Raw genomic sequence first — 50655 nt, 5'->3', positions numbered from 1 at the left:
AGCCTCGGTCGGGTAGGGTGGGGGGTGAGTAGAGGAGGGAGGGGGGGGGTGGGTTAGAAGGCCACGGCCTGGGCTCGGCGTTTGACCTCGCGGGCCAGGTCGCCGCCGAGGGCCACTGCGGGGGTGCCGGGAAGCGACGGGTCCTCCCGGTAGAGCCAGCGCAGCGCCTCCTCGTCGTCGTACCCGGCGTCGGCGAGCAGGTTGAGCACGCCGGGCAGGTGCTTGAGCACGGTGCGGTTGGCCACCAGGTCGGCCGGGACGCGGCGGACGCCGTCGCGGCGCACCGCGAGCAGCTCGCGGTCGCGGATCATCTGGTGCACCTTGCTGATCGACAGGTCCAGGCGCTCGGCCACGTCGGGCAGCGTCAGCCAGCCGGCCGGGTCGGCCGGTCCGGCCAGGTCGGCGCCGGTCTCGGCGGGTACGGAATCGGTCACCCGACCACCCTGCCACGTGCCCGCCGGATCCGGTGCACGGCACCCCCCGACCTGCGCCGGAGCGCGCCGGGCCACCGGTGTCCCAACCCGGCGGTAGCATCCTGTTCTACGTTCACCCTTCCGACACATAGACTGCCTGCCGATGGACACACAGGTCGCCGACACGTTGCTGGGCTCGCTGATCGAGGGGCGCTACCGCATTCGCGGTCGCGTCGCCCGTGGCGGCATGGCGACCGTGTACACCGCCACCGACGAGCGCCTGGAGCGCACCGTGGCGGTCAAGATCATTCACCCGACCCAGGCGCCGCAGGCCCGGGCCCGGATGGCCGGGTTCGTCGAGCGGTTCACCGACGAGGCGAAGACGATCGCCCGGCTCACCCACCCGAACGTGGTGGCGGTCTACGACCAGGGCATCCACGCCGGCCTGCCGTACCTGGTGATGGAGTACGTGCGCGGCCGCACGCTGCGTGACGTGCTCGCCGAGCGCCGCCGGCTGAACCCGGACGAGGCGCTCGCGATCACCGAGCAGGTGCTCGCCGCGCTCGCCGCCGCGCACCGGGCCGGCCTGGTGCACCGCGACGTCAAGCCGGAGAACGTCCTGGTCGCCGAGGTGCCCGCCGGCGGCAGCCGCGACCTGGTCGACAGCGTGGTCAAGGTGGCCGACTTCGGGCTGGCCCGGGCCGTCGAGGCGAGCGCGGAGGACGAGAACGGCAACCAGCTCATGGCGACGGTGGCGTACGTGGCGCCGGAGCTGGTCACCCAGGGCCACGCCGACCCGCGCACCGACGTCTACTCGGCCGGCATCGTGCTGTTCGAGATGCTCACCGGCCGGGTGCCCTACGACGGCGACCGCCCGGTGGAGGTCGCCTGGCAGCACGTCGACCGGGACGTGCCGGCCCCGTCCACGCTGGTTCCGGCGCTGCCGCCGGCTGTCGACGCGCTCGTCGCCCGGGCCACCCGGCGCGACCCGGCCGCCCGTCCGGCCGACGCCGCGGCGCTGCTGACCGAGGTGCAGGCGGCCCGCGAGGAACTGGGCAACCCGCACACGCACACCACTGTCCTGCGTCAGCTCAGCGACGACACGGCGGTGCTGAGCCAGCCGACGCAGGTGGTGGCCGCGCTGCAGCCGATCGAGCGCCCGTCGTGGGCCCGGCTGCCCGAGGGCGCCGCCACGCAGCGCCCGCACCGCCGACGCGCCGCCGAACCGGAGGGGGTGGGCGCCCGGTTCGCCGCCCTGCGTACCCGGATCATGGGTTCGCCGCGCGGCCGGCTGGCCGTCGCCGCGGCGGTCGTGGTGCTCGGCCTGGTCGCCGCCGTCGGCGGCTGGTGGTTCGGCGTGGGCCGCTACACGGTCGCGCCGCAGATGGTGAGCCTCACCAAGGCCGAGGCGGAGGCGCAGGCCCAGCGCGGTGGTTTCACGCTGCGCTACGCCGACCCCCGGTACGACGAGAACGTCCCGAAGGACACCGTGCTCGGGCAGGCGCCGGGCTCGGCCGCCCGGATCGTCAAGGGCGGCACGATCACGCTGACCCTGTCGCTCGGTCCGGAGCGCCTGCCGGTGCCGGACGTGGTGGGCAAGGACTTCGCGCTCGCCCAGGTGGAGCTGGAGGGTCTCAACCTGGTCGCGGCCAAGGGCAGCTCCCGCTACGACGACGCGCTGCCGGCGGGTGTCGTGCTGGCCACCGACCCGAAGGTGGGCACTGAGGTCAAGCCCGGGGCCAAGGTGACGCTGATCCTCAGCAAGGGCCGCGCCCCGGTGAGCGTGCCCGACCTGGTCGGCAAGAGCCTCACCGAGGCGCGCGCCATCCTCGCGCGGCTCGGGCTCAAGCCGGTGGAGAACGTCAAGGAGTCCGACAAGCCGAAGGACGAGATCCTCGGCCAGAGCCCGGCCGACGGCACCGGTGTGGAAAAGGGCGCCCAGGTCAAGCTGGAGATCAGCAAGGGCCCGCCGCAGGTGGCCGTGCCCCGGGTGGTCGACATGCCCTGCCAGCAGGCCAAGCAGACGCTGGAGAGCCAGGGCTTCCCGGTCAACATCCAGCTCAACCCGAACGGCATCGTCCGGATCCAGAACCCGGCCGAGAACACGCCGGTGCCGCCGGGCACCACGATCACTGTGACGTGCCTGTGAGCGCGGCGAACGGGTGCCGGCCGGTGGGGTCGCACACCCCCACCTCCGGTGGCCTGGCGCGGGCGGCCCTGCCGTACGCGGATGCGGCCGAGTCCGAGGTGGTGCAGGTCTACGTCTCGAACTCGCGTGGCTGGGCGCTGCCGGCCGGTGACCCGGCGCAGGACGCGCTGTTCCGCGACGGCTGCGCCGAGCGTGGCCTGCCCGTGTTCATCCACGCGTCGCTGCTGGTCAACCTCGGCTCCCCCACCCCCGCGACGGTCACCAGGTCGGCGGAGACGCTCGCCCACGCGCTGCGGCGGGGCCGGGCGATCGGCGCCGAGGGCGTGGTGTTCCACGCCGGCAGCTCGGTGGACGCCGGGCACGCCGAGGCGGCCCTGCGGCAGGTCCGGGAGTCGCTGCTCCCGCTGCTCGACGAGACCGCGGCCACCGGCGGGCCGATGCTGCTGGTCGAGCCGAGCGCCGGGGGCGGCCGGTCACTGGCGTCCCGGGTCGAGCACCTCGGCCCCTACCTCGACGCGGTCGACCGGCACCCGATGCTGGGCGTCTGCTTCGACACCTGTCACGCCTGGGCGGCCGGGCACGACCTGGCCGCCGAGGGCGGCATGACCGCCACGCTCGACACGCTGGTCGCCAAGGCGGGCGCCGACCGGCTGCGGCTGGTGCACGCGAACGACTCGAAGGACCTGTGCGGCTCCACCCGGGACCGGCACGAGAACATCGGCAAGGGCACCATCGGCGAACCGGCGTTCGCCGAGCTGATGCGCCATCCGGCGACCGCCGGCGTACCGGTGCTGGTGGAGACCCCCACGGAGAAGCACGTCGGCCACGCCGCCGACATCGCCACCCTCAAACGCCTGCGCCCCTGACGCCCCCCCGCTTCCCCGCCCTCGGCCCTCGCCACAGCGTTGATCAAGGAGTTTGTGTCCGGATCCGGCGCAGGATCGGACACAAACTCCTTGATCAACGAGGCGAGATGGGCAGGGCGGTCAGGCGCGCAGGGCGGTGTCGAGGATGGTGGCGGCGCTGTCGATCTGCTCGTCGGTGACGTCCAGGTGGGTCACCAACCGGGCGGTACGCGGGCCGAGCACCGAGATCAGCAGACCGGCTTCCCGCGCGGCCGCCGCCAGCGCGTGCGCGTCGAGAGGGTGCTTGGTCAGGTCCAGCGGCACGATGTTCGTGCGCACCACCGACGCGAGCACCCCGTGCGGGGCGACCGCCTCGGCCAGCCGGGCCGCCTTCGCGTGGTCCTCGGCGAGCCGCTCGACGTGGTGCGCCAGCGCGTACCGGCCGGCGGCGGCAAGAATGCCGACCTGCCGCATGCCACCGCCCATCCGCTTGCGCAGGACCCGCGCGCGGGCGATCTTCTCCGCGCTGCCCACCACCAGCGAGCCGACCGGCGCGCCGAGGCCCTTGGAGAGGCACACCGAGAGCGTGTCGAACAGCTCGCCGTACCCGGCCAGCGGCACCCTGTCCGCGACGTGCGCGTGCCAGATCCGGGCGCCGTCGCAGTGCAGCGCCACCCCGTGCTCGTCGGCGACCTCGCGCATGCGGCGCAGCGTCGGCAGCGGGATCACCCCGCCGCCGCCCCGGTTGTGGGTCTGCTCCACCGCGATCGCGCGGGTCGGCACCGCGAAGTAGCCGTCCGGCCGGATCATCCCGGCGACCACGTCGGGGTCCAGGTCCGCGCCCACCGCCGGCCACGTCCGCGAGGAGATCCCACCGTACGCGGCGGCGGCCCCCACCTCGTACGTGACCACGTGCGCGTCGGCGTCGCAGAGCAACTCGTCGCCGGGCGGCACGTGCAACTGGAGCGCGATCTGGTTGGCCATCGATCCGCTCGGGGCGAACAGCGCCGCCTCGTGGCCGAACAGCGCGGCCACCTCCGCCTCCAGGGCGGCGACTGTCGGGTCCTCGCCGTAGACGTCGTCGCCCACCTCGGCGGCGGCCATCGCCTCCCGCATCCCCGGCGTCGGCCGGGTCACGGTGTCCGTCCGCAGATCGATCAGTTCACCCACGGAGCATCTCCGCCACCAGGAACGCCAACTCCAGCGACTGCTGGGTGTTGAGCCGGGGGTCGCAGGCGGTCTCGTACCGGTCGGGCAGGTCGAGGTCCTCGATGCCCTGGGCGCCGCCGAGGCACTCGGTGACGTCCTCGCCGGTCAGCTCGACGTGCAGGCCGCCCGGGTGGGTGTCGAGGCCGCGGTGCACCTCGAAGTAGCCGAGCACCTCGTCCACGATCCGGTCGAAGTGCCGGGTCTTGTAGCCGTTCGAGGACTCGTGCGTGTTGCCGTGCATCGGGTCGCACTGCCAGACGACCTTCGCGCCGGCGGCGGTGACCTTCGCCACGATCGGCGGCAGCGCGTCGCGTACCCGGTGGTTGCCCATCCGGCTAATCAGCGTGAGCCGGCCGGGGATGTTGTCCGGGTTGAGCTTCTCGCAGAGCTCGATCGCCTCGTCCGGCGTGGTGGTGGGGCCGAGCTTGACGCCGATCGGGTTGGCGATGCGGGAGATGAAGTCGATGTGCGCGCCGTCGATCTGCCGGGTCCGCTCGCCGATCCAGAGGAAGTGCCCGGACAGGCCGTACGCCTTGTGGTCGGAAATCCGGGTCAGCGCCCGGTCGTACTCCAGCGCCAGCGCCTCGTGCGAGCAGTAGAGCGTGACGGTGCGCAGCGCCTCGTCGTCGGTCATCCCGCAGGCCCGGATGAGGGCCAGTGCCCGGTCGATCTCGCGGGCGATCGCGTCGTAGCGCTCCCCGGCCGGGGACTGCCGGACGAAGTCCTTGTTCCAGTCGTGCACGGCGTGCAGATCGGCCAGGCCGCCGGCCAGGTACGCCCGGAGCATGTTCATCGCGGCGGCCGAGTTGGCGTACGCCCGGATCATGCGCTGCGGGTCGGCGACCCGCGCCTCCGGCGTGGCCTCCAGCGAGTTGATCATGTCGCCGCGGTAGGCGGGCAGCCCCCGGGCGTCGGTCGGCAGGGACCGGGGCTTGGTGTACTGGCCGGCCACCCGGGCCACCTTGACCACCGGCAGCGACGCGCCGTACGTGAGCACGATGGCCATCTGGAGCAGCGTGCGGGCGTTGGCGAGCAGGTGGCTCTCGGTGTTGTCGGCGAACGTCTCGGCGCAGTCACCGCCCTGGAGCAGGAACGCCTTGCCCTCGCAGACCAGGGCCAGCCGCTGCCGCAGCTGGTCGACCTCGTAGGGCGCGACCACCGAGGGAACCGTGTCCAGCACCCGGCAGACCTCGGCGACCTGGGCCTGGTCGTCCCACGGCGGGGTCTGCGCGCGCGGCAGCTCCCGCCATCGGTCGAGGCCGAGGGCCGCGTCCTCGGCGGAGTCGGCGGTCGGGCGGCTGGTCTGCAGGCCAGGGCTGCCCACGGCGGGGTGACTCAGCTGATGCCACTCATGGCGCATGGAGGAAAGCGTACGGCGACCGTCGCGATCACTCGTCGCCGAGGGGCATGGTTCCGGTCACTGGGAGGAGACCGGCGAGGGCCGCGCCGCCGGCGGCGGCTCGGACGGGTCGGCCGTGCGGTCGCCGGGAACCTCGCCGGAGATGCACCAGTCCGCCCCGTTACGGGTCACCGTGAACAGCAGGGACCGGGTGGCCTTGCGAGATCCGGCGGCCACCGTGACGGAGGCGCTGACCTCCTGCCCGTTCGGGCCGGAGCGGACGTCGGTGATCGTCGGGTCGGGCACCGTGAAGTGGTCGGCGAAGTCGCCGTTCGGGCCGGTGGCGGCGGCGTCGAAGGCGGCGTGCATGGGCGCGCAGAGCTGGCTGCGGCCGGCGTCGGCGTCGCGGGCGGTGAGCGCGTCGAGGTACGCCTGCACGCGCTCCCGGCTCTTGGCCGCCGCCTCCTCGGCGGGCGCCCGGCCGCTGGGCGCGGTGGCGGCGCCGTCCGGGCCGGAGCCGCAGGCGGCCAGCGCCGGCGTGAGCGCGAAGGAGAGGGCGAGCGCGGCGAACCGGCCGCGGTGGCTGCGATCCATCGGTCCTCCCGTCGCGTGGACTCGTCGAGCGGCGAGTGTGCCACACCCGGCCCGCGCGGCCGGGTGACTCCCCATCCTGACCCGGATCGACGCGCTCTGCCAGAACGGCACGCGGGCGGGGAGGGGCCGGTACGGCCCCTCCCCGCCGGGTGGGTGGTGCGTCGGCCCTCGGCTCAGCCGAGACCGCCCTTGATGGCGCCGATCAGCTCACCGTTGCTGGTGTCACCGGAGAGCTCCCAGAAGAACGCGCCACCGAGGCCCTGGCTGTTGGCGTAGCTCATCTTCCCGCCGATGGTCGCCGGGGTGTCGTAGCTCCACCAGTTGCTGCCGCACTTGGCGTACGCGGTGCCGCCGACCGTGCCGGTGGCCGGGCAGCTGTTCTTGAGCACCTTGTAGTCCTCGATGCCGGCCTCGTAGGTGCCGGGGGCCGCGCCGGTGGCACTGCCGCCGGGCGCGGCCTGGGTCACGCCGGTCCAGCCGCGTCCGTAGAAGCCGACGCCGAGCAGCAGCTTGCTGGACGGTACGCCCTTGGACTTCAGCTTCTGGATCGCCGCGTCGGACCAGAAGCCCTGCTGCGGGATGCCCGAGTACGAGTAGAGCGGCGAGTGCGGCGCGGTCGGCCCCTGGGCGTTGAAGGCGCCGAAGTAGTCGTACGTCATCGGCATCAGCCAGTTGAGGTTCGTCGCGGCGCCCGCGTAGTCGGTCGCGTCGATCTTGCCGCCGTTGCTGCCGTCGGCGGTGATCGCCGCGGTGACCAGGAAGCTGGAGCCGAACTTGCTCCGCAGCGCCGAGACCACGTTCTTGAAGGCGTTCGGGCCGCTGCTGTCGCACTGGAGGCCGCAGGCGTTCGGGTACTCCCAGTCGACGTCGATGCCGTCGAAGACGTCCGCCCAGCGCGGGTCCTTGACCAGGGAGTAGCAGGAGTCGGCGAACGCGGCCGGGTTCTGCGCGGCCTGGGTGAAGCCGCCGGACCAGGTCCAGCCACCGAAGGACCAGAGGACCTTCAGGTTCGGGTACATCTTCTTCAGCTTGCGCAGCTGGTTGAAGCTGCCGCGCAGCGGCTGGTCCCAGGTGTCGGCCACGCCGTCGACGCTGTCCGCGGCGGTGTACGCCTTCTCGTAGTCGGCGTAGCTGTCCCCGATGCTGCACCGGCCGCCGGTGGTGTTGCCGAAGGCGTACAGGATGTGGGTGAGCTTCGCGGCCGAGCCGCTGGTGTGGATGTTCTTGACGTGGTAGTTGCGGGCGTAGACGCCCCACTCGGCGAAGTAGCCGACGACCTTCTTGCCGCCGGGCGGCGGCGTGGTGGGCGGCTGCGTGGTCGGCGGGGCGGTCGTCGGCGGCGCCGTGGTGGGCGGCGCGGTGGTCGGCGGCGCCGTGGTCGGCGCGGTGGTCGTCGGCGTGCCGCCGCCGGTGCAGGTGCCGCCGTTGATCGTGCAGCTCACCGGCGCCTTGTAGCCGCCGGTGCCGTTGTAGCCCCAGCTGAAGCTGGCGCCGGGGGCGAGCGTGGCGGCCCAGCTCTTGTTGACCGCCACGTAGCGGTCACCGCTGCGGGTGATGTCGGCGTCCCAGGAGCTGCTGATCGAGGTGCCGGAGGGCAGCGTGAACTCGATGCGCCAGCCGTTGACGGTGGAGCTGGTGCCGTTGGTGACGGTCACCCGCCCTTCGTGGCCGGTCCCCCAGTCCTGCACCTTGGCGAAGGTGGCGGTGACGCTGCCGGCGGCCGACGCGGTGGTCATGGGCACCGCGGCGACCGCGAGCGCGACCACGGCGCCGGTGGCCCACAGGGCCCGGCGGAGCGATCTCTTCATACGGCGTCCCTCCAATAGTTAGGAAAGTTTCCAAATTGATTGCTGAGACGCTACTCACGCCGTCACCACTTCGTCAAGATGTAGATGCGTCGATTTCACGGGTGGCGCGGGACGGTCCGCGTGACGGCCCGTAGCCTCGTCACATGACCGTTTTCGACGTCCAGATCGACGCCCTCACCGGCGGACCGGCCGACCTCGGCCGCTACCGCGGCCGCGCCCTGCTCGTGGTCAACGTGGCCTCCCGCTGCGGCCTCACCCCGCAGTACGCGGGCCTTCAGGAACTCGCCGACACGTACGCCGGGCGCGGGCTCACGGTGCTCGGGGTGCCGTGCAACCAGTTCGCCGGCCAGGAGCCGGGCAGCGCCGCCGAGATCGAGGAGTTCTGCCAGGTCAACTACGGCGTGACGTTCCCGCTGACGGAGAAGGTCGACGTCAACGGTCCGGACCGGCACCCGCTCTACGCCGAACTGGTGTCCACGCCGGACGCCGAGGGGCACACCGGCGACGTGCGCTGGAACTTCGAGAAGTTCCTCGTCGCCCCGGACGGGACAGTGGCCGCCCGGTTCGGCCCGCAGGTCACCCCCGAGGACCCCGAGCTGCGCGCGGCGATCGAGAAGGTCCTGCCGGCCTGACGGGCACACCGCCGCCGGGCACGGCGAAGCGGCACGCCCCCGCGGGGAGGCGTGCCGCTGCCGCGGACCGGGTCAGCCGGCGGCGGACCGGAAGACCGGGTAGTAGCCGCCGGACTGCCCGGCCGCCGTCGGGTGGTACGACTTGCTCAGGCTCAGCACGTTGAGCGCGTGCAGCCACTTGGTCCCGCCGCTGCACAGCTGGTGGCCGACGAAGATGGAGCGGACGTCGGCGAATTTGAAGCCGGCCGAGACGGCGGCCGTACGGGTGATGTCGTCGAGCAGGTTGATGCCCTCGTTGATCTTCGCCCGGGACGTGGCGCTGAGCCCGACACAGGTCGTGCCGAGCTGGTAGAAGACCGGGTAGCCGACCACCACGACGCGGGCCGAGGGCGAGCGGCTCTTGATGCCGTTGTAGACGTTGGCGAGGCGGCCCGGCATCGAGGTGCGGGCCACGTTCATGGCGGACTGCACTGCCGCCACGCACTGGGTCTCCCCCTGGAGCACACAGGTGCTCATGATGTTGGCGAAGCCCACGTCGTTGCCGCCCACGGTGACGCTGACCAGCGTGGTGGTCGAGGAGAGCGCGGAGAGCTGGCTGTTGATGACGTCGGCCGTGGTGGCGCCGGAGCAGGCCACCGATCGGTACGACGCCGGCTTGATGTTGGCGTTGTAGAGCGCCGGGTAGGCGTTCGTGCTGCGTAGGCAGTTACCGCTCTCGGACGTGTAGCTGTCGGCGCCGACGCCGGAGGCGTACGAGTCGCCGAGCGCGACGTAGCGGTCGGACGGGGCCGCCTGGGCGGGGGCGGCCAGAGACAGAGTGACCCCGACCGAGGCGGCCAGGGTCAGGGCGAGGGTGGCAAGACGGGATCTCCGCACGTCGCACTCCTGGGGGCGTGAAGTGGTGGTGAGAGATAGATATCAATAAGATCACAGCGCATGGAAGATCACCGATTTGCGGTTCGGTGCGCATAGCGACTTACGCCTACAAATCGTTGCCGGTCTCGCGGAGCGGGATGAAGGATTGTTCCGCCGGGAACGTCAGACGCATCGCCGGGTCGGCGGTCTCCCGGAAACCCAGGGCACGGTAGAGCGGCCGGCCGGCCGCCGAGGCCCGCAGGTCGACCCGGCGCACACCCCGGTCCCGGAACCAGGCCAGCAGTGCGCTGCGGCCAGCCACGGGTCCGGCTCGGCCAGCCAGGCGCGCAGATTGTCCCGGGCCACGTCCTGCCAGCGGCCCGGCGGCGGCCGGGCGCCGCTCATTCCGGCGAGCATCAGCCCGCGCAGCCGCACCAGCTCGTCGGCGTCGGACGGCACCGCCCGGCGCGCGTCACCCACAGGCCGGCTCAGACCGGACGGCGGCCGGCGAATCCGCACTCGACCCGGTGGTACCACCGGATGTCGGTGTCCCCCTCCAGCCAGCACCACAGCACCGCCCGGCCGTCGCGCTCACCGGGGAAGTCGAGCAGCACCGGGGCGATCCCCTTGACCGCGATGTCGTGCTGGTGGAACTCGTCCACCACCACGTGCAGCCGCGCCTCCAGGGCCTTCACCTCGGCGAGCCCGCCGAGCGCGCTGACGCCGTGGTCGGCCAGATCGACACGCAGCTCGGCCAGGTCGGCCCGCAGCCGGATCAGCTCGTCGACGCGCGGCCGCAGCGTGGCCACCAGGTGTCGCGCCTGGGCGAGAGTGAACACCGGGCCAGTATGCGGCACGACCGGTGTCGTCCGGGTCACCGCTCACCCGCACGTCGACCGTCGGGGCCGGGACGGGACGGTGCGCCTGGAATGGCCGCGGGAGACCAGACGACACCGGCAGCCTCCCGCACCTCGGCCTGCCAGGCGCGCAGGGCCCGCTTGATGCGGTCGTTCTCGTCCCGGGCGTCGTCGAGCAGCCGGGTCCGCTCCCCCAGTTCGTAGACGAGCCGGTGCAACAGCGCGTCGACGTCGTCGGTCCGGTAACCGCGCCGCCCCAGTGACGTGCGGGGCAGCTCGACGGCGCTGAGCCGGTCCGCGGTGAGCGGGCCGGCCAGCGCGTTGCGGCTGTGATAGACGCCCATCAGACGCCGAACCCGTCCGGCAGGTGGATCCGCTCGGCCGGCACCCCACCGGCGAGCAAGCGCAGCCGCGACCCGGCCACCATCAACGGTGGCCCGCACAGGTAGACCTCCTGGCCGGGTCGCCAGTGGTCGAGCGCGACGGTGAGCGCATCACCCTGCTCTCCCGCCTCCGCCACCGGATCGTGCGAGAACGCGGGCACGACGGTCAGCCAGTCGTTGCTGCTCTGAAGCTTGTCGAGGCTGATCGGGTCGTAGAGGTCGGCGAGGGTACGGGCGCCGACCACCACTGTGACCCGGCGACCGGCCGGCGCGGCGGCGACCTGCTCGACCAGGGCGCGCAGCGGCGCCAGCCCGGTCCCCCCGGCGACGAGCAGCAGGTCCGCCTTCGACGCCGGATCGAGGGTCAGGCCGGTCGACCGGGGCGGGCCGAGCCAGATCCGGTCACCGGGGCGTACCCGGTGCACGAGCGTGCGGGAGACGGCGGCGACGGCACGGACGTGGAGTTCGACGGTGCCGTCGGCGCGCGGAGCGTTGGCCGGCGAATACCAGCGCCACCGGCCGGGCCGGCGCTCGGCGCAGACCGGCAGCGCCTGGCCGGGCCGGAACGTCAGGCGGCGCCAGGGGCGCACGGTCACCACGGCGATGCCGTCGGCGGCCCGGTCGTGGTCGACGACCTGCGCCGGCCACCAGGGCGGGCCGTCGTCGGCCTGCTCGACCGCACGGCTCACCGCCGCCGTGGCCCGCCGGGCGGCCCCTGCCCAGGCCGCCACCAGTTCCGGTGTCAACCTCACCTGCCGGGACACCGTCGCGACGAGCGCGGCCTCGACGGTGAGCTGGTGCGGCAGCAGCCGGTAGCGGCGACAGGCCCGGCCGAGCACGGTCAACAACGCCGCCCGCCCGGCCGGGTCGTCGCCACCGCTGACCAGCCGTCCGAATGCGGCGAGGAACACCGCCGCCTCCCGCTCCGGCAGCGTCCCGGGGCAGCGCTCCTCGACCGCGCACCAGAAGTGGTCGGCCGCCTCGCGGGCGTACCGCATGGTGACGGACCACGACGCAGCGAGGGCGGCGGTCACCAGCCGGCCTCGTCCGAGAAGGCCCGCCGGGCCGCTGTCACCGAGCCTGCCGGCACGTCGAGCGCCCAGAGCACCCCGGCCAGGTAGTCGACCACGCGGCGGTGCTGCGCCTCGGTCAGGCCCAGGCCGCGCCATGCCTCGGCCGTCGGCCGGGCGATGTCGCCCGCCGGTCCGCCGAGCGCCACCGTGAGGGTGAGCGCCAGGTGTCCGGCGAGCCGGGCCCGATCAACCCCGACGAGGTACGGCGCCAGCTCCGCGTCCGCCGCCACCAGCCGCAGCCACCGGGCCACCGCCTCACGCACCGCCGCCGACCCGGGCCAGCTCTCCGTCGGGTACGCCCCGAGCCCGGTCACGCCCACGGCCAGGCGCCCGGGTCGCCGGCGGCGACCAACTCGTCCACGCGCTCCTCGGTGAGCCCGGCCGCCTGCAATGTGCTGCGGCCCCAGCGGGCCAGCCGGCACGGATGCGGGACCCGCTCACTGCGGCACAGTGGACCCGCCGGCCACCGCTCCGGCACATGCACCGCCACCGCGCGTACGGCCAACGCCACGTCCTCGTCGCTGACCGGGGTGAACACCGGGAAGTCGTCCAGCACCGCCGCCATGAAGAGCCCTTCCGTCGAGAGTCGGAGCGGCACCGGGGCGGGCGGGGACGGCGGACGCGCTCGGGTGACGCCCCGCCGGAGCCCAGCACCCGCCCCGGGCCATGCGTCCACCCTCGCCAGCTTGCGGCTCATCGGGTACGACTACGCTCTGCACTTGCGCTGTACCAGCTCTGAAGTCGAGTCGCTAAGCTGCTGGCAGCCGGTCTCGACGCACTCGGAGGCGAGCCGATGACGACCGTGCAGAAGTGGACCGGCCGGGAGACCCGGATGCTGCGGCACGCGCTGCGGATGAGCATCCGCGACTTCGCCGAGCACCTCGGCGTCAGCGAGCGCACCGTCTCGAAATGGGAGGCCGGCCGGGATGCGGTGCAACCCCGACCGGAGATCCAGGCCGCTCTCGACACCGCGCTCGCGCGGGCGGGGAACGAGGTTCATCGGCGATTCCGGTCAGGCTTGGGATTGGCCGATGCCGCCGAGCTGCGGCAAGGTGCTGCCGATATCCAGGCGGAAGGGAACGGTGGCACCTCAATAGCGGACGTCACGGCGGTTTTCCGCAATCGGGCGGAGCTCTCTGCGCACCTGCCTGCGGATCGCATCCTGGACGGCGCCCGAAAGGTTCGAGCGATGGGGCTCTCCCTGAACCTGCTGTGCCAGCACTACCCCGATCACCGCTGGCGTCAGCTCATCGAAGGCGGCGCACAGGTCCGATGCCTGTTCCTGGATCCTGACGGCTCGGCGATCCAAGCCAGGGAACGTGAGGAGAGCTTCCCGGCCGGCCAGCTCGCGGCACTGACGAAGCTCAACATCGAGACGATGTTGCGGGTGCGTGACCGCCTGTCGGGCGACATGTACGGCAACGTGCAGCTCGCCCTCTACGACGAGACGCTTCGGTTCAACGTGCTCCTCATCGACGACCTCTGCCTTGCCCAGGCATACCTGCCCACGAGCCGAGGGGTCGACTCTCCGACCTTCGTGATGCGACGCCGAGAACCCACGACGGGGTTGTATCCGGTGTATGAGCAGATTTTCGACTCTCAGTGGGAGCGGAGCCGGCAACGGTGACCTCGTACCGTGAGCTGCTGCCGGTCGCCCTCGATGCTGTTGGTCGGGCAGCCACCTTCATGCGCCGCCAGGCACCGGTCACCTCTACCAGTAAAGGCGACCGCGATCTCGTCTCGGATGTCGACTACGCGATTGAGCGAGACCTTCGATCGTTCCTGCGCGATGCGACACCCGGCATCGCCTTCCTCGGGGAGGAGGAGGGAGTCAGCGGCACCGGGGATTTGCAGTGGACGCTTGATCCGGTCGACGGAACGATCAATTTCGTGCGCGGTATCCCCTTGTGCGGCATCTCCCTCGGCTTACTCCACGGAACACGTCCAGCCCTCGGCGTCGTGGACCTACCCTTCCTCGGTGCTCGATACTGGGCCGCCGAAGGTTGTGGGGCATTCGCGAACGGCGATCCGGTCAAGGTGAGCGACACCACCAGCCTGGACGAAGCCGTCGTAGGGATCGGCGATTTCGCCGTCGGAGCGGATGCCGCGAACAAGAATCGGATCCGGCTGGCACTTATGGCGCGGCTTGCCGCGACGGTGCAGCGCGTGCGAATGAGTGGATCAGCCGCAGTGGATCTCGTCTGGTTGGCGGAGGGGAAGATCGACGCCGCCATCACCCTCTCCAACCACACCTGGGACATGACAGCCGGGGTGGCCATCGCCCGTGAGGCGGGAGCCGTCGTCGCCGACATCAGTGGGGCCGAGTACAGCGCCGAGTCGACGACTACCCTCGCGATCACCCCTGGGCTGGTCGGTCAGATGTTGCCGCACCTGCGGGAGAACGAGACGGCGTGAGCCGATGACGACTGTGGCATAGGTCGCCCTGGGCGCTCGCTCTGACGTCGTCGTGAGGGGGCCACATGGACATCGATGAGGCGAAATGCGAGGTGCGTGAGACCATTTGGTCACGGTTGGAACAGGCTGCTCAGGCGCTACCCCCTGGCGCGTACGGGCGCATCCCCGACTTCGTTGGAGCCAAGCGGGCCGCAGAACGGCTTACGGCGCATGACGCTTGGCGCAGCGCTCGCGTCATCAAGTCCAACCCGGACAAGGCTCAACTTCCGGTGAGGCTGGGAAAGCCTCAGCTCCCAGAAGATCGGCTCCATTCCGGCCCTCAGGGCATCAGCCGCTGTTGATTGAGTGGCACCAGAACGATCCCACACAGGTCACGAGGGCCTGTCGTGACTTTCTCCGGTGAGCTGTCCGCCGGCATCGGTCGACGGACCGTCAGGACTGGACGCGTTCCGCCTCCTGCACGAACGTGTCGCTCCGCCTGGCCCCCATCCGGTCCAGTTCATCCAGCACCGCCGCCACCCCGGCCGCACCCACCAGCACCGTGACCCGCAGCCGGGCGGCGAGGGGCTGGTCCTGCCAGTAACCACGCGGCAGCAGGCTCGCCTGCGGTGTCGTCGTCGCCACGGCGGCGTCGCTGACGATCACCGAGATCGCGCCCGCGCGCAGCAGCGCGTCGCGCAGGTCGGCGCTGTTCGCCGCCGGGTCCGGTTCCAGCAGCGCGGTGACCACCCGTACCCGCTGGCCTGGTGGCACTGCTGGTTCGCCGGCCGGCGCCGCCGCGGCACGGCGGCGGGGCGCGCCCGGCGCGGTCAGGCTGGTGACCCCGCCCAGGTGGTAGGCGTCGGCGCCCTGTTGCGCCTGGTCCAGGCGTTCCTGGTCGGCGAGCGGCACGCGCAGGCCGATGAGTGCCTGCACCCCGGCGGCGATCAGCCAGGTCAGGACGAAGGAGAACGCGACGACGCTCACCACACCGACGAGCTGGCGCCACAGCAGGCCGCCCCCGCCGCCGAGGAACAGCCCGTCCGCGCCGAGCGGGTTGACGCCGCGGTTGCCGAACAGGCCGAGCAGGAGCGTGCCGAGCATGCCGCCGACGAAGTGCACGGCGAGCACGTCGAGCGCGTCGTCGAGGCGCAGCAGGTACTTCAGTTTCAGCGCGAAGTGGCAGACCAGGCCGGCCAGCGCGCCGATCGCGACGGCCGAGGCCGCGTTGACGTACCCGGCGGTCGGGGTGACAGTGGCCAGGCCCGCGACCGCGCCGGAGACCGCGCCCACGACGGTGCTGTGTCCGTCGGTGACGCGCTCCAGCGCCAGCCAGACGAGCATGGCCGCGGCGGCGGCCAGGTGCGTGTTGAGGACGGCCTGGGCGGCCAGGCCGTTGGCCTGCAGGCCGTCGCCGCCGTTGAAGCCGAACCAGCCGAACCAGAGGATGCCCGCGCCGACGATGGTCAGCGGGATCGAGTTGGGTGGCGCGGCGGTGTGCGGCCAGTCCCGGCGCCGGCCGACGACGAGCAGGACGGCGAGGACGGCGGCGCCGGCGCTGGCGTGCACGACGAGCCCGCCGGCCCAGTCCTGGGTGCCGAACTTCGCCAGCCATCCGCCGGGATGCCAGAGCCAGTGCGCGATCGGCGCGTAGACCACCACCGACCAGACCGCGAGGAACAGCACCCAGCCGCCGAAACGCAGCCGGCCCGCGGTGGCGCCGGTGACGAGCGCCGGCGTGATCACCGCGAACATCATCTGGAACAGTACGAACGCCAGCGTCGGGATGGTGATCCGGCCGTCGACCACGTGCAGGTTGGGCGCGGGCGGCACCTTGAGGTCGGCGAGCCCGAACAGTTCCAGGTTGCCGAACAGTCCGCTGCCGGCGTCGTCGCCGAAGGCGATGGTGTAGCCGACGAGCACCCAGGTCAGGCTGACCACGCCCAGCGCGATCATGTTCTGTTGCAGCATCGCCAGGACGTTGCGGGTGCGGACCATGCCGCCGTAGAACGCGGCGAGCCCCGGTGTCATGAACAGGACCAGGCCGGCGCAGACGAGCACCCAGGCGGTGTCACCCGCGTTCGGAGCGGACACGGTTTCCCTCCTTCTCTCGCAGGTGGACGGAGTCGCGGACGGTGTGCAGGAAGGTGTCCTTGACCCGTTCGTGGTTGGGCACCGGCGCGAAGTGCCGGTCCGGCAGCAGCAACAGCCAGGTGGCGATGTTGAACGGCCCGGTGAGCACCGGGATGCCGAGCGGGGTGAGCATGGTGGTCAGCGCCATCTGCACGAACAGCGTCAGCGCGATACCGAACAGCGTGTAGACGGTGACCAGTGCGCCGGGGCGGTGCGCCACAGCGCCCACCACGATCGCGGTCAGCACCGCGTTGAAGGCGAACAGCCCCTTGTCCAGGGACGCGCCGTCGGCGCCGAACCAGAGCGCCAGCAGTGTCGCGCCGACGGCGCCGATCACCGCGAACAGCGCCGACCACCGGGAGTTGATCAGCAGGGCGACGAGGATGAGCAGGCCGGTGACCCAGCTCTCGATCAGGTAGACCTGGGACACGCCCTTGAAGAAGACCGGGATGAGGCCCCAGTCGAACGTGCCGCCGGTCAGGGATCCCTCACCGGGGAACTTCGGCGTCAGCTTGGTGAGCACCGTGAACCTGTCGAACTGGTACGCCGCCATCAGCAGGAACCAGGTCGTGAGCACGAACGGGAACGTGTAGGCGGTCAGGTTCCAGCGTTTGAACACGGCGTTGAGGGCGAGCGTGACCACCACCGTGCCGATCGCGCCGAGCACGAGGTAGAGCCACATCAGCGGGCGCTGGTCGAGGAACGTGGGCACCGCGAGGCCGGTCAGCAGCGGGCTGAAGCCGAACAGGCCCTTGCGCCAGCTGGACATGTCGACCCGCAGCGCCAGCGCGGTCGCGGTGCCCACGACCAGGCCGAGCACGCCGCCGCCGAACACCCGGGGCATTCCGTTCTCGAACGCGCCCCAGGCCAGCGCGATCAGGATGAGCAGGCCGCTGAGCGGATTGTTCTGGAGCACCACCTGCGCGGCGCCGCGCAGGCTCGCGTCGACGAATCCGACCGCCGGGTTCCGGTCGGCCAGCCGGTGCCAGCCACGTCCGATGTCGGCCATGCCGCTGTTCTCCTCGCCTCAACGCCAGCTGAAGACCGGCGGGAAGGTGCAGCCGGTCACCTCTTCGCGGGCGGCAGTGCAGAACGCGCGTACCGCGGCGCGGACCGGTTCGGTCTCCTGCCCGAGCACCTTGAACACCAGGCCGGCGTCGTTCGGCAGCCGGCTGACGGCGGTGGCCAGCGGCGTCCGCTCGTCCCACACCGGCGTCGCGGTCCGCTCGAAGACCCGGGCCGCCCGGTCCGGGTCGGTGAGCAGCACGACGTTGCCGAAGACGTGGAAGCGGTCCATCATGCCGATCCGCGTCACCGGGAACCGGCCGGGAGCGATGACGAACTTCTCCACGAACAACGGGCGTCCGTCGGGCCGGTGCGCCCGCAGCGTGGTGGAGAACAGGTCGTACGCGAAGATCTCGCCGTCGCGGTAGTACTTGCGGCCGGGCTGGAGCACCTCGGCGTACAGCATTGTCGCGGTCTCCGGGAGCCGGACCACGGTGTCGGAGACGAACCGGCTGCGCCGGAACGGGATCACCGGCTCGGGCAGGAACTCCAGGTAGGCATCCTCGGCCAGGGTGAAGCTCTGGGTCTGGGTGCCGTAGTTGGCGTCCATCTCCTGGATCTTGGTGGCGGCCTGGGTGACCAGGTGCGCCTGCGCGCCCGGCCCCAGGTCGACGTCGATGCTCAGCCGGTCGCCCTGGAGCACGCCGCCCGAGGTGGTGAGGATCATGACGCAGGGCAGGCCCGGCATCTCCTCGTCCCAGTACAGCGCGCGCTGCACCAGCAGCGGCGACTGCCGGAAGACGTCGCGCAGGATGGTCCGGTCCTGGTCCTCGTGCCACTCGAACCCCAGCCGGAGGATGCCCACCTTGCCGTTCGCGGCGGCCGGCAGCTGCGCCGGCTGGTCCTGGTACGGCGCGAGTTCCCGGACGGAGTCCAGGGTGGTCATGCCAGCACTTCGGCGTCGAACAGCGCGTTGCGGCGGACCAGGTCCACCAGGTCGTCGATGCCCTCGCCGGTCTTGCAGTTGGTGAACACGAACGGCTTGCCGCCGCGCATCAGCTCGGCGTCGCGGGCCATCACGTCCAGGTCGGCGTCGACGTACGGGGCCAGGTCGGTCTTGTTGATCACGAGGATGTCGGACTTGGAGATGCCCGGACCGTTCTTGCGCGGGATCTTGTCGCCGGCCGCCACGTCGATCACGTAGATGAAGTAGTCGACGAGCGCGGGGCTGAACGTGAGCGTGAGGTTGTCCCCGCCGCTCTCGATGAGCACGACGTCGCTGTCCGGGAACCGCGCCTCCATGTCCTCCACCGCCGCGAGGTTCATGCTGGGGTCCTCGCGGACGGCGGTGTGCGGGCAGGCGCCGGTCTCCACGCCGACGATGCGCTCCTCCACCAGCACGCCGGTCAGGGCGCGGCGGACGTGCTTGGCGTCCTCGGTGGTGACCACGTCGTTGGTGATGACCAGGATGCGCAGGCCCTGCTCGACCAGGCGGGGCACGACGGCCTCGATGATGGCCGTCTTGCCGCTGCCCACCGGGCCGCCGACACCGATCCGACTCGCTGATTTCATCTGATGAAGCCCTTCAGGTGGGTGAGCGCTCAGCTCATGAACATGCGTACGTGTGCGTGCTGGTGCGCGCCGGCCAGCACGTCGAGGTGCGGCGCGAAGCTCTGCATGTCGTCCAGCCCGGCGGTGCGCACCTCCTCGTAGTCCTCGCCGACCCGCTCGTTCACCGCGAAGAGGATCGACTGGGTGTCGAGGTGGTCCACCCGCATCAGCCGGACCGCCGCGCCGAGCACCATGGAGGCCGCGCCGTACTGGTGGGCGGCGAACGCGTCCGCCTCGCCCACGCCGAGTTCGGCGAAGAGCACGCCGAGCGCGACCGGGTAGGTGACCGGGACGCCGCCGCCGCTCTCCGCGACGCGCTTGCGCAGCAGGGACTCCCCCACCACCCGTTCGGCGGCCTCGGCCAGCTTGCGCCCCATGCGGACGGTCATCGTCCGCGTCTCCTCGTTGATCTTGCGCAGGTGTACGGCCTCGTCGGCCGCCCGGATCCGGTCGAGGTCACCGGCACGCGCGGCGCGGTGCGCCACGAGCAGCGCCACCCCGTCACCGGTGGCGGCGGCACGGGTGACCGTCCGCACGAACTCCTGCAACGTGGTCCGGTCGTGCACCGCGCCGTGCTCGACCGCCGTCTCCAGCCCGTTGGAGAAGGAGAACGCGCCGACCGGGAAGACCGAGTCGCCGAACTGGAGCAGCTTCAGGGCCTCGGGCACCGTGGACACCCCGGCCCTCAGTTCAGGTCGGCTGGCAGGTGCGTGTGCGGGGTCGAGTCGGCCCCGCCGAACAGCCGCCGCGACTCGTGCGGGGCCAGGTACGCGATGATCTCGGTGCCGGGGATGAACTCGTGGGTGAGGCCGGTGAACGCGTGTGTCCGCATCACCGAGTCCATGACCTTGCGGTCCACAGTCAGCGGGACGTACATCTTGGTGCCCTTCACCACCGCCGGCCAGTGCTGGTTGCCGATCGCGTGGCCGAGTTCGACGGCGGAACGGATCACCATGTCCAGCGACTCGCCGTGCAGCGTGTCGAGGTGCACGACCATCACCTCGCCGAGCGCGATCCGGGCCACCACAGCGGTCGCCGTGGCGTCGTCCCAGGCCAGCACGTCGCCGTCGCGCAGCCGTACGCCGCGGGACAGGGACAGCGCCAGCTCGGTGCCGAGGCTCGTGGTCCGGCGCAGCCGGCTCTTCTGGGCGTCCCACTGGTCGAGGACCAGGTCGTCGACCTTGGCCTCCCGGAGCCGCTCGGTCCAGGCCGGCTCGTTCACGTTGCCGAGTACCGTTTCGACGAGCATGTGTTCTCCTTTCACGCGACCCCGCCGCCGGCCCGGCCGGGGGCGGGCGTCGCGCCGGGTCAGCTGAAGAAGTAGAGCTGGCTGAGGGGGAGGTTCTTGGCCGCCGGCACGGTCGCGTGCACGCCGTCCATCTTCACGGCGAAGGTCTCCGGGTCGACCTCGAGCTTCGGCGTACGGTCGTTGCGCACCATGTCGCGCTTGGTCAGGTTGCGGCAGCCGTAGACCGGCATGACCTGCCGTTGCAGGCCGAGCTGTTCGGCCACACCGGACTCGTGCGCGGCCCGGGACACGAACGTCACGCAGTTCTTGGCGAGCTGGGAGCCGGTGGCGCCGAACATGGGCCGGTAGTAGACCGGCTGCGGGGTGGGCAGCGAGGCGTTCGGGTCGCCCATGATCGACCAGGCGATCATGCCGCCCTTGAGCACCATCTTCGGCTTCGTGCCGAAGAACGCGGGCTCCCAGAGCACCAGGTCGGCGAGCTTGCCCGGGCTGACCGAGCCGATGACGTGCGAGACGCCCTGGGTGATCGCCGGGTTGATGGTCATCTTGGCGACGTAGCGCAGGACGCGGAAGTTGTCGTTGGCGTCGGAGTCCTCGGCCAGCTTGCCGCGGGCGTTCTTCATCTGCCCGGCGAGCTGGACGGTGCGCAGCCAGGTCTCCCCCACCCGGCCCATGGCCTGCGAGTCGCTCTGCATCATCGAGATGACGCCCTCGTCGAGGAGCACGTCCTCGGCGGCGATGGTCTCGGTGCGGATCCGGCTCTCCACGAAGGCGACGTCCGAGGGCACCTTCGGGTTGAAGTTGTGGCAGACCATGATCATGTCGTACAGCTCGGACTGGCTGTTGATGCCGTACGGCACTGTGGGCGTGGTCGACGCGGGCAGGACGTTCATCTGGCCGGCGACCTTGATGATGTCCGGCGCGTGCCCGCCGCCCGCGCCCTCGGTGTGGAACGTGTGGATGGTCCGGCCCTCGAAGGCGGCGATGCTGTCCTCGATGTAGCCGCTCTCGTTGAGCGTGTCGGTGTGGATGCTGATCTGGACGTCGTACTCGTCGGCGACGGCCAGGCAGGACCGGATCACCGCGGGCGGCGCGCCCCAGTCCTCGTGGATCTTGAAGCTGGGCACCCCGGCCATGATCTGCTCGACCAGTGGCGCCCGGCCGCTGCTGTTGCCCTTGCCCAGCAGGCCGATGTTGATCGGCAGGTTCTCGAAGGCCCGCATCATGTTGTGGATGTTCCACGGGCCGGGCGTGATGGTGACGCCGTTGGTGCTGTCGCTGGGCCCGGTGCCGCCGCCCCAGAGGGTGGTGACGCCGTTGCTGAGCGCGGCGTACACCTGCTGCGGAGTGACCAGGTGGACGTGCGCGTCGATGCCGCCGGCGGTCAGGATCAGGTGCTCACCGGAGATCGCGTCGGTGCCCGGCCCGGTCACCAGGCCCGGGGTCACCCCGTCCATGATGTTGGGGTTGCCGGCCTTGCCGATCCCGGCGATCCTGCCGTCCTTGATCCCCACGTCCGCCTTGACCACGCCGAGCAGCGCGTCGACGATTGTCACGTTGGTGATCACCAGATCCACCACGCCCTCGGCGCTGGTGGCCTGGCTGGCACTGCCCATGCCGTCGCGCAGGGTCTTGCCACCGCCGTACATCACCTCGTCACCGAGGACCCGCAGGTCCTTCTCGATCTCGATGTAGAGGTCGGTGTCACCCAGCCGGATCTGGTCGCCCGTGGTCGGGCCGTACATTCCGGCGTATTCCTGCCGTGAGATCTGACTCATGCGTTATCGCTCCAGCTCTGGCGCGTCTGAGAGTGGCGGGCTACTTGCCCTTGCCCTTGCCTTGGTCCTGACCCTTGCCCTGGTCCTGGTCCTGCGACGTGGTCTTGAAGCCGCGCGTCTGGGCCTGGTGGAGCGCCTCGGCCCGGTCCGGCCGGTACCCGGGGATCGGCCCGTCGCCGGTCCAGCCCTGGACCAGTCCGTTGAAGCCGTACACCCGCTGGGAACCGCCGTACGGGATCAGTTGCACTGTCTTGCGGTCGCCGGGCTCGAACCGGATCGAGGTCGTGGCCGGGATGTTCAGCCGTTTCCCGAACGCCGCCGGGCGGTCGAACTCCAGGAACCGGTTGGCCTCGAAGAAGTGGAAGTGGGAGCCGACCTGGATGGGCCGGTCACCGGTGTTGTGCACGACCACCTCGGTCACCGGCCGCCCGGCGTTGAGTTCCAGAGGTTGGTCGCTGAGCTTGTAGCCGCCGATGGGCCGAAGGTGCTTGGAGTTCGGTCCCGGGTGTTGCTTCGCCATGTCGCCCCCGCTCTGCCGGAGACCGTGGCCTCCGGTCGCTGCTCTACTGGATGGGTGAGTGGACGGTGATCAGCCGTGACCCGTCGGTGAACACCGCTTCGACCTGGAGCATCGGGATCATGTCCGCCACGCCGGGGATCACGTCGTCGGCCGTGAGCACGTGGCTGGCGTCGTTCATGACCTCCTCGACGGTCTTGCCCTCGCGCGCGCCCTCGAGCGCCGCGGCGCAGATCACCGCCACGGCCTCGGGGTGGTTGAGCTTGACCCCGCGCGCCTTGCGGGCGTTGGCGACCATCGCCAACGAGTGGATCGTCAGCTTGTCGAATTCCTTCGGCGTGAGATGCACTTCGCGATCCCTTCGTCCGCACGCTTTGTACGGTTTCAGCTATTACGTCACGGTAAGAGCGGTTTGGTGCAGGCGCAGCCGTTCAGGGAGATTTCAGGAACCGGCGTGCGCCCGCCGCCGCCGGTCGTAGTCGGCGGCGAACAGCGCGAACACGCCCGAGCGACCGAGCGCGTCGAGCAGGCTCAGGAAGAACTGCGTGATCAGGTACCCGGCGCCCCAGCGGCCGGCCGCGCGTCCGGTCGCCGCGTTGCGAAGCGCCCTAAACCCTACATATGCGACATATAGTAGGTTCGCCGCGGCGGCCCGACGAAACTGCCGGGGCTGCTCCTGCACACGGACGGGGGACGGGTGAACCGGTCGGCGCCGTACGACCCCGCGGACTCCTACCGCGAGTTCCGGCGCCCGCTCGCGGCGCTGGTGCTCGCCGTCGTCACCGCCGGCGCGCTGGACTCCTTCGCGTTCCTGCGATACGGCGCGTTCGTCGCCAACCAGTCCGGAAACGCCATCTTCCTCGGCATGGGGCCCGCCGGCGGGCACTCCACGTGGCCGGTCTCCGCGGCGTCGATCGTCGCGTTCGCCACCGCCGCCGGGCTGGTCAGCCTGCTCCGCGGCCGCACCGGGCCGACGTCGGCGCCGCTGGTGGACATCGCGGTCACCGAGGCCGCCATGATCGTCTGGGCGGCGCTCAACCTGGCGCTCGCGTACGGCCGGGACGGCACGGCGTCCCGGGTTCTGCTCGCCGCCGCCGGCGCGGCCGCCATGGGCAGCCTGACCACGCTGGCGAGCCGTACCACGGGGATCGCCACGCCGATCACCTACCAGTCGGGCACCACGACCAAGACCGGTGAGCGGGCCGCCCGCTGGCTGCTCGGCCCCGCCGCCGGCCGGGCCCGGGCCCGGCGGGGCACCCTGCTCGGGCTGCTCGCCCTGGTCAGTTACAGCGTCGGTGGCGCGGTCGGCACGCTCGCCCAGCACCGGCCCCGCTGGGTGCCACTGTGGGGGACGCTCGCCCTGGCCGTGCTGATCCTGCTGCTCCGGCGGCATCCGCGGCCGGCGTCGCGTCGCGGCTGAGCGTCAGTCCGCCTGGGCGGCGAGTTCCCGGGCCCGGTCCCGGGCCGCCTCCAGCGCCGCCAGCATGGCCGCGCGTACGCCGTGGTTCTCCAGCTCGCGGACCGCGGAGATGGTGGTGCCGGCCGGCGAGGTGACCGCCTCGCGCAGCTTCACCGGGTGCTCGCCGGAGTCGCGCAGCATCACCGCCGAACCGATCGCGGTCTGCACGATCAGCTCGTGCGCCACCTGGCGCGGCAGGCCGAGCAGGATCCCCGCGTCGATCATCGCCTCGACCAGCAGATAGAAGTAGGCCGGGCCGGAGCCGGAGAGCGCGGTGACCGCGTCCTGCTGCGACTCGGGCACCCGCACGGTCGAGCCGAGCGGGGAGAACATCTCCTCCGCCAGGGCCAGGTGCTGGCCGGTGGCGTACGCGCCCGCCGAGATGGCGCTCATCGCCTGGTCGACGAGCGCCGGGGTGTTGGTCATCACCCGGACCACAGGGGTGCCCTCTGGCAGCCGGCGGTTGAAGAACGCCGTCGGCAGGCCGGCGCAGAGCGAGATGACCAGCTTGTCCGCCGGCACCTTCGGGCCGATCTCGTCCAGCAGCGCGGCGGCGTCCTGCGGCTTGACCGACACCGCGAGCACCTCGGCCTCGGTCACCGCGGTGAGGTTGTCCACCACCCGTACGCCGTAGCGGTCGGCCAGCTCCTTCGCCCGGGCCGGGCGGCGCGCGGTGGCGAGCAGCCGCTCCACCGGCCAGCCGGAGCGCAGCAGCCCGGACAGCATCAGCTCACCGATCTTGCCGGCGCCGATCACCGCGACCGTGTGCACCTCGCGTGCCATCAGCCGTACCCCTTCCCGGGTCACGTGGGCGTGGCGTGGCGGGCCGGATCACCGGCCCGCCACGCCGTGCGCCGTCGATCAGCTGCCGAAGAAGACCTCGGCCTCGGCGTACCGCTCCAGCGGCACGGTCTTCAGCTCGCGGGTGGCGTCGGCCAGCGGGACCCGGACGATGTCAGTGCTCTGCATCGCGACCATCTTGCCCCAGTCGCCCTCGTTCGCGGCGTCGATCGCGTGGAGGCCGAGCCGGGTGGCGAGCACCCGGTCGAACGCGGTCGGCGTGCCGCCGCGCTGGATGTGGCCGAGCACCACGGTGCGGGCCTCCTTGCCGGTCTTGGCCTCCAGCTGCTCGGCGAGCCACTGGCCGATGCCGCCCAGGCGGACGTGGCCGAACGCGTCCAGCTCCTGGTTGTGCAGCACCATCTGGCCGTCCAGCGGCTGGGCGCCCTCGGCGACCACGACGATCGGGGCGTACTGGTGCTGGAAGCGCTTCTCGACGTAGCCGGCGACCTGCTCGACGTCGAACTGCCGCTCCGGCAGCAGGATCACGTTGGCGCCACCGGCGAGGCCGGCGTGCAGCGCGATCCAGCCGGCGTGCCGGCCCATGACCTCGACCACGAGCGTGCGGTGGTGGCTCTCCGCGGTGGTGTGCAGCCGGTCGATCGCCTCCATCGCGATGTTCACCGCGGTGTCGAAGCCGAACGTGTAGTCGGTGGCGCCCAGGTCGTTGTCGATCGTCTTCGGCACGCCGATGACGTGGACGCCCAGCTCGTGCAGCTTGGTGGCGACGCCGAGCGTGTCCTCGCCGCCGATCGCGATCAGCGCGTCCACGCCCTGGGCGGCCAGGTTCTCCTTGATCCGCTCCACGCCGTTCTCGATCTTGAACGGGTTGGTGCGGGACGAGCCGAGGATGGTGCCGCCGCGGGGCAGGATGCCGCGCACCTCGGGGATGCCCAGCGGCTTGGTCAGGCCCTCGAGCGGGCCCTTCCAGCCGTCCCGGAAGCCCACGAACTCGTGACCGTAGGTGGCGACGCCCTTGCGGACCACCGCCCGAATCACCGCGTTGAGACCTGGGCAGTCGCCGCCGCCGGTGAGCACGCCGATACGCATGATCTGCTCATCCTCCTGGAGCATCAGGTGAAGCCCGGATAAGCCCCAGGATATGTGTCAGATCAGACCATCGGCGCCGTTGCCGGCCCGGGGCGGGCCGTCAGTGCGCACTGTAGTCGCCACAGGTGTACGCCGACACCGCACCCCGGGCCGTTCCGGACGACGGACGGCCCTACCCGTCAGTAGCTGACCTCGTGGTTCTCCCCCGCCTTCGGCGGCTTGCCGGTCACCGCCGCCCTGGCGAACCCGAGCAGGTTCACCACTGTGCTGCCGGGCGAGTCCCAGTACTCCGCCGAGCCGGCGTGCACCTTGATCAACGTGATCCCCGGCGTGTCCAGACCGTCCGGGAACCACACCTTGAGCAGCGGGTTCCACAGCTCCTTCGCCCGCTCGGGGTCCCACTCCTCGGTGGCGGTGCCGGCCACCGACACCCAGGCGTGGTGCCGCTGGTCGGAGAAACCGACGTTGACCTGGGGGTTGACCCGGATCTGCCGGATCTTGGCGGAGTCGGCGTACGCGAAGAACCACAGGTCCCCGTCGAACTCCGCCTCCTGCAGCCCCATCGGCCGGCTGACCAGCCGCCCGTCCACGCCGGTGGTGGTGAGCAGGCAGATCCGGGCGTCCCGGATCAGCTCGGTGACCCGGCGGCGGGCGTCCGCTGCGGTGGTCGGCTCGTTGCTCATGGGCACTCCTGTCTCAGATCGGCGTGATGCCGCTGCGGTGCCCGGGCCGGAACGGGTCAAACCTCCCGCGCGGTCATCGCCCGCCACCGAGCCAGGTTGTGCCGGGCGTCGACGAGCGCGTCGTGCCGGTCCGCCTCGGCGTCCGGCAGCCGGGGACGCCCCCGGTCGTCCCAGAGCTGGCGCAGCTCCTTGGTGAACCGGGGGATCTCCCGGGGCAGCGCCGGCATCGCGCCCCAGAGCTGGGCCAGCACGACGTGGTCGTACGCGGCGTACCAGGCCCACAGCTCCAGCTGCTCGCCCGGCCGGTCCCGCACCGGCTCCAGCAGGAAGTCGTGCAGGTCGTCACGGATGCGCGCGCGCGAGCGCCAGGCCCGGTCGGCCGGCGAGGGGAGCTTGTCCAGCACGTTGCGCCGCACCCAGGGCACCGCCCGGGAGTCGTCGAACTCGGTGGAGACCGCGTAGAACTCGCGGCCGTACTCGTCGACGACGCCGATCGACACCAGGTCGACGATCCGGCCGTCCTCGATGAATTCGCAGTCGTAGAAATAGCGGTAGACCATCGCCCTCATCCTCGCCCATCACCGCCGGGGACCGCCCGCCGGGGCGTCCGCCGAGGTCGGCGGCGTGCCGGACACGGCCGGGCCATGGTCACGGAAGTGTCTCCGGGGGTGTACAGCACGCGACGGGACCGTCATGATCTGATGTGTACCGCCGTCGGGCGCCGAACCGGTTGAGCTGCCTTCGTACCGGGACTGACAGCTTCACCCGGTGTGCGAGTCGTGACTTCTGACCGGGGAGGGGTTGAGCCGTGGAGTCTCGCCTGCCGGAGCCGGGTGACGCGCTCACGGGCGTGGAGATGTTCGCCGGGCTCGAGCCGGAGGTGCGGCAGCGGGTCATCGCCGCGGCCGTACCGCGCACCTACCGCAAGGGGCAGCTGCTCTTCGTCGAGAACGACCCCGGCGAGTCGCTGATCGTCCTGCGCCGCGGCGCGGTCGCGGTGTTCCGTACCGCGCCGACCGGCGAGCGCGCGGTGCTGTCGGTGATCCGACCCCCGGACGTGCTCGGCGAGGTGTCCCTGTTGGACGCCTCCACCCGGTCCGCCTCGGCCGAGGCGATCGAGGACTGCGCCGCGCTGGCGCTGTCCCGGCCCGCCTTCATGGAGCTGGTGCACTCCAACCCGCGCATCCTGGACGCGGTGATGCGCTCGCTCGGCCAGCTGATCCGCCGGCTCACCGAGCAGAACGCCGACCACGTCTTCCTCGACCTGCCCGGCCGAGTGGCCAAGACGCTGGTCCGGCTGGCCGGCGAGAGCCAGGCCCCGATGATCACCATCGAGCTGAACCAGAGCCAGCTCGCCGAGATGGCCGGCGGCTCGCGGCAGAGCGTCAACCAGGCCATCGGCTCGTTCGCCAGCCGGGGCTGGCTGCGTACCGAAGGGCGCCGCATCGTGGTCACCGACGTGGCCGCGCTGCGCCGCCGGGCCGGCATGAACGACCGCTGAGCGACGACGACGCGGGGGCCGGCGGTCGTCCCGCCGGCCCCCGCGTCGTCGTGGTCGGACCGTCAGTCCTTGTCGCTGTCGGCCGGGGGCGCGCTCGGGCCCGGGCCGATCTTCGAGGGGTCGGTCTTCTTCGGCGGGGTCGTCGTGGTGGTCGTGGTCTCGGTCGATCCGCTACCCGCGGGCTGCTCCACCATTCCTTTTTCCTCCAGTTCGGCGAGGGTTACGGCGTCCACGTCGACCGTGTCGCCGACGGCCCACACCGTCCCCCGTGGATCGGTCCATGAGGCGGACAGCCGGACGTGCACGGCAATCTCCCTGTCGACGGGACTTCCTGCTAGGGGAGACTAGACCCGGCCGAACAGCCGTGACGTCCCGCCGACCCGTCGGGTACCCGACTGCGGCGGCCGCGCGGGACACTGGGGACCTCACGCGTACGGAGCCGGACATCGACCTCACCTGTGGACACTGCGCCCGGACCGCCGGGCCGGACGACCGTTTCTGCGGCGGGTGCGGCCGTCCGCTGGCGGCGTCCTGCCCGGGCTGCGGGCACGCCAACGACACCGGCGCGAACTTCTGCACCAACTGCGGTCAGCCGCTGCGCGACCACGCGGTGGCGGTACAGGAGGACCGCCGGCAGGTCAGCGTGCTCTTCATCGACATCGTCGACTTCACCACGTACGCCGAGCGGGCCGATCCGGAGCAGGCACGCAGCCTGCAACAGGTCTACTTCGCCACGGTGCGCCGGCTGGTGCACCAGTACGGCGGCGTGGTGGAGAAGTACATCGGCGACGCCGTCATGGCGCTGTTCGGCGCGCCGGTGGCCACCGACAACGACGCGCTGCGCTGCGTACGCGCCGGGCTGGAGCTGCAGCGCAGCCTGGCCCGCCAGCCGGCCGGGCCGCACCCGCCGCTGGGTTTCCGGGTCGGCATCGCCACCGGCGAGGCCCTCGTCGACCTGGCCGCGGCGCGCGACGGCGGCCAGGCGTTCGTCACCGGCGACGTGGTGAACACCGCCAGCCGGTTGCAGGCGCTCGCCCCGGTCGGCGGCGTGGTGGTCGACGAGAGCACGTGGGCGGCCACCCGGCGCGAGATGGAGTACGCGGACCAGCCGCCGGTGACGTTGCGCGGCCGGTCCACGGTGAGCCGGATCTGGCTGGCCGTGCGGGCACGGCCCCGGCGCGACGGGCAGACCGCCGAGCTGACCCCGATGGTCGACCGGGACCACGAGCGGGGCCTGCTGGTCAGCGCGTTGCACCGCACGCTGACCGAGCGCACCTCGCAGTTGCTCACCGTCTTCGGCCCGGCCGGGGTGGGCAAGAGCCGGCTGCTGCGCGAGCTGGCCCGGCACGCCGCCAGCCTGCCCGGCGCCCGGGTCACCTGGCTGACCGGCCAGTGCCCGCCGTTCGGCGAGAACGTCACCTACGCCGCGCTCGCCGACATCGTCCGCAGCTGGGCCGGGCTGACCGGCGCCGACGACCCGGCCACCGTCCGGGACCGGCTGCGCGAGCGGCTGGGCCGCCTCGCCGAGCCGCACGCGGTACGGCTGGCCGAGGCGCTGGGCCCGCTCGTCGGCGTCTCCGGCGAACGGCTCACCTCGGCCGAGACCGAGGCGGCGTGGCGGCGCTTCCTGCTCGCCCTGGCCGCGACCGGCCCCACGGTGCTCGTCTTCGAGGACATGCACTGGGCCGACGAGGCGATGCTGTCCTTCGTCGAGCAGCTCGGCGCGGCGGCGCGCAACGTGCCGCTGCTCGTCGTCGCGACCGCCCGGCCGGAGCTGCGCGAGCGGCACCCGGCCTGGACCGGCACGATCAGCGGGGCGATGTCCATCTCGGTGCCGCCGATGCACGACGGGGACATCGACACGCTCTACTCGCTGCTGCTCGGCCAGGCCACGCTGCCGCAGGACGCGCGGGCGCCGCTGATCGAGTTCGCCGACGGCAACCCGCTCTACGCCCAGGAGTACGCGCGGATGCTGCTCGACGGCGGGCTCGCCGAGCGGACCGCCGGGCTCGCGCTCGTCGACCCGGCCGGGGTCGCCGGGATGCCGCGTACCGTGCAGGCGGTCATCGCCAACCGGCTGGACCTGCTCGACCCGGCCGACCGCGCGGTGCTCCAGGCCGCCGCGGTGGTGGGCGTGCAGTTCTGGGCGGCGCCGGTGGCGCTGGCGCTCGGCCGCCCGACGGAGTGGGTCGAGCGCGCGCTGCACCACCTCCAGCGCCGGGACCTGGTCTACGAGCTGCCCGTCTCGACCATGCCCGGCCAGGCCGAGTACCGGTTCCGGCACGTGCTGGTCCGGGACGTCTGCTACCAGCGGCTGCCCCGGGCCGAGCGGGTCGCCCGGCACCAGCGCACCGCCGACTGGCTGGAGCAGCTCGCCGACGGCCGGCAGCACGACCGGGCCGAGGTGCTGGCCAACCACAGGTGGGCGGCGCACGAGATCGCCCGTACCGTCGGGCTGGACCAGGCCCCGCACGCCGCCGCGACCCGGTCCGCGCTGCACCGGGCCGCCCGCCGGGCGTACGAGCTGCACGCGCTGGAGACCGCTGCCACGCTCGTGGAGCGCGCGCTGAGCGTGGAGTGCGGACCGGACCCGGCGCTGGAGCTGTTCCAGGCCGAGCTGGCGTTCTACCGGGACCGCGACGGGTTCCTCGACGGCGGCGGGACCGCGCTGCTCACCACGCTGGCCGGCCGGCTGGCCGACGCCGGTGACCGGCCCGGCGCGGCGAAGGCGTGGCGGCTGCTGGCCACGGCGGCCTTCGCCCGGGCCGACCGCTCGGAGCTGATGCGCTGCCTGGATCAGGCGATCGGGCTGCACGCCACGCTGCCGGACAGCGAGGACAAGGTGGGCGTGCTGCTGGAGCTGGCCCGGGCGCACATGCTCGACGCGGAGACCGAGCCGGCGTGCGTGGCCGCGCGCAGCGCCGCCGAGCTGGCCGAGCGGCTGGGGCTGCCCGAGGCGCGGGCGAACGCGCGCATCACGCTCGCCGTGGTCCGCTACCAGGCCGGCGCCGAGGAGGCGTACGCGGAACTGGCCGAGGTGACCGAGGAGTGCCGGGTGGAGCGGCTGACCAGCCGCCGCCGCGCGGTGCACAACCTGGCCTGGGTGCTGCAGGAGGAGGGCGACCTGACCGGCTCGGCCCGGCTGGTCGACGAGCAGCGGTCCCTGGACCTGGCCGGCGAGCACGCGCTGACGGTGAGCTTCAGCGACCAGTGGGCCCACTCGTACTACAGCGGGGACTGGACGGCGGCGCTGCGGATGGCCGAGGGGTCGACGCGACGCCCGACCGACGAGTGGGACCTGCACATCGTGGCCGTGTCCGGCTGGATCCGGGCGCTCGGCGACGACCCGGCCGGCCCGGGCGCCGGCGAGGACCTGGTGGACCAGGCGCTCGTCGCGGCCCGGCGCAGCGGCTTCCAGCGCGTGCTGCGCTCCACGCTGGCGCACGCCGCGCTCTGCCGCGCCGTGCAGGGCCGCCGGGACGAGGCGATGGCGCTGCTCACCGAGCTGGACGAGGACTGGCGGCAGACCAAGATGATCCCGTTCGCCGAGTGGGTGCCGGCGGTCGGTCACGTCGCCGCGCTGCTCGGCGGCGACGCCGCGGAGCTGGTGCGCGACCTGCTGGCCCACGCGCCACGGGTGACCCGCTGGGCGCGGGCGGCCGGGGGGTCGGCCGAGGCGGCGCTGGCCCGGCGGGCCGGGGACGCCGCGCGGGCGGGCCGGCTGCTCACCACCGCCGCCGAGGGGTACGCGGAGATGACCGACGTGACCGACCAGATGATCGCGTCCGCGCTGGCGGTCGGGCCGTTGACCGAGGCGGACCCGCCGGCCGCGGCGGCGACGCTGGCCCGGGTACGCGCGTTCGCCGGCCGGCACGCCGCCGGTGGGCTGCTGCGGATCGCCGGGGCGGGCTGAAGGTCAGGCCGGTACCGGCTGGTGCGCCCCGGCGCCCTTGGCCTTCTGCGCGTACGTGTCGACGTACTCGCGGCCGGACAGCTCCATCAGCTCGTACATGATCTCGTCGGTGACGGCCCGTTCGACGAACCGGTCACCGGCCATCCCGGCGTAGCGGGAGAAGTCCAGCGGCGGCCCGAACCGGATCCGCACCCGGCCCAGGTTGGGGATGATCTGCCCGGTCGGCTGGATGGCGTCGGAGTTGAGCATGGCCATCGGGACCACCGGGGCGCCGCTCTCCAGCGCCAGCCGCGCCACCCCGGTCTTGCCCCGGTAGAGCCGGCCGTCCGGCGACCGGGTGCCCTCCGGGTAGATGCCGGCGATGCCGCCGGCCCGCAGCACCGACAGCTGGGTGTCGAGGGCGGCACGGGCGGCCCGGCCGCCGGAGCGGTCGACCGGGATGGTGCCGGAGCCGACGAAGAACATCTTGGTGAGCCAGCCCTTGAGGCCCCTACCCGTGAAGTATTCGGCTTTGGCGATGAATGTGACTTTTCGCTTGACGATCAACGGAGTGAAGATCGAATCCGAGAAGGAGAGGTGGTTGCTGGCGAGAATCACCGGCCCGGTGTCCGGCACGTGCTCCAGTCCCTCGACCTGCGGGCGGAAGATCAGCCTCAGCAGCGGGCCGAGGATGATGTACTTCAGCAGCCAGTACAGCACCGGCGTCCTTCCCGTGTCGGTGGCGGCGGGCGGGTCGCCGCGTGGCCCCGGAGGCGCCGTCGGCGCCCGGAGGAGTCCGGGAAGAGGGTACGAACGACGAGCGGCACGCCACAACGCACTCCCGGAACCGGGTGCCGACGTGTCACGATTCAGGGCACGGGCAGGGATCGGCGAAGGGGGTGTCCGGTGTCAGGGGGCGGGCCCCGTCGGGGACGGCGGGACAACGGGCTCGACGCGGCCGAGTACGCGGTCGCGGGCGACGTCGATCCACGCGTCGGCGAGCACCTGCTCGACGTGCTCGCCGCCGGTGGCATCGCGGCCTACCTCCAGCCCTCGGCCGACCTGAACCCGGTGACCCGCACCACCACCGTCCCGGCCCGCCCGGTCGACCGGCTCTACGTCGACAGGTCGCACCTGACCACCGCCCGGGACTACCTCACCCAGCTCGCCGACGAGGGCGGCGGCGAGCAGCCGCGCGCCGACGAGCCGGACATCGAGGCCGAGTGGGCGAAGATCGTCGCCGGGTTCCACACCGCGCCGAGCGCCGGCAGCCACCCCTGGCCCGCGGCCGAGGACGTGGACGACCCACCCCCGCCGGGCGCCGCCGCCGGCAGCCGCCCCGAGGAGCCGGCCGGGCCGACCGCCACCGACGTGCGCCGGCTGCCGTACGCGGCCGACATTTCCGGCGTCTCGCTCAGCCGGGACCGGCACGACGAGCCCTCGCTGCTGGACGGCCTGGACACGTTCGGCGCCAACCTGCCCGACGAGGCGTCGGACGAGGAGCACTACACCCCGCCCCCGCCGCCGCCGCTGCCCCGCTTCTCCAAGTACGCGGTGCTCGGCGTGGCCTGCATCGTGCTCGGCTTCCTGCTGTTCCTGTCCCCCACCGTGGTGTCGCTGGTCGACCCGTCGGTGGTGACGCTGCTCGGCTTCTCCGGCATCCTGGCCGGTTTCGTGATGCTGATCTGGCGGCTGCGCCCCGGCGACCGGGACGACCACGACCCGGACGACGGCGCGGTCGTCTGAGGTCGCGCCGTCCGGCTCTGCCCGGATGGCGGGACGCCGCTCGCCCCTGGGCCGGGACGTAACAAGCGTGTAACTTACAGTCAGTAGGAATAGGCTGAACGTCACGTCCCGCACCGGCTGTCCGGCTTGCGTCTCTTCCGGGTCGCCGGTCCCCTGCTGAGCGGAATGCCCGATGCGACAGAGCCCCCTGGTGGTGGTGGCCAACCGCCTCCCCATCGACGACAGTGTGGCGCCCGACGGCGCCTTCGAGTGGCGCCGCAGCCCCGGCGGCCTGGTGAGCGCCCTGCACCCGCTGCTGCGGCAGACGCCCGCCACCTGGGTCGGCTGGGCCGGCGGCACCGGTCCCGCCCCCGCGCTGCCGGACGTGGACGGCGTCCGGATGCACACCGTCCCGTTGAGCGCCGAGGACTTCCGCGACCACTACGAGGGCTTCGCCAACGCCACCCTCTGGCCGCTCTACCACGACGCCGTCGAGCAGCCGGAGTACCACCGCCGGTGGTGGGAGGCGTACCAGCGGGTCAACCAGCGCTTCGCCGAGGCGGCGGCCGAGACGGCCGAGCCCGGCGGCCTGGTCTGGGTGCAGGACTACCACCTCCAGCTGGTGCCCGGCCTGCTCCGCGACCTGCGGCCGGACCTGCGGATCGGCTTCTTCCTGCACGTGCCGTTCCCGCCGCCGGAGCTGTTCATGCAGTTGCCGCGCCGCGCCGAGCTGCTGCGCGGCATGCTCGGCGCCGACCTGATCGGCTTCCAGCGGGCCCAGGCCGCGCACAACTTCGCCCAGCTCGCCACCAAGGTGCTCGGCCTGCCCGCCACCGACCGGCGGATCGGCGTCGACGGCCGGGTGGTGCGCATCGGCGCCTTCCCGGTCGCCATCGACACCGCCGAGATGTCCGCGCTCGCGGCCCGCCCGGAGGTCGCCGAGCGGGCCCGCCGCCTGCGGCAGGACCTGGGCCAGCCGGAGCAGGTGATCCTCAGCGTCGACCGGATGGACTACACGAAGGGCATCGAGCAGCGGCTCAAGGCGTACCGCGAGCTGCTCGCCAGCGGCGACATCAAGGTCCGCGACACCGTGCTGGTGCAGGTGGCGGTGCCCAGCCGCGACCGGGTGGCGCAGTACCAGATCCTGCGGGACCGGGTCGAGCACCAGGTCGGGCGGATCAACGGCGAGTTCGGCCGGGTCGGCGAGCCGGCGATCCACTACCTCTCCCAGCCGTTCGACCGGGCCGAGCTGGTCGCGCTCTACCGCGTCGCGGACGTGATGGCGGTGACGCCGCTGCGCGACGGGATGAACCTGGTCGCGAAGGAGTACGTGGCGGCCCGGGTCGACGGCACCGGCGCGCTGCTGCTCAGCGAGTTCGCCGGCGCCGCCTCCGAGCTGGAGCAGGCGTACCTGGTCAACCCGCACGACCTCGACGGCCTCAAGCAGGGGCTGCTGGCCGCGCTGCGGGCCGGCCCGGAGGACGTGTCGGCGCGGATGCGCGCGATGCGCGACCATCTGGCGCGCAACGACATCCACGCCTGGGCGGCGTCCTACCTGAGCGCGCTGGAGGAGAGCGGGTCGCTCGCCGGCCGCCGCGCCGCAACCCGCTGACCCGGCGCCCCGGCGCTCACCCCGCCGCGGACGCCGGGTCCTTGTCCAGCCAGTCCAGGATCGCGTCGATCGGCTCCCGCCAGCGGGCGTCGAGCATCAGGTCGTGCCCCATGCCGGGGAAGAGCAGCGGCGCGGAGGCGTACCGCTGGGCGGCCCGGATCAGCGCGGACGCCGGCACGACCCGGTCGTCCGGGCTGCCCAGCACCAGCACCGGTGGCCGGCCCACCGCCGGCTCCGGCCCCCGGCCGGTCAGCAGCTGCCACTGCGCCCGCCGCCCGGCCCGGCCCAGCCGGGCCAGGTGCCGCCGGGCGTCGGCGTCGGGCAGCTCCCGGCTGAACAGCTGCCGCCGGTGCAGCCGCAGCCCGGCGCCGAAGACCGCCGGCACCGTGCCGACCGGGTTGCGCCGCAACGCCGTGCCGAACGTCGCCCAGCCGCCGAGCACCGGCGCCACCAGCACCGCGGCCCGCGCCGGGTAGCGGGCCAGCGCGTGCGCCACCACCCGGGCGCCGGCGCCGTGCCCCACCAGCACCGCCTGCCGCGGCAGGCTCGCCGCCACCTGCGTCACGTCATGGGTGTACGACCGCAGCGTCGCCTCCGGCGCCGGCTCGCTGCCGCCGTGCCCGCGCAGGCTCAGCGCGTACGCCGGGAAGCCGCGACCGGCGGCGTGCCCCAGCCAGTGCTCGGCGAACGCCCACGCGCCGTGGCCGAAGCCGGGTACGAACAGCAGCGGCGGCTTCGCCTCCTCCCGCTCGGGTACGGCGGCGAGAACCTCCCGGCGGGCGGGCCGCTCCGGCCGGGCCCACTCCCAGGACCGGACGACCCGCACACGCTCAACCGTCATTTGACACCCTCCAGCTCGTGCAGCGCCCGCTGGAGCGCACGCAGGTAGTCGGCGTGCCCGACCTCGAACCAGTGCCGGGTGCTGTCCTTGACCTTGGCCGAGTACCGCTCGCCGAGGCCCGCGCGGACCTTGCGTTCGAACGCGGCGGCCCGCTCCGGCCGGGTGGCGCGCAGCGTGAGCAGCCGGGCGAACAGCACGCTCTGCCAGTGCGAGATGGGGAAGATGCCGGAGTCCGGCTGCACCAGGCCGACCACGGCGAGCGTGGGATACCCGGCGGTGAACGCGTTGAGCCACAGCCGGGGCCGCCCGGACCCGTCCTCGTCGCCGAGCACCTGTCCCTTGAGGAACTCGAAGCGCGGCAGGTAGCCGGTGGCGAAGACGACCAGCTCCGGGTCGATGCGCCGGCCGTCGGTCAGCTCGACCGCACGGTCGTCGAACCGGGCCACGTCCGGCACCGGCGTGACCTCGCCGTGCCCGACGTAGTAGACGAGCTGGCTGTTGGCGATCGGGTGCGTCTCGTAGACGCGGTGGTCGGGCTCGGGCATGCCGAACCGGGTCAGGTCGCCGACGGTCAGCCGCAGCGTCCAGTGGTAGAGCCACTGCCGTACCCGCAGTGGCACCCGCAGCGCCAGCAGCGTGTCGTTGACCTGGTCGGCGGGGCGGCCGAGGACGTACTTCGGGGCGTACCAGTAGCCGCGCCGGGTGGAGTGCCAGCAGTGCGACGCCTGCTGGGCCGCCTCGACCGCGATGTCGCAGCCGGTGTTGCCGGCGCCCACCACCAGCACCCGCTTGCCGCGCAGCTGCGCCGGGTCCTTGTAGGACGAGGCGTGCATGACCTCGCCCCGGAACTGCTCCAGCCCTTCGTAGCGGGGCAGCTTCGGCGACCAGTTGTGCCCGTTGGCGAGCACCACGGCGGCGTACCGGGAGGTGCGTTCGGGGCCGTAGCCGCCGGTGCTGCGCGTGGTCACGTCCCACCGGTCCCCCTCGACCGGCTCGACCCGGACCACCTCGGTGCCGAACCAGACGTGCTGGCGCAGGTCGAAGTGGTCGGCGTACCGCTCGAAGTAGGACAGCAGCTGGCTGTGGTGCGGGTAGTCCGGCCAGTCGTCCGGCATCGGGAAGTCGGGGAACTGGGTGAACGGCCGGGACGAGATCAGGTGCGTGCTGGCGTACACCGGGCTGCGGTCGTGCCGCCAGTTCCAGGCGCCGCCGACGCCTGTCTCCCGCTCGTAGCAGTCCACGCCGAAGCCGGCCTCGCGGAGGTTCTTGACGGCGGTCAGGCCGCTGGCGCCGGCGCCGATGACGCAGACCGTGTCACCCCGGTCGGAGACCGGGCGTTCGGCACGGCTCGATGCGACCGTGGAGTCCGGATCGGGGTGGCCGGGGTCGGTGGAGGAGGACACCGCGAAATCCTGCCGAGAATGCCAGCGGTTGTCCAGCCACCGATTTCGCCGCCGCCCACCCGCTCGACTCGCTTGACACAGCGTCACCGCCGGCCCGGTCACCGAGCGTGAATGGACCGGCCGCGCCGGAGGCGTACCTCGTGCGCCCTTTGCTCTGCCGCCACGGACGCGGCACCGGCGGGAGCGGGCCTGACGCCTCTCGGTCGGCCGGCCGGGAGGCGGCCGCCGATCACGACGGGTAACTGATGCGCATGTGGCGGCAGAGCAAAGGCGGCGAAGCGGTTGTCCTGCCGGCCGCCGGGTCCGTGACCGTGCGTCACGGCCGGCGGTCCGCGGCCGTCAGGCGGTGGGCAGCAGCAGGTCCACCAGGACCGGGAAGTGGTCGCTGGCGCGACGGGTCAGCGGCGTGTCCACCACGTCGTAGTCGACCACTGTGATCCGGGGGTCGACGAACAGCGCGTCAATGCGGCGGCGCGGGTCGGCGCAGGAGAACGTGTGCCGGTCGGCCCGGTCGGCGGCCAGCGCCGCGTCGGTGAGCCCCTCGGCGACCGTCCGCCAGGCCGGCCCGTCCGGGCCCTCGTTGAGGTCCGCGCCGGCCACTACGGGCAGCGTGGACGCGGCCAGCTCCCGCTTGAACGCGGCCGCCTGCGCGGGCCGCTCGGCCGGGTCGGTGGACAGGTGCGAGCCGGCCAGCAGCACATCGACGCCGCCGACCCGGCAGCGCGCGTACGCGGCGCCGCGCATGTGCCGCCCCGGCGTCAGCGGATAGCGCTGGCAGCTGGTTTCGGTGACCCGCACCCGCAGGCTGGTCAGCAGCACGTTGCCCAGCGACGGCAGGCCACCGGCCGCCACGACCATGCCGAACGACTCGGCGAGCGCGGCGCACTTCTGCCGCCACCGGAACCGGCGCGGTCCCTCCTGGACGATCACCACGTCCGGGTCCGCGCCCCGGACCACCTCGGCCAGCGCGGCGGTGTCGTCCCGCTGGCCGTGGACGTTGTACGACAGCACCCGCAGCGGCACACCCGAGTCCGTCATGTCAGATCCGCCGGGCCAGGTCGGCGGCGCCGATCACACCTGCGGTGTTGCCCAGCTCGGCCGGGCGCAGCTCGGCGACGGGCAGGCGGCTGCGCTGGGCCAGCGCCTCGGCGAACGACCGGCGGGTCGGGCCGAGCAGCAGGTCGCCGGCGTCGATCACGCCGCCGCCCACCACCAGCACCTGCGGGTCGAGGATCTGCGCCATGTCCGCGAGGCTGGTGCCGAGCCAGCGGCCGACCTGGGCGAACGCCTCGGTGGAGACCGGATCGCCGCCCTTGGCCGCGGCGGTCACCATCGGGCCGGTGATCGACTCGGCCTCGCCGTCGGCCAGCTCCAGCAGCGCGGTGGCCCGGTGCGGCTCCTGCCGGGCTGCGGCGCGGGCGAAGCGGACCAGGGCGCTGCCGCTGGCGTACTGCTCGATGCAGCCCAGCCGGCCGCAGCCGCACTGGTGGCCGTCCGGCACGGTGAGCATGTGCCCCAGCTCGGCGGCGATGCCGTTGGCGCCGCGGACCAGGCCGCCGCCGAGCACGATGCCACCGCCGACGCCGGTGCCGATGGTGAACATGACCATCGAGTCGTCGGCGTCGCGGGCCGCACCGTAGCGGAACTCCGCCCAGGCGGCCACGTTCCCGTCGTTCTCCACGATCACCGGCAGGCCGGTGGCGTCCCCGACGTACGTGCGCAGCGGCTCGTCCCGCCAGGCCAGGTTCGGGGCGAACAGCACGGTGGAGCGGGAGGCGTCGATCCAGCCGGCGGCGCCGATGCCGACCGCCTCGACGGCGTGCCCGGCGGCCAGTTCGGTGACCACCTCGATGATGACGTCGCGGGTCTTGGCCACGTCGTCGGCGGGGGTGTCCCGTCGCGTCTGCACGAGTACCGTGCCGGCGTCGTCCACGACACCGCCGGCCACCTTCGTGCCACCGACGTCGACTCCGATGGTCAGCGTCACCGCTGCCACTCCCCTCTGCTGTGCTGCCCGGGGACCGGCCGAACCAGCCGTACGGTCCCGGGATGTCCGGTGGTCAGGCCCCGTCGCCTGGTGCGTCCGCGCCCACCTCTCCGGACGCCCGCGAGGCGGGCACCACGGGACGGCCGGCCGGTGGGCCGATCGTCGCCGGCTCCGGCGGCCCGGCGGCGTCGGCGGCGGCACCCGAATCGGCCGCGCCCTCCCCCCGGGTGGCGGCGGACCACACGTCCTGCTCGGGTGCCGGCTGAGAATCATGCCCGGTACGGGTCGCCTCGCGCCACACGTGGTCCCCGGATCCGTCCGCCGCGGCGGTGCCGTCGTCGGCGGTTCGCTCCGGCTCGGCGGGGGTGAACGCGCGCAGCAGGCTCGCCACGCCGGCCGCCAGGTCCCCGGCGCCGGTGGCGAGCCGCTCGGCGAATTCCGGACTCGGGTCGCGCAACGCGGCGATACCGCGACAGACGGGGCAGACACAGCATTCCGGCGAGCCGGTGGCGAAACCGGCGGGCGCGGGCGTCTCCGGAGCGGGCCCGGCGCCGGGCGGGGTGTGACCGAGGACACCGGAGAGGATCCCACCGAGCGGACCCCAGGCGCCGGAGCCGGGCGCGGCGGCGGCCATCTTCGCGCCGGCGAGCAGGGTGGCGACGAGGCGCTCGGCCTCTTCCCGGGCCGAACCCGGATCAGTGGTGCCCATGGTTCGGCTCCTCCAGCGTGACTACCGGGACGGTCGGGACGGTCGGGTCAGTGCGCCGCACCGGGTGCTTCTACCCGGCGCTTGAGCTGCTTCAACGCCGTATCCATGATCATTTTCTCGGCCTTGCGGCGGAACATGCCGAGCATCGCCACGGACAGCTCCACCTCCAGCGTGTAGGTCACCGTGGTCGTCCCGTCCGGGTTGCCCACCAGGTCGTACGACCCGCGCTGGGACCGCTGCATCTTCGACGGGGCGACCAGGCGCCACTCGATCCGGGAGATGTCCTCGGCGTACTCGTAGGCCAGCACGTACTCGTCGGCCAGCACGCCCGCGTCGAGGGTGAACCGGACCTGGCTGGCATAGCCGTCCTCGTACTCCTCGATCACCTCGGCCTCGCGTACCGCCTCGGTCCACTCGGGGTAACTGGGGAAGTCGCAGATGACGGCCGCCACCCGATCCGGTGACGCGCCGATGATGATCGACTGGGTGGAGGAGTCCGCCATGGGGGGAGGCTACCCGGCCGCGTCCCGCCCGGCGCCGCTCCACCCGCCGACGGGCCTCCCACCAGCCGGTCGGCCAACCTCCCTGGCCGACCCCCCGGGGTGTGCGGGTAGGTTTCGACAGAGCCGACCAGGCCGGCCCCCGCCGGTAGAGCACGAGGGAGTGCAGGTGCGCGAGTTCTCCGTCCCGCCGATCGTCACCGTCGGCGACGCGGCCAACCTGACCGACCCGGTCTGGGAAAACGCCGAGGTCGCCCCGGACACCGTGCAGTTCGTCCGTCCCGGCGCGGGGACGGCGCGCGAGGAGGTGACCTGCCGGCAGTTCCGCGACGAGGTGGTCGCGGTGGCCCGGGGCCTGATCGCGGCGGGCGTCTCCCCCGGCGACCGGGTCGGCCTGATGAGCCGCACCCGCTACGAGTGGACCCTGTTCGACTACGCGATCTGGGCCGCCGGCGCGGTCACCGTGCCGATCTACGAGACCTCCAGCGCCGAGCAGGCCGCCTGGATCCTCGGCGACTCCGGCGCCGTCGCCGTGGTGGTGGAGAGCACCGCGCACGCCACCCTGGTCGCCGGCGTCCGGGACCGGCTGCCCGAGCTGCGCGAGGTCTGGCAGATCGAGCTGGGCGCGGTGGACGACCTGGTCACCGCCGGCGAGGCGGTGGACCCGGCCGAGGTCGAGACGCGCCGTTCCATGCTCAAGGCCGGCGACGTCGCCACGATCATCTACACCAGCGGCACCACCGGCCGGCCGAAGGGCTGCGTGCTGACCCACCGCAACATCTACACCGACATCGCCAACGCGGTGCCGGTGCTGCCGAACCTGTTCCGCCCGGGCGCCTCGACGCTGCTGTTCCTGCCGCTCGCGCACGCCTTCGCCCGGCTCATCCAGGTCGGCGTGGTGCACGCCCGGGCCACCATGGCGCACTGCGCGGACACCAAGAACCTGGTCGCCGAGCTGCAGGACGTCAAGCCGACGTTCGTGCTCTCCGTACCCCGGGTCTTCGAGAAGGTCTACAACGGCGCGCGGCAGAAGGCCGAGTCCGAGGGGAAGGGCAAGATCTTCGACCGGGCGGAGAAGGTCGCCATCGCCTGGAGCGAGGCGCAGGAGCTGCCCGGCGGTCCCGGCCTGGGCCTGCGCGCGCAGCACGCCCTCTTCGACAAGCTGGTCTACCGCAAGCTGCGGGCGGCGATGGGCGGCCGGTGCCGCGACGCCATCTCCGGCGGCGCGCCGCTGGGCGCGCGCCTCGGGCACTTCTTCCGCGGCATCGGGGTGACCATCTGCGAGGGGTACGGCCTGACCGAGACCTCCCCGGCCGCCGCCGCGAACCTGCCCACCGGCACCCGGATCGGCACCGTCGGCCGCCCGCTGCCCGGCGTCACCATCCGGATCGAGGACGACGGCGAGGTCCTCATCGCCGGCGACATCGTCTTCCAGGGCTACTGGCACAACGAGGCGGCCACCGCCGAGGCGATCAGCGCCGACGGCTGGTTCCGCACCGGCGACCTCGGGCACCTCGACGAGGACGGCTACCTGAGCATCACCGGCCGCAAGAAGGAGATCATCGTGACCGCCGGCGGCAAGAACGTCGCCCCGGCGGTGCTGGAGGACCAGGTCCGGGCGCACCCGCTGATCAGCCAGTGCGTGGTGGTCGGCGACCGGCAGCCGTTCATCGCCGCGCTCGTCACCATCGACGAGGAGGCGCTGCCGAAGTGGCTCGCCGCGCAGGGCCGCCCGGAGACCACGAGCATCGCCGAGCTGCGCGAGGACGCGACGCTGCGCGCCGAGGTGCAGGGCGCGATTGACCAGGCCAACCAGGCGGTCTCCAAGGCCGAGGCGATCAAGGTGTTCCGGATCCTGCCGCAGGACTTCACCGAGACCACCGGTGAGCTGACCCCGTCGCTGAAGGTCAAGCGGCAGGTCGTGCACAAGACGTACGCCTCGGAGATCGCGGAGATCTACCAACGCTGACTACGATCCGTCACGTGCCCGCCTCCACATCCGGCCAGCCGCAGACGCAGCCCCTCGCGGTCGCGGCCCGCGCGGTCCTCCTCGCGCTGGTCGCCGCCCTGACCCTGTTCGCCACCCGCGACGCCGCCCAGCTCTGGTGGATCGCCCTGCTGGGCGTCGCGGGGCTGCCCGCCGTGCTCGCCCCACAGCACCGGCTGCTCACCCCGATCAGCAGGTTCGCCGAGGTGGTGGTGCTCGGGCTGGCCGCCAGCCAGGTCGCCGCCGACACCCACCTCACCGGTGTCACCGGGGGCGTTGGCGCCTCGGCGGTGCTGCCGTACCTCGCGGTGCCGGTCACCGTGACCGCGCTGAGCCGCCGGTTCCGCGAGGGCGCCGCGCTGCTCGCGGTGGCGGCGGCGACGCTCGTGGCGAGCGCCGCGTTCACCCGGGTCGACGGCGGCGCGCAGCTCGGTCAGGTCGGCTACCTGGCGGTCTGCGCCCAGTGGCTGATCCTGGCCGGTCTCGGCCTCTACACCGCCGGCACGCTCCAGCGCGTGATGCGGGTCCGCGGCGAGGGCAAACCCCAGCCGTACGCCGAGGCGACCCGGCTGCTCACCCAGTTGCGTACGGTCGCCCGCCAGCTGCCCGGCGCCACGCTCGACCCGGGCGGCATCTCCGAGCACCTGCTGGAGGAGCTGCGGGTGGTGGCGAAGACCGACCGGGGCGCGGTGCTCTCCGCCAGCGGCGGCGGCCGGCTGGTGGTGCTGGCCCAGATCGGCGCGGACCGGGTCGACTGGGAGACCACGCTCGACGCCGACTCGGCCATCGCCGACGCCTGGGCCAGCCAGCAGCCGACCGTCTCGTCCCGGTCGCAGGCCCGGTCCCGGCACTCCGGCGAGGTCTCCGCGCTGATCGTGCCGCTGGTGGCGGGCGTACGCACGGTCGGCCTGGTGGTGATCGAGGCGGACACCGCCGCCGCGTACCCGCCGCCGGTGGTGTCCCGGGTGACGGCGCTGACCGGCCCGGCGGCGCTGCGGCTGGAGGCGGCGCTGCTCTTCGACGAGGTGCGCTCGCTGGCGACCAACGAGGAGCGGCAGCGGCTGGCCCGGGAGATCCACGACGGGGTCGCCCAGGAACTGGTCATGGTCGGGTACGGCATCGACAACGCCCTGGCCACCGTGCACGAGGACGCCGACGAGACCGCCGACTCGCTGCGCACGCTGCGCCAGGAGGTGACCCGGGTGATCACCGAGCTGCGGCTGAGCCTGTTCGAGCTGCGCAGCGAGGTGGACCGGCACGGTGGCCTGGCCGCCGCCATCGCCGAGTACGCCCGCACCGTCGGCGCCTCCGGCGGCCTGCGGGTGCACCTGTCACTGGACGAGTCCACCGCCCGGCTGCCGGCCGCGACCGAGGCCGAGTTGCTGCGCATCGCGCAGGAGGCGGTGACGAACGCCCGTAAGCACGCCGGCGCGTCGAATCTGTGGGTCACGTGCGAGGTGGATCCCCCGTACACCCGAATCGAAGTGTCGGATGACGGTCACGGCATCGGTGACCAGCGCCCGGACGGGCACTATGGCCTTGCGATCATGGCCGAGAGGGCGGAACGTATCCGAGGCCGGTTGGAGATCAGGCCACGTCGACCCAGTGGGACGACAGTGGCCGTGGTGCTCGGCTCGTCGCCCCGGCGCGATAAGGTGCGCGGCAGCGCCGCAGCAGCAGAAGGGGAGTAACCCGAGGATGACCAGCAGTCCGACACCGGCCACCCGTACCAAGGTTCTCCTAGTCGACGACCACGACCTCATCCGTAAGGGTCTTCGTCACGCGTTCGAGCGTGACCGTCAGTTCGAGGTCGTGGGCGAGGCCGCCACCGCCGCGGAGGGCGTGCGCCAGGCCGGCGCGCTCCAGCCCGACGTGGTGATCATGGACCTTCGCCTGCCCGACGGCAGCGGCCTGGAGGCCACCCGCGCCCTGCGCAAGTCCAGCGCGTCGATGGGCATCGTCGTGCTGACCATGTACGCCGGCGACGACCAGCTCTTCGGCGCCCTGGAAGCCGGCGCGAGCGCGTTCGTGCCGAAGACCGCGCCGGCCGACGCCGTGGTCGCCGCCGCCCGGCACGCCGCCTCCTCCCCCAGCGCGTTCACCGCCGCCGACCTGGCCGAGGCGATGAAGCGCCGGCTGGCCCCGTCCGGCCCGCAGCTGTCCCCCCGTGAGGGCCAGGTGCTGCGGCTGCTCGCCGACGGCATGAGCGTGGCGGGCATCGCCAAGCAGCTGTTCGTCAGCGAGTCGACCGCCAAGACCCACATCTCCAAGCTCTACGAGAAGCTGGGCGCCGCCAACCGGGCCCAGGCGCTGATGACCGCGCTGCGGCTGGGCCTGCTCGAGGCACCGGACGCGCCCAAGTTCTGAGGCACACCGCCGGAAGAGGCCCCGTCCACCGCGGACGCGGGCCTCTCCGGCGTCGTGGGTGCGGCTGACCGCGTACGGTGAACGGCCGGACGCATAGCGACGACGGTCTTTGCACCACGACGGCGGAGGGGCAGAATACCCGGGTGATCCGCGCGGCGGTGACCACCGCGCGCCGTCGACACCCGAGGGGCAGGACATGCAGCGGCCGGACTGGGCACCCGAGACGATCGACATCGAACGCCCCAGCGTCGCCCGCATGTACGACTACTACCTCGGCGGCTCGCACAACTTCGCCGCCGATCGGGCGGCCGCCCGCGCGATGGTGGAGGCGGTGCCGGAGGCGCCACTGATGGCCCAGGCCAACCGCGCGTTCCTGCGCCGGGCCGTGCAGTACCTCGCCCAGGCCGGCGTCCGCCAGTTCCTCGACATCGGCTCGGGCATCCCCACCGTCGGCAACGTGCACGAGATCGCCCAGCGGATCGACGGGCAGTCGCGCGTCGTCTACGTCGACGTGGACCCGGTGGCGGTGGCGCACAGCCAGGAGATCCTGGCCGGCAACGAGCACGCCACCGTGCTCCAGGAGGACCTGCGCCGCCCGGAGGCGATCCTGACCCATCCGGAGGTCACCCGGCTGCTGGACTTCAGCCGTCCGGTCGCGGTGATGATCGTGGCGGTGCTGCACTTCATCCCGGACAGCGACCGCCCCGAGGAGATCCTGCGGACGCTGCGCGGAGCACTGGCGCCCGGCAGCCACCTGGTGCTCTCCCAGGCCAGCGAGGAGGGCCGCGACGGCACCGGCGAGCGGGCCGAGGCGGAGCGGGTCTACCGGCGCACCGACAGCCAGCTCTGGATCCGCAGCCGGGCCGAGCTGACCGCGCTGTTCGACGGCTTCGAACTGGTCGACCCGGGTGTGGTGTGGGTGCCGCAGTGGCGGCCGGACTCCCCCGACCAGGCCGAGAACGCCGAGCGGGCCGTGTTCATGGGCGGGGTCGGGCGGCTCGGTGGGTGACGACGCGGCCCGCAGCAGGCCCGGCGTGTTCGCCCGGGCCTGGGCCAAGGCGGTGTCCGGCACCAGCTACCTGCCGATGACCCAGTCGCAGCTGGAGGAGATGCTGCAACGGCTCACCGAACGGCTGGCCCAGGCGCTGCGTGCCGAGCCGTTCGACCTGCGGATCGGCCAGCAGGTCGGCGCGGAGCTGGTGCAGGCGCACATCGCCTCCGCCGAAGGGCTGGGCCGCACCGTCGAGGTGATCCAGCTGCGCCTGGTCCGCGACCTCGACCTGGTCGTCGACGACGTCGAGGACCGGATGGCCCGGCTGCTCGCCACCGTCGCCACCGGGTACGCCCGCGCGCTGCGCGACCGCACGCTCGACGAGCAGGAGTCCATCCGCCGGGCCGCCATGATGGCCCGTGCGCAGGCGGAACGGGCGCTGCGCGACAGCGAGGCCCGGTTCCGGCACCAGGCCACCCACGACCCGCTCACCGGCCTGCCCAACCGCACGCTGTTCACCGAGCGGCTGGCCGCCGCGATCAACCGGGGCGCCGACCGGGTCGGCGTCTGCTTCCTGGACCTGGACCGGTTCAAGGTCGTCAACGACTCCCTCGGCCACCAGGTCGGCGACTCGTTGCTGGTCGCGGTGGCGCAGCGGCTGCACGAGGCGCTCGGCGAGCATCTGGTGGCCCGGCTCGGCGGCGACGAGTTCGTGATCCTGATCGAGCGCACGACCGGCACCGACGACGCGGTGCAGGTCGCCGAGGCGGCGCTGGCCGCGGTACGCGAGCCGGCGCTGGTCGACGGCCACGAGCTGACCGTCTCGGCGAGCATCGGCATCGTGGAGCGCCCGGTCGCGGGCACCTCCCCGATGGAGCTGATGCGCGCGGCCGACAGCACGCTGCACTGGGCCAAGGCCGCGGGCGGGGCCCGCTGGTCGCTGTTCGACGCCGACCGCAACCGCCGCGACCTGGCCCGGTACGCGCTGTCCGCGGCCATCCCCGCCGCCCTGGACCGGGGCGAGTTCTACCTCGACTACCAGCCGCTGACGTCCCTGCGCGACGGGCGGGTCCTCGGCATGGAGGCGCTGGTCCGCTGGCGCCACCCCGAACTGGGCGTGCTGCGGCCGGGCAGCTTCATCCCGCTGGCCGAGGAGACCGGGCTGATCGTCCCGCTCGGCAGCTGGGTGCTGGCCGAGGCGTGCCGCGAGGCGGGCACCTGGTCGGCGGTCGACGGCGACGCGCCGTTCGTCAGCGTCAACCTCGCCGTACGCCAGTTGCACCGGGCCGACCTGGTGCCCGAGGTACGCGGCGTGCTCGGCCGCACCGGCCTGCCGCCGCGCCGGCTGCAACTGGAGATCACCGAGAGCACCATGATGAGCACCGTGGTCGAGCCGGTGCGGGCGCTGCGGGTGCTCGGTGACCTGGGGGTCCGGGTCGCCATCGACGACTTCGGCACCGGCTACTGCAACCTCGCGTACCTGCGGGACCTGCCGGTCGACGAGCTGAAGGTGGCCGGTGAGTTCGTCACCGGCCTGCGCGCGCCGGACAGCGGCACCGACGAGCGGATCCTCGCCTCGCTCGTGTCGCTGGCGCACGCGCTGGACCTGACCGTCACCGCCGAGGGCGTGGAGACAGCCGACCAGGCGGACCGGCTGCGCGCGATCGGCTGCGACGCCGGGCAGGGCTGGCACTTCGGCCGCCCCGGCCCGGCGGCGCCGCACCTGGGCCGGGTGCCCGTGCACGTCGAAGCCGTCTCCTGAGGCGGCTCGGCCGTCGTGCCGGAGCCGCTTGCGGGTCGGGGGCGGCGTTCAGCCGGCCAGCAGCGCGGCCATCCGCTGCGCCTGCGTCTCCCAGCGCCACTCCCGTTCCACCCACGCCCGGCCGGCGGCGCCGAACTGCCGGGCCAGGTCCCGGTCGGCGAGCAGCGTGGCCACCCGGTCGGCGAGCTGGGCCACGTCCCGGCCGCCGACCACGTACCCGGTCTCGCCGTCGCGGACCGCGTCCGGCGCGCCCCCGGAGTCGCCGGCCACCACCGGCAGCCCGGTGGCGCCCGCCTCCAGGTAGACGATCCCGAGGCCCTCCACGTCCAGGCCCCGGTTACGGGTGCGGCAGGGCATCGCGTACACGTCACCGGCCGCGTAGTGGGCGGGCAGGTCGGCCGACGGCACCGAACCGGTGAACACCACGTCGCGTTCCAGCCCGCTCTGCCGGGCCAGCTTCTCCAGCGTCGAGCGGTACGGTCCGCCGCCGACCACCAGCAGCGCGGCGCCGGGCACCCGGCGGCGGATCTCCGGCAGCGCGCGGATCAGCATGTCCTGGCCCTTGCGGGGCACCAGCCGCGACACGCACACCACCACCGGCCGGTCGGCCAGCCCGAGCCGTTCGCGGACCTTCGTGCCGTCGACGTCCGGGTGGTAGGTGTCCACGTCCACGCCGGGCGCGAGCCGCCGCAGCTCGGTCAGCCCGTCCAGCACGCGCGCCAGCCGCGTCCGGGTGTACTCGCCGAGGTAGGTGGTCACGTCCACGCCCCGGCCGATGCGGCGCAGGGCCGAGCGGGCGCCGGGCAGCGCCGCCCATCCGACCTCGTGTCCGTGGGTCAGCGCCACGGCCCGGCGGATCCCGGACCGCCGCCGCAGGCCCGCCGCGAGCAGCCCCAGCGGGGCCGCCGCGCCGAACCAGACCGTGTCGCAGTCGTACGAGCGGGCCAGCCGCGCCGCCCGCCGCGCGATCAGCGGCGTGGGCAGCAGCACCCGGGTACGTTCCCGCACCACCTCGAACGGCTGGTCGGCGTCGAACTTCTCCGCCCCGCGCCAGCTCGACGCATAGACCACCACCGAGCCGGGCTGCTGTCGCACCGCGAGGTTGTGCACGAAGGACTGGATGCCACCGGGGCGCGGCGGGAAGTCGTTGGTGATCAGCAAGGTGCGGCTCATCGGCCGGACTCCCTGGCGTAGGCGCGGGCGGCGGCCATCCGCTCCACGGTGGACGGGTGGGTCGCCGACCAGAGATGCTCCCAGCGCGGCGGGTCGGGGTCGGCCAGGTTCACCCCGGCCAGCCGGCGCTGCATCGCCTCGAACGTCGCCGGGTCGCCGGTGAGCGCCAGCGCGTGGGCGTCGGCGCGGGCCTCGATCCGCCGGGAGACCAGCGCCTGCACCGGCGTGGTGAGCAGGCCGGCGACCGTGACCAGCGCGATCAGCAGCGGGAACGCCCGCGGCTGGGCGATCGAGTCGACGCCGGCGAGCCGCAGCAGCGGCGTCCAGGAGCCGATCAGGTAGAGCGCCACCACCGCGGCGGCGGCGCCGAGCGCGCCGAGCAGCGTGCCGGTCCACACGTCCCGGTCCTTGGCGTGGCCCAGCTCGTGGGCGACCACGCTCGTCACCTCGGCCGGCTCCGCCTCGCGCAGCAGCGTGTCGTAGACCACCACCCGCCGCGTCGGCCCGAGCCCGGAGACGTACGCGTTCACCGCCCGGGTGCGCCGCGACGCGTCGGCGACGAGCACGTCGCGCACCGGTACGCCGTCCCGGGCCGCCATCGCGGTCAGCTCGCTGCGCAGCGGGCCCGGCTCCATCGGCGTGAACCTGTTGAACACCGGCTCGACGAGCACCGGCAGCACGAACGACAGCACCACCACCAGCGCCGCCGCGCCGGCCGCGCCGAACGCCCACCACCAGCGCGGGGCCAGCCGGACCACGGTGTAGAAGCCGAGCAGCACCAGCGCGCCGATCACCGCGCTGACCGCGTACGACTTGAGCAGGTCGACCGCCCAGCCGCCCCAGCTCTGGGTGCTCAGCCCGTAGCGGACCAGCACGGTGCGCCGCCAGGCCGCGAACGGCAGGGTGAGCAGGTCGGCGAGGAACATGACGGCCAGCCCGCCGAGCACCGCCTGCGCGATCCAGTGCCCGCCGAAGGGCCGGCCGGCCAGTTCGACCAGGCGCCCGCCCAGCGGGGTCAGGCCGAGCAGCAACGCCACCACCAGCCCGACCGCCAGCGCCGACCAGGCCGCCGGGCGCAGCGCGCCGTGGAACGCGCGGCCCCGGGTCACCTGTTCGGCCGGAAGGTCACGCAGCGCCGCGAGCTGGTCGGCTCGCGGCGCGGGCGGCCGGCTCCACGGCAGCGGCAGCGCCACCGCCACGAGCAACGCCACCGCCAGGCCGGCCAGGGTCAGCAGGGCCCACGCGCGCGGGGTCACCGCTCCACCCCGCCGTCGTGCCCGGTCCGCGTCATCCCGCCCCCTCCCGCCGTGACCGCTCATCCTATTGCCC

At 72.8% G+C, this 50655-nt stretch carries 51 protein-coding genes; 15 read left to right on the top strand and 36 right to left on the bottom strand.

Features of this window, described 5'->3' with window-relative positions:
• Positions 1–53: 53 nt before the first annotated feature.
• Positions 54–434 carry an Rv2175c family DNA-binding protein gene (locus BAW75_RS20600; RefSeq protein ID WP_043329433.1) on the bottom strand — a complete coding sequence of 127 codons (381 nt, stop codon included), beginning with the start codon at positions 432–434 and terminating at the stop codon, positions 54–56.
• 142 nt (positions 435–576) lie between these two features.
• Between BAW75_RS20600 and pknB the strand changes: the two genes are divergently transcribed.
• On the top strand, positions 577–2562 hold the full coding sequence (gene pknB / locus BAW75_RS20595) for a Stk1 family PASTA domain-containing Ser/Thr kinase (protein ID WP_064445208.1): 1986 nt from the start codon (positions 577–579) through the stop codon (positions 2560–2562).
• A complete protein-coding gene (locus tag BAW75_RS20590) occupies positions 2559–3428 on the top strand; it encodes a deoxyribonuclease IV (protein WP_208635282.1) in 870 nt (289 codons plus the stop codon). The genes pknB and BAW75_RS20590 overlap by 4 nt, the downstream gene beginning before the upstream one ends.
• A 120-nt stretch (positions 3429–3548) precedes the next feature.
• On the opposite strand, the gene BAW75_RS20585 is transcribed toward BAW75_RS20590, so the two are convergent.
• The 4 genes from BAW75_RS20585 to BAW75_RS20570 all read right to left on the bottom strand — a co-directional run bounded on the left by BAW75_RS20585 (position 3549) and on the right by BAW75_RS20570 (position 8357).
• Positions 3549–4568, bottom strand: coding sequence for a threonine aldolase family protein (locus BAW75_RS20585; protein WP_104114584.1), 1020 nt, complete (start codon positions 4566–4568; stop codon positions 3549–3551).
• 1 nt (position 4569) lies between these two features.
• Positions 4570–5976 (bottom strand): class II 3-deoxy-7-phosphoheptulonate synthase, encoded by a 1407-nt coding sequence (locus BAW75_RS20580; RefSeq protein ID WP_104114579.1) that lies wholly within the window; start codon positions 5974–5976, stop codon positions 4570–4572.
• A 57-nt stretch (positions 5977–6033) separates the two neighbouring features.
• Positions 6034–6549, bottom strand: a complete 516-nt coding sequence (locus BAW75_RS20575; protein ID WP_104114578.1) for a hypothetical protein — start codon at positions 6547–6549, stop codon at positions 6034–6036.
• Positions 6550–6722: 173 nt separating this feature from the next.
• Positions 6723–8357: a glycosyl hydrolase family 18 protein gene (locus BAW75_RS20570; RefSeq protein WP_069089011.1), complete on the bottom strand. Its 1635-nt coding sequence runs from the start codon at positions 8355–8357 to the stop codon at positions 6723–6725.
• A gap of 143 nt (positions 8358–8500) precedes the next feature.
• Between BAW75_RS20570 and BAW75_RS20565 the strand changes: the two genes are divergently transcribed.
• Positions 8501–8989, top strand: coding sequence for a glutathione peroxidase (locus tag BAW75_RS20565; protein ID WP_013287644.1), 489 nt, complete (start codon positions 8501–8503; stop codon positions 8987–8989).
• A gap of 72 nt (positions 8990–9061) precedes the next feature.
• Here BAW75_RS20565 and BAW75_RS20560 read toward each other — a convergent pair whose 3' ends face one another.
• The 7 genes from BAW75_RS20560 to BAW75_RS20530 form a co-directional block, all read right to left on the bottom strand.
• Positions 9062–9865 (bottom strand): SGNH/GDSL hydrolase family protein, encoded by an 804-nt coding sequence (locus BAW75_RS20560; protein ID WP_043329427.1) that lies wholly within the window; start codon positions 9863–9865, stop codon positions 9062–9064.
• 106 nt (positions 9866–9971) lie between these two features.
• Complete coding sequence (locus tag BAW75_RS32630) at positions 9972–10166, bottom strand: GNAT family N-acetyltransferase (protein ID WP_064445200.1); 195 nt, start codon at positions 10164–10166, stop codon at positions 9972–9974.
• A 166-nt stretch (positions 10167–10332) separates the two neighbouring features.
• Positions 10333–10683: a DUF2203 domain-containing protein gene (locus BAW75_RS20550; protein WP_018785307.1), complete on the bottom strand. Its 351-nt coding sequence runs from the start codon at positions 10681–10683 to the stop codon at positions 10333–10335.
• Positions 10684–10718: 35 nt separating this feature from the next.
• Entirely contained in the window at positions 10719–11045 is a 327-nt protein-coding gene (locus tag BAW75_RS20545) for a DivIVA domain-containing protein (RefSeq protein WP_104114577.1), read from the bottom strand.
• The gene (locus BAW75_RS20540) at positions 11045–12118 is read right to left on the bottom strand and encodes an FAD-binding oxidoreductase (protein WP_244206188.1); all 1074 of its coding nucleotides are present in this window, start codon (positions 12116–12118) and stop codon (positions 11045–11047) included. The genes BAW75_RS20545 and BAW75_RS20540 overlap by 1 nt, the downstream gene beginning before the upstream one ends.
• Positions 12115–12477: a globin family protein gene (locus tag BAW75_RS20535; RefSeq protein ID WP_244206187.1), complete on the bottom strand. Its 363-nt coding sequence runs from the start codon at positions 12475–12477 to the stop codon at positions 12115–12117. Before BAW75_RS20535 ends, BAW75_RS20540 begins: the two co-directional genes overlap by 4 nt.
• Positions 12468–12722, bottom strand: a complete 255-nt coding sequence (locus tag BAW75_RS20530) for a hypothetical protein (RefSeq protein WP_043331086.1) — start codon at positions 12720–12722, stop codon at positions 12468–12470. Before BAW75_RS20530 ends, BAW75_RS20535 begins: the two co-directional genes overlap by 10 nt.
• A 228-nt stretch (positions 12723–12950) precedes the next feature.
• Between BAW75_RS20530 and BAW75_RS20525 the strand changes: the two genes are divergently transcribed.
• Positions 12951–13784, top strand: coding sequence for a DUF5919 domain-containing protein (locus tag BAW75_RS20525; RefSeq protein ID WP_104114576.1), 834 nt, complete (start codon positions 12951–12953; stop codon positions 13782–13784).
• Positions 13781–14572: an inositol monophosphatase family protein gene (locus BAW75_RS20520; RefSeq protein ID WP_069089009.1), complete on the top strand. Its 792-nt coding sequence runs from the start codon at positions 13781–13783 to the stop codon at positions 14570–14572. The genes BAW75_RS20525 and BAW75_RS20520 overlap by 4 nt, the downstream gene beginning before the upstream one ends.
• Positions 14573–15004: 432 nt before the next feature.
• Here BAW75_RS20520 and BAW75_RS20510 read toward each other — a convergent pair whose 3' ends face one another.
• From BAW75_RS20510 to BAW75_RS20465, 10 genes are all read right to left on the bottom strand, one after another.
• On the bottom strand, positions 15005–16645 hold the full coding sequence (locus BAW75_RS20510; RefSeq protein WP_104114575.1) for an ammonium transporter: 1641 nt from the start codon (positions 16643–16645) through the stop codon (positions 15005–15007).
• Complete coding sequence (yut, locus tag BAW75_RS20505; protein WP_104114574.1) at positions 16623–17693, bottom strand: urea transporter; 1071 nt, start codon at positions 17691–17693, stop codon at positions 16623–16625. The genes BAW75_RS20510 and yut overlap by 23 nt, the downstream gene beginning before the upstream one ends.
• A gap of 18 nt (positions 17694–17711) precedes the next feature.
• A complete protein-coding gene (locus BAW75_RS20500; protein WP_104114573.1) occupies positions 17712–18635 on the bottom strand; it encodes an urease accessory protein UreD in 924 nt (307 codons plus the stop codon).
• Positions 18632–19261 carry an urease accessory protein UreG gene (gene ureG / locus BAW75_RS20495; protein ID WP_013287653.1) on the bottom strand — a complete coding sequence of 210 codons (630 nt, stop codon included), beginning with the start codon at positions 19259–19261 and terminating at the stop codon, positions 18632–18634. The genes BAW75_RS20500 and ureG overlap by 4 nt, the downstream gene beginning before the upstream one ends.
• A gap of 29 nt (positions 19262–19290) precedes the next feature.
• Complete coding sequence (locus BAW75_RS20490; RefSeq protein ID WP_233607755.1) at positions 19291–19968, bottom strand: urease accessory protein UreF; 678 nt, start codon at positions 19966–19968, stop codon at positions 19291–19293.
• Positions 19969–19985: 17 nt separating this feature from the next.
• Complete coding sequence (locus tag BAW75_RS20485; RefSeq protein ID WP_073831525.1) at positions 19986–20549, bottom strand: urease accessory protein UreE; 564 nt, start codon at positions 20547–20549, stop codon at positions 19986–19988.
• Between the two features lie 59 nt (positions 20550–20608).
• Entirely contained in the window at positions 20609–22327 is a 1719-nt protein-coding gene (locus tag BAW75_RS20480; RefSeq protein ID WP_043329421.1) for an urease subunit alpha, read from the bottom strand.
• A 40-nt stretch (positions 22328–22367) separates the two neighbouring features.
• Positions 22368–22847 carry an urease subunit beta gene (locus BAW75_RS20475; protein WP_043329420.1) on the bottom strand — a complete coding sequence of 160 codons (480 nt, stop codon included), beginning with the start codon at positions 22845–22847 and terminating at the stop codon, positions 22368–22370.
• Positions 22848–22890: 43 nt separating this feature from the next.
• The gene (locus tag BAW75_RS20470) at positions 22891–23193 is read right to left on the bottom strand and encodes an urease subunit gamma (protein ID WP_013287657.1); all 303 of its coding nucleotides are present in this window, start codon (positions 23191–23193) and stop codon (positions 22891–22893) included.
• A gap of 93 nt (positions 23194–23286) precedes the next feature.
• Positions 23287–23526: a hypothetical protein gene (locus BAW75_RS20465; RefSeq protein WP_104114572.1), complete on the bottom strand. Its 240-nt coding sequence runs from the start codon at positions 23524–23526 to the stop codon at positions 23287–23289.
• A gap of 15 nt (positions 23527–23541) precedes the next feature.
• Between BAW75_RS20465 and BAW75_RS20460 the strand changes: the two genes are divergently transcribed.
• A complete protein-coding gene (locus BAW75_RS20460) occupies positions 23542–24264 on the top strand; it encodes a YoaK family protein (RefSeq protein WP_223201362.1) in 723 nt (240 codons plus the stop codon).
• A gap of 3 nt (positions 24265–24267) precedes the next feature.
• Here the strand turns inward: BAW75_RS20460 and proC are convergent, their stop codons facing one another.
• The 4 genes from proC to BAW75_RS20440 form a co-directional block, all read right to left on the bottom strand.
• Positions 24268–25086 (bottom strand): pyrroline-5-carboxylate reductase, encoded by an 819-nt coding sequence (gene proC / locus BAW75_RS20455; protein ID WP_104114571.1) that lies wholly within the window; start codon positions 25084–25086, stop codon positions 24268–24270.
• A gap of 78 nt (positions 25087–25164) precedes the next feature.
• Positions 25165–26193: a 6-phosphofructokinase gene (locus BAW75_RS20450; RefSeq protein WP_043331080.1), complete on the bottom strand. Its 1029-nt coding sequence runs from the start codon at positions 26191–26193 to the stop codon at positions 25165–25167.
• 179 nt (positions 26194–26372) lie between these two features.
• Positions 26373–26876 (bottom strand): pyridoxamine 5'-phosphate oxidase family protein, encoded by a 504-nt coding sequence (locus BAW75_RS20445; RefSeq protein ID WP_069089004.1) that lies wholly within the window; start codon positions 26874–26876, stop codon positions 26373–26375.
• Positions 26877–26932: 56 nt separating this feature from the next.
• Positions 26933–27436, bottom strand: coding sequence for a polyadenylate-specific 3'-exoribonuclease AS (locus tag BAW75_RS20440; protein WP_043329415.1), 504 nt, complete (start codon positions 27434–27436; stop codon positions 26933–26935).
• A gap of 248 nt (positions 27437–27684) precedes the next feature.
• On the opposite strand from BAW75_RS20440, the gene BAW75_RS20435 reads away from it, so the two are divergent.
• Positions 27685–28377 (top strand): Crp/Fnr family transcriptional regulator, encoded by a 693-nt coding sequence (locus BAW75_RS20435; protein ID WP_013287664.1) that lies wholly within the window; start codon positions 27685–27687, stop codon positions 28375–28377.
• 62 nt (positions 28378–28439) lie between these two features.
• On the opposite strand, the gene BAW75_RS20430 is transcribed toward BAW75_RS20435, so the two are convergent.
• Positions 28440–28682: a hypothetical protein gene (locus BAW75_RS20430; protein WP_043329413.1), complete on the bottom strand. Its 243-nt coding sequence runs from the start codon at positions 28680–28682 to the stop codon at positions 28440–28442.
• Positions 28683–28741: 59 nt separating this feature from the next.
• Between BAW75_RS20430 and BAW75_RS20425 the strand changes: the two genes are divergently transcribed.
• Positions 28742–32290 (top strand): ATP-binding protein, encoded by a 3549-nt coding sequence (locus tag BAW75_RS20425; protein WP_244206186.1) that lies wholly within the window; start codon positions 28742–28744, stop codon positions 32288–32290.
• 3 nt (positions 32291–32293) lie between these two features.
• Here the strand turns inward: BAW75_RS20425 and BAW75_RS20420 are convergent, their stop codons facing one another.
• Positions 32294–32989, bottom strand: coding sequence for a lysophospholipid acyltransferase family protein (locus tag BAW75_RS20420; RefSeq protein WP_104114570.1), 696 nt, complete (start codon positions 32987–32989; stop codon positions 32294–32296).
• 186 nt (positions 32990–33175) lie between these two features.
• Between BAW75_RS20420 and BAW75_RS20415 the strand changes: the two genes are divergently transcribed.
• On the top strand, positions 33176–34015 hold the full coding sequence (locus BAW75_RS20415; RefSeq protein WP_043329408.1) for a DUF308 domain-containing protein: 840 nt from the start codon (positions 33176–33178) through the stop codon (positions 34013–34015).
• A 172-nt stretch (positions 34016–34187) separates the two neighbouring features.
• A complete protein-coding gene (locus tag BAW75_RS20410) occupies positions 34188–35606 on the top strand; it encodes an alpha,alpha-trehalose-phosphate synthase (UDP-forming) (RefSeq protein ID WP_043329406.1) in 1419 nt (472 codons plus the stop codon).
• Positions 35607–35622: 16 nt separating this feature from the next.
• On the opposite strand, the gene BAW75_RS20405 is transcribed toward BAW75_RS20410, so the two are convergent.
• From BAW75_RS20405 to BAW75_RS20380, 6 genes are all read right to left on the bottom strand, one after another.
• Complete coding sequence (locus tag BAW75_RS20405; RefSeq protein ID WP_104114569.1) at positions 35623–36447, bottom strand: alpha/beta hydrolase; 825 nt, start codon at positions 36445–36447, stop codon at positions 35623–35625.
• On the bottom strand, positions 36444–37850 hold the full coding sequence (locus tag BAW75_RS20400) for a flavin-containing monooxygenase (protein WP_043329402.1): 1407 nt from the start codon (positions 37848–37850) through the stop codon (positions 36444–36446). Before BAW75_RS20400 ends, BAW75_RS20405 begins: the two co-directional genes overlap by 4 nt.
• A gap of 339 nt (positions 37851–38189) precedes the next feature.
• On the bottom strand, positions 38190–38888 hold the full coding sequence (locus tag BAW75_RS20395) for an endonuclease/exonuclease/phosphatase family protein (protein ID WP_104114568.1): 699 nt from the start codon (positions 38886–38888) through the stop codon (positions 38190–38192).
• Between the two features lies 1 nt (position 38889).
• Positions 38890–39837 carry an ROK family glucokinase gene (locus BAW75_RS20390; RefSeq protein WP_104114580.1) on the bottom strand — a complete coding sequence of 316 codons (948 nt, stop codon included), beginning with the start codon at positions 39835–39837 and terminating at the stop codon, positions 38890–38892.
• 73 nt (positions 39838–39910) lie between these two features.
• Positions 39911–40546 carry a hypothetical protein gene (locus BAW75_RS20385; protein WP_104114567.1) on the bottom strand — a complete coding sequence of 212 codons (636 nt, stop codon included), beginning with the start codon at positions 40544–40546 and terminating at the stop codon, positions 39911–39913.
• A gap of 47 nt (positions 40547–40593) precedes the next feature.
• Positions 40594–41049, bottom strand: coding sequence for an SRPBCC family protein (locus BAW75_RS20380; RefSeq protein ID WP_043329393.1), 456 nt, complete (start codon positions 41047–41049; stop codon positions 40594–40596).
• Between the two features lie 166 nt (positions 41050–41215).
• Here BAW75_RS20380 and BAW75_RS20375 point away from each other — a divergent pair, with 166 nt between their 5' ends.
• From BAW75_RS20375 to BAW75_RS20355, 5 genes are all read left to right on the top strand, one after another.
• A complete protein-coding gene (locus BAW75_RS20375; RefSeq protein ID WP_064446408.1) occupies positions 41216–43015 on the top strand; it encodes an AMP-dependent synthetase/ligase in 1800 nt (599 codons plus the stop codon).
• A 14-nt stretch (positions 43016–43029) separates the two neighbouring features.
• Positions 43030–44724 (top strand): sensor histidine kinase, encoded by a 1695-nt coding sequence (locus BAW75_RS20370; RefSeq protein WP_043329391.1) that lies wholly within the window; start codon positions 43030–43032, stop codon positions 44722–44724.
• A gap of 7 nt (positions 44725–44731) precedes the next feature.
• Positions 44732–45400: a response regulator transcription factor gene (locus tag BAW75_RS20365; RefSeq protein WP_104114566.1), complete on the top strand. Its 669-nt coding sequence runs from the start codon at positions 44732–44734 to the stop codon at positions 45398–45400.
• Positions 45401–45596: 196 nt separating this feature from the next.
• Positions 45597–46409, top strand: a complete 813-nt coding sequence (locus BAW75_RS20360; RefSeq protein ID WP_043329389.1) for an SAM-dependent methyltransferase — start codon at positions 45597–45599, stop codon at positions 46407–46409.
• Between the two features lie 76 nt (positions 46410–46485).
• Positions 46486–48153 (top strand): putative bifunctional diguanylate cyclase/phosphodiesterase, encoded by a 1668-nt coding sequence (locus tag BAW75_RS20355; protein ID WP_244206189.1) that lies wholly within the window; start codon positions 46486–46488, stop codon positions 48151–48153.
• Between the two features lie 48 nt (positions 48154–48201).
• Here the strand turns inward: BAW75_RS20355 and BAW75_RS20350 are convergent, their stop codons facing one another.
• Entirely contained in the window at positions 48202–49326 is a 1125-nt protein-coding gene (locus BAW75_RS20350) for a glycosyltransferase family 4 protein (protein WP_104114564.1), read from the bottom strand.
• The gene (locus BAW75_RS20345; protein ID WP_104114563.1) at positions 49323–50582 is read right to left on the bottom strand and encodes a M48 family metallopeptidase; all 1260 of its coding nucleotides are present in this window, start codon (positions 50580–50582) and stop codon (positions 49323–49325) included. The genes BAW75_RS20350 and BAW75_RS20345 overlap by 4 nt, the downstream gene beginning before the upstream one ends.
• Positions 50583–50655: the final 73 nt, after the last annotated feature.

Source organism: Micromonospora chalcea (assembly GCF_002926165.1).
In the GTDB taxonomy this organism is placed as follows: Bacteria; Actinomycetota; Actinomycetes; order Mycobacteriales; family Micromonosporaceae; genus Micromonospora; species Micromonospora chalcea.
The sequence above is the reverse complement of the archived record's forward strand: the minus strand, read 5'-3'. Positions and strand labels throughout refer to the sequence as shown.

Coding starts and splice junctions, on each gene's coding strand:
- pknB (WP_064445208.1), top strand. CDS start 577: ATGGACACACAGGTCGCCGACACGTTGCTGGGCTCGCTGATCGAGGGG.
- BAW75_RS20580 (WP_104114579.1), bottom strand. CDS start 5,976: ATGCGCCATGAGTGGCATCAGCTGAGTCACCCCGCCGTGGGCAGCCCT.
- BAW75_RS20575 (WP_104114578.1), bottom strand. CDS start 6,549: ATGGATCGCAGCCACCGCGGCCGGTTCGCCGCGCTCGCCCTCTCCTTC.
- BAW75_RS20570 (WP_069089011.1), bottom strand. CDS start 8,357: ATGAAGAGATCGCTCCGCCGGGCCCTGTGGGCCACCGGCGCCGTGGTC.
- BAW75_RS20565 (WP_013287644.1), top strand. CDS start 8,501: ATGACCGTTTTCGACGTCCAGATCGACGCCCTCACCGGCGGACCGGCC.
- BAW75_RS20545 (WP_104114577.1), bottom strand. CDS start 11,045: ATGGGCGTCTATCACAGCCGCAACGCGCTGGCCGGCCCGCTCACCGCG.
- BAW75_RS20530 (WP_043331086.1), bottom strand. CDS start 12,722: ATGGCGGCGGTGCTGGACGACTTCCCGGTGTTCACCCCGGTCAGCGAC.
- BAW75_RS20525 (WP_104114576.1), top strand. CDS start 12,951: ATGACGACCGTGCAGAAGTGGACCGGCCGGGAGACCCGGATGCTGCGG.
- yut (WP_104114574.1), bottom strand. CDS start 17,693: ATGGCCGACATCGGACGTGGCTGGCACCGGCTGGCCGACCGGAACCCG.
- BAW75_RS20500 (WP_104114573.1), bottom strand. CDS start 18,635: ATGACCACCCTGGACTCCGTCCGGGAACTCGCGCCGTACCAGGACCAG.
- ureG (WP_013287653.1), bottom strand. CDS start 19,261: ATGAAATCAGCGAGTCGGATCGGTGTCGGCGGCCCGGTGGGCAGCGGC.
- BAW75_RS20485 (WP_073831525.1), bottom strand. CDS start 20,549: ATGCTCGTCGAAACGGTACTCGGCAACGTGAACGAGCCGGCCTGGACC.
- BAW75_RS20480 (WP_043329421.1), bottom strand. CDS start 22,327: ATGAGTCAGATCTCACGGCAGGAATACGCCGGAATGTACGGCCCGACC.
- BAW75_RS20475 (WP_043329420.1), bottom strand. CDS start 22,847: ATGGCGAAGCAACACCCGGGACCGAACTCCAAGCACCTTCGGCCCATC.
- proC (WP_104114571.1), bottom strand. CDS start 25,086: ATGGCACGCGAGGTGCACACGGTCGCGGTGATCGGCGCCGGCAAGATC.
- BAW75_RS20450 (WP_043331080.1), bottom strand. CDS start 26,193: ATGCGTATCGGCGTGCTCACCGGCGGCGGCGACTGCCCAGGTCTCAAC.
- BAW75_RS20445 (WP_069089004.1), bottom strand. CDS start 26,876: ATGAGCAACGAGCCGACCACCGCAGCGGACGCCCGCCGCCGGGTCACC.
- BAW75_RS20440 (WP_043329415.1), bottom strand. CDS start 27,436: ATGGTCTACCGCTATTTCTACGACTGCGAATTCATCGAGGACGGCCGG.
- BAW75_RS20410 (WP_043329406.1), top strand. CDS start 34,188: ATGCGACAGAGCCCCCTGGTGGTGGTGGCCAACCGCCTCCCCATCGAC.
- BAW75_RS20405 (WP_104114569.1), bottom strand. CDS start 36,447: ATGACGGTTGAGCGTGTGCGGGTCGTCCGGTCCTGGGAGTGGGCCCGG.
- BAW75_RS20395 (WP_104114568.1), bottom strand. CDS start 38,888: ATGACGGACTCGGGTGTGCCGCTGCGGGTGCTGTCGTACAACGTCCAC.
- BAW75_RS20385 (WP_104114567.1), bottom strand. CDS start 40,546: ATGGGCACCACTGATCCGGGTTCGGCCCGGGAAGAGGCCGAGCGCCTC.
- BAW75_RS20380 (WP_043329393.1), bottom strand. CDS start 41,049: ATGGCGGACTCCTCCACCCAGTCGATCATCATCGGCGCGTCACCGGAT.
- BAW75_RS20365 (WP_104114566.1), top strand. CDS start 44,732: ATGACCAGCAGTCCGACACCGGCCACCCGTACCAAGGTTCTCCTAGTC.
- BAW75_RS20360 (WP_043329389.1), top strand. CDS start 45,597: ATGCAGCGGCCGGACTGGGCACCCGAGACGATCGACATCGAACGCCCC.
- BAW75_RS20355 (WP_244206189.1), top strand. CDS start 46,486: ATGACCCAGTCGCAGCTGGAGGAGATGCTGCAACGGCTCACCGAACGG.
- BAW75_RS20350 (WP_104114564.1), bottom strand. CDS start 49,326: ATGAGCCGCACCTTGCTGATCACCAACGACTTCCCGCCGCGCCCCGGT.